This is a genomic window from Buttiauxella brennerae ATCC 51605 (assembly GCF_001654925.1).
GTDB classification, from domain to species: Bacteria; Pseudomonadota; Gammaproteobacteria; order Enterobacterales; family Enterobacteriaceae; genus Buttiauxella; species Buttiauxella brennerae.
Genome location: NZ_LXER01000032.1, coordinates 115,144 through 172,814 on the forward strand (window position 1 = coordinate 115,144; position 57,671 = coordinate 172,814).

The window sequence follows — 57,671 nt, forward strand, 5'->3', positions numbered from 1 at the left end:
TCACCGCTTACTTTCTGCGGCAGGGCTTTCCGTGAGCTGGACGCGTACCATGCAGAAGCGACGACTGTTGGGGAAGATCGAAGATAATTCCCGGCGGTTGATTGGGAAATAAGCCCCAGAAACGAAAAAACCCGCCGAGGCGGGTTTTTAAATTCTTAGCTTTGCTAACGCTAACCTTACAGGCTAGTTACGTTACCAGCAGCTGGGCCTTTAGCACCACTTTCGATGGTGAAAGACACTTTCTGGCCTTCGTCCAGAGACTTGTAGCCATCGTTCTGGATAGCAGAGAAGTGTACGAACACGTCTTTTGAGCCATCGTCAGGAGTGATGAAGCCGAAGCCTTTGTCAGAGTTGAACCATTTTACGAGACCAGTCATTTTGTTAGACATAGATATTACCTTTTAAATTAAATTTGCCTTCCGGCGCAATTGGAATGTTTTACAGATTTTTAAAGCGATAAAGGAAGGTAGATCACGTCGAAGGGTATCTATGATAACTCTTTGAGGACTGCGCTACTAAACTGCTTAAAGGTTCTGTGCTTCAAACCGATGAGTGCATTAACTCATATTTACGGCATCAATGACAAGGTTTATTTTAGCCGTCCACAGGGCCGGAGCTCAGGCCATCCGCGGGATCCCCCGCCTTGCGACGGGGAAAACAGCAATTACTGCATCGACGTTTGAGCAGCAGTATATGCCTGCATAAATGCCTGGTGCTGTGAAGCCAGAGGAGCAATCAATGAGTTGTATTGGTTTGCCTGCTGGGACGTTGGGAACTGAATACCACCCGCAGTGAAACCAACTTGCGTGCCCTGCTGCTGGATGAAATCACCCACTTGCACCAGTTGAGCTGTGAAAGTTTGTGCCGCAGGGATCAGCGGAGCCATCGCCTCTGCCGGAGCAATAACCACTTTCTGATAAACCTTGTCGTAAACGGCTTTCAGTTCATCAGGCTGTTTCAATGTGGAGCGCGAGCTGTCTGCCTGCATTTTTGCATTCTGCACTTGCTGGCCTAACACGTTCAACGAACCATTCGCCTGGCGCAGTGGTTCGCGCTGAGTCATGTAATCTTGTGGAACGCGAATGCTGTTTACGCTATCAGCGACGGGCTTCATGCCGTCGTCCATTGCCTGGTTCACCTGTTGGGAGAAGCCATACAAAATCGCGTAATCAGAAACCAGCGGGCCAAATTGCTTTTTCTGATCCGTTGTCAGCGTTGGCAAACGTTCGCCGCTGCGCATCGCCGTGTTCTGTAAGAAATCAATAAATGCTTTGCGTTGATCGCCTTCTTTATCAAAACAACCACTCAGGCTGACTACCATTAAAATTGCCGCAAGCGGCGCCATCCAGCGTGACCAGGACTTACCTGTCGCCATGTTTTCTACTCCTTTCACCATTCAATGCAAATACGCAAGTGCGCACCCAATAATGCTGCTAAGGATAGTCCAAGCCGCCGCCGCAAGATACCCTTTCGCAACAATCTCTTTAAGGCAAATTTGCGCTGTGATGGTGCACTTTCACCGCACTTTCTGCACCTTGCTGGCGCAACGCGCGTTAGCAGTGCAACACCCTGAAAATACGTTAATCAACTGTAATTAAACGATAAACAATACTGAGTTCAGATCTGGCATTCATTTTGCTGAGATCCCGTTGCAGGGGTGATAAGCGGGCAACCGATGTCGCCATACAATTTGAAAATGGATCACTAGGGTTCCGGTCGAAAGATGCTGGTCCGAGAGTGATCGACCGCCCTCTGGCGGTTACACGGCGGGACAAAAGCCCGGGAGGATAAGCGACCATTGCGCGCCGCCCTCCTGCATCTTTTTCCGCAACCGTCAGAGGAACCACCATGCTTAAAGCTTGCCACCGTGGAATCTTGTTTGCCGCACTCGCGCTGTTTAGTGTCAGCAGCTTTGCCGCCAAACCCTCGTTTAAACTCTGCTGGTCTATCTACGCAGGCTGGATGCCATGGGATTACGCCCAGCAAAGCGGCATCGTCAAAAAGTGGGCCGATAAATACGGCATCGATATTAAGTTTGTGCAGGTTAACGACTATATCGAATCAGTGAACCAATACACCGCCGGAGGATTTGACGGCTGCACCATGACCAATATGGATGCGCTGACCATTCCTGCCGCAGGCGGCGTCGACAGCACCGCGCTGATTATTGGCGACTACTCCAACGGTAATGACGGCATCCTCTCTAAATCCGCCCAATCTATCGCTGAGCTTAAAGGCCAGCCGATTAACCTGGTTGAGCTTTCGGTTTCCCATTATTTACTCGCTCGCGCCCTGGAAAAATCAGGCCTGAGTGAGCGTGATGTGAAAGTGGTCAACACCGCAGATGCGGATCTTGTCGCTGCGTTTACCACGCCAGAGGTGAAGTCTATCGTCACCTGGAACCCGTTGTTGGCCGAAGCGCAAAAACAACCGAACACCAAATTACTGTTCTCTTCCGCACAAATCCCCGGCGAAATTCTCGACCTGTTAGTGGTCAACACCGAAACCTTGAAAGCCCACCCGGAATTAGGCAAAGCCCTGACCGGCGCGTGGTTTGAAACCCTGAAAGTGATGCAGGGGGAGTCGGAAACCGCCAAAACCGCGCGTACGCAAATGGGCCAGGCGGCGGGCACCGATTTAGCCGGGTTCGACGCCCAGCTTGCTGCCACACACCTGTTCAGCGACCCGAAACTGGCGCTCGATTTCACCGACAGCCCGCAGTTGAAAGCCACCATGCAGATGGTTGCCGAATTTTCCTTTAAACACGGTTTGTTAGGTGATGCCGCGCCATCAGCCGATGTGGTAGGCGTTGCAACCCCTGCCGGCAACTGGGGTGACACCAACAACACCAAACTGCGCTTCACTGATGAGTTTCTTCGCCTCGTCGTAAGCAACGCGCTGTAAACCGGAGGTGCCCCATGCGCAAAATCATTAACTACCAACCCCAGCCAATGACCCGAGTGCTGATGGGCGCCCTGCCGTTAATTGCGGTGATCTTCTTCTATCTGGTGGCATCTGACGCCCGTCTTGCGGCAAACAGCTACGACAAACTGTTGCCGGGGTTTGATGCCATGTGGGCGGCTATCGACCGTATGGCATTCACGCCAAGCCCGCGCACCGGGGAATATCTGTTCTGGACCGACAGCGCGGCAAGCCTGCTTCGTTTGCTGGTCGGTGTGGGGCTGAGTGCATTCCTGGCGCTGGTTTTTGGCCTGTTTTGCGGCGCCCTGCCGGTTGTGCGCTCGGTTCTTTCACCGCTGATTACCTTGATAGCGCTGATCCCACCGCTGGCTATTTTGCCCGTCCTTTTCATCACCTTTGGGCTGGGGGAAGTGTCAAAAGTTGTGCTGATTGTCATCGGCATTACACCGTTTATCGTGCGTGATTTGCAGCTTCAGGTGCAGGCCATTCCCCATGAACAAATGGTGAAAGCCCAGACGCTTGGCGGCCATAGCGCGCAAATCCTCTGGCGCGTGGTTCTGCCACAGCTTTTGCCTCGCCTGATTGATGCGGTGCGTTTGTCGCTGTGTTCTGCCTGGTTGTTCCTGATTGCCGCCGAAGCGATTGCCGCTACCGAAGGGCTCGGTTACCGCATCTTCCTGATGCGCCGTTATATGGCGATGGACGTGATTTTGCCGTACGTGGCGTGGATTACGCTGCTCGCTTTCACCCTCGACCTGCTGCTGCGCGTCATCAATCGCCGCTGCTTCCCGTGGTACTACGCAAAATAAGGAGGCGCTATGGCGTTGCTCGAACTGAAAAATATCGAAAAGCACTATGGCGACCAAGTGGTGCTGGAACGGCTGAATGTCAGCGTTGAAGAAGGTGAGTTTGTCTCGATTGTCGGCGCATCCGGCTGCGGTAAAACCACCTTCCTGAAGATGCTGCTGGGTACTGAAAGCGCCACTAAGGGTGAGTTTTTACTGGATGGCCAGCCGATTTCACAAGAGCCAGATGCGCAACGTGGCGTGGTGTTTCAACGCTATTCGGTGTTCCCACACCTGACGGTGATTGGCAATGTGATGTTGGCAGAAGAGTTCAGCACCGCCCGCTGGCTGGGGCGAGTGTGGGGTAAGAAACGCCATGATATTCGTGAACGCGCCCGTGCAATGCTCGACCAGGTCGGGCTGCTGCCTGCGCAAAACAAATACCCTCACCAACTTTCCGGCGGTATGCAGCAGCGCCTGGCGCTGGCTCAGGCGTTAATGAAACAGCCACGCATTTTGTTGCTTGATGAACCTTTTGGCGCACTCGACCCAGGCATTCGCAATGAAATGCACTTGCTGATTAGCGACCTGTGGGAGCGCCACCGCCTGACCATTTTTATGATTACTCATGACCTGAAAGAGGGATTTTCCCTCGGTTCAAGGCTGTGGGTGTTTGACAAAGTGCGTCACGACCCGCAGGCACCAGACCGTTGGGGTGCGAGCATTACTTACGATATTCCGCTTGATAAAAAACCTGCCGGGAAAGCCCCCCTCAACCCGGCCCTCTCCCAGAGGGAGAATCCAGAACTCGATCAGTACCCTCTCCTGAGGGAGAGGGTCAGGGCGTCCTGAACCTAAATCGATCACCCAATAAGGAGCCGACATGACATACCAAACCGAACTACCCGCAGGCAGCCACTGGTCGCTCATCATGCGCAGTGGCACCGCTTTAACGCTCACCGACATTAATGGTGGCGTCAACGCTGCTGCGCTGTTTTACAACCCGGAAAACCTGCTGGAACGCTATAACGCGCCGGACACCCTGAAATGCCAGCACACCTTCCGCTTAACCGCCGGGCACTGTCTCTATTCGGATATGGGGCGCATCTTCTGCGGCATTGAACAAGACAGTTTCGGCTGGCATGAAACCGTCTGTGGCAGCAGCAATGCCGCGCAAATCGCAGAACAATTCGGCGCACTGGATTACCAGCAAGCCCGCAACGAACGCCACCAAAACGGCTACGACAGCTTTCTGATTGAACTGGCGAAATACGGCCTTGGGAAACGCGACATGGCGGCGAATATCAACTTTTTCGCCAAAGTCACCGCAAGCGATGAAGGTGATTTAACACTCGAGCAGCAGGGCCTTGCGGGCGCATCTGTCACCCTGCGTTTTGCGATGGACACGCTAGTGATTCTTCACACCTGCCCGCACCCGTTGAGCGCAGCGACGCAGTATCCGCGCCAGGCGCTGGGTATTCAACTGGACCCCACCCGCCAACCGCTGCCAGAAATTTGCCTGCAACGTGAAGAAAACTGCCGCGGCCTGCATAACAACAAACTTTATACCCTGGCGGAAGGAGCCTGCGAATGCTGACTGAAAGCCCACGCCACACAGAAACTGCCCCGTTCAAAGCCACGGTAAACGCCGGAGATTATTGGGTTTATCGGCTGCAAGAAGGCCAGACTTTGCGCATCACCGATCTGGAAGGCAACCAGGCGGCAGATACGCTGTTTTATAACGCTGACGACACCGCCGAACGCTACAGCGTGACGGATACGCTGCGCGGCCAGCGCAATGTTTTTCTCACTACGGGCAGCGTACTGCGCTCCAGTGAAGACCGCCCGATGCTGAAAATTGTGGCGGATACCTGTGGCCGCCACGACACTCTCGGCGGTGCTTGTGCCACCGAAAGCAACACCGTTCGCTATTCACTTGAAAAACGCCATATGCATGCCTGCCGTGATAGCTGGCTGCTTGCCGTGGCGCAACACCCGGAATATGGCCTGACGCGCCGCGACATTACCCACAACATCAATTTCTTTATGAACGTACCGGTCACCAAAGAAGGCGGGCTGCAATTTGCCGATGGCATCTCAGCGCCGGGGAAATACGTCGAACTGGTGGCGAAAATGAACGTTCTGGTGATGATCTCCAACTGCCCGCAGCTCAACAACCCTTGTAATGGTTACAACCCAACGCCGATTGAAGTCGCCGTCTGGTAACACTTTTAGCGCCGCGGGACGGCCCGCACTCCAGCGCCCGAATTGAAAGCAGGACGACCTGCGAGCCTGAGAAACGGTTATGTTTAAACGAGTCTTAATTGCCAACCGTGGCGCGATTGCGGTGCGTATTATCCGCACCCTGAAACAAATGGGCATCACCGCGATTGCGGTCTACGCCGAAGCCGATAAACACTCCCAACATGTGCGCCAGGCCGATCTTGCCTTCTCATTAGGTGACGGCAACGTGCGCGAAACTTACCTCAACCAGGACAAACTGTTTGCGATCCTGCGCAAAAGTGGCGCTGAAGCCGTGCATCCGGGTTACGGTTTTTTGAGTGAAAATGCCAGCTTTGTTGAACGCTGCGATGCAGAAAATGTGGTATTCCTCGGCCCGACGGTTGAGCAGATGGCGGCCTTTGGCCTGAAACATCGCGCCCGTGAATTGGCAGAGCTAAATAACGTGCCACTGCTTTCCGGCAGTGGGTTGCTGACCTCGCTTGAAATCGCCCTAGCGGAAGCAGAACGCATCGGCTACCCGGTGATGCTGAAAAGCACGGCAGGCGGCGGTGGGATTGGCATGCAATGCTGCGATAATGCATCAGCATTGAAAGAAGCATTTACCCGCGTAAAACGCCTTGCAGGCAACAACTTCTCCGACGATGGCGTCTTTTTAGAGAAATTCATCGCTCGCGCACGCCACATTGAAGTGCAGGTTTTTGGTGACGGAGCGGGTAATGTTATCGCGCTGGGCGAACGCGATTGCTCAGCACAACGCCGCAACCAAAAAGTGATTGAAGAAACCCCTGCCCCACGCCTTTCCGACGCGACCCGTAGCGCCCTGCACCGCACGGCAGTCGAGCTTTGCAAAGCGGTTAATTATCGCAGCGCCGGAACGGTTGAATACGTTTACGACGATGTCAGCGAACAGTTCTGGTTCCTTGAAGTCAACACCCGTTTGCAGGTTGAGCATGGCGTGACCGAGATGGTTTACGGCGTGGATATTGTGAGCTGGATGGTGGCACTGGCTGCAAATGAACTCCCTGCGTTAGAAACCTTGCGCACCACGCCAAACGGCCATGCTATTCAGGTGCGGGTGTATGCCGAAGACCCGGCGAAAAACTTCCAACCGGTGGCAGGTTTACTGAGCGAAGTGGAATTCCCGCAGACAGTTGATGACGCAACATTGCGCATCGATCACTGGCTGGCAACCGGCTGCGAAGTCTCGCCTTTTTACGACCCGATGCTGGCAAAAGTGATTGTTCATGCTGATTCCCGCGAACAGGCACTGGCCTGTCTTACACAGACTTTGCAGCAAACCTCGCTCTATGGTATCGAAACCAACCTGAACTGGCTGCAATATTTACTGACTTTGCCAGAAGTGCAGGAAGGGCGAGTGATTACCGCCACGCTTGGCAAGGTGAACTGGCAACCCGTAACGCTGGATGTGATTACCGGCGGCACCATGACCACTATCCAGGACGCACCAGGCCGCAGCGGTTACTGGCACGTTGGCGTGCCGCCATCCGGCCCGTTCGACAGCCGTGCCTTTATTCTGGGTAACCAGCTGTTAGGCAACGAAGCGCGCGCTGCCGGGCTTGAAATCACGCTACGCGGCCCGACACTGCGTTTTAATCAGCCGAGCGCCTTCGTACTGACAGGGGCTGAAATTGCCGCAAAACTGGATGATGAACCGTTATCGACTGGTGTAGTGATTAACGCTAACGCCGGGCAAACCCTGACGCTTGGCGACATTACCGGCGCGGGCTGCCGCAGTTATTTGTTGCTGGCAGGCGGCCTGAACTGCCCGGAATATCTTGGCAGCCGCAGCACCTTTACGCTGGGTAAATTTGGCGGCCATGCGGGGCGGGCACTGCGAGCCGGCGATGTGTTGCACCTGGCGGCACCTGAGCATCGTCCTGCTGCATCATTAACTGAACAGGACTACCCGCAGCTGAGCAATAGCTGGCAAATCCGCGTAGTTTACGGGCCGCACGGCGCCCCGGAGTTTTTCACCGAACAGGATATTGAGGAATTTTTTGCAGCGCGTTGGCAGGTGCATTACAACTCCAGTCGTACCGGTATTCGTTTGATTGGCCCAAAACCGACCTGGGCACGCAGCGATGGCGGTGAGGCAGGAATGCATCCGTCGAATATTCATGACAATGCGTATGCTTTTGGCACCGTAGATTTCACCGGTGATATGCCTGTGATCCTGGGCCCGGATGGCCCATCGCTCGGGGGTTTTGTCTGCCCGGCAACGGTGATTAGCGATGACCTGTGGAAACTGGGGCAGCTGAAAGCCGGGGATTCGATCGAGTTTGTGGCAGTGAGTCTGGATGATTTGGAAAACCACCCTCACCCTAACCCTCTCCCCGAGGGAGAGGGGATAGTTCAGTGTTCCCCCTCTCTTGGGGGAGAAGGGATAGTCCGGTTTACCCCCTCTCCTGGGGGAGAGGGCCGGGGTGAGGGCGTCCAATGCCCAATAACATCCCCCATCCTCTACCACGACCCCGCCAACAACGGCATGCCGTCCGTCACCATTCGCGCAGCGGGCGACCGCTTCCTGTTGGTGGAATACGGCGAACAAATGCTGGATATCGCCCTGCGTTTCCGCGTCCACGCGTTGATGCAGTGGCTCGAAGCACACCCGCAAGCGGGCCGCCTGGAACTCACACCCGGTATCCGCTCGCTGCAAATTCATTTCGACAACCGCCTCTGCCCACGCCAGCAACTGCTGGAAACCATCGTCGCGGCTGACCATGGACTTGGCGATCTGCAAAACGCCAGAGTGCCGTCACGCACTGTCTGGTTGCCACTTAGCTGGGATGACGCCGCCTGCCGCGAAGCAATCACGCGTTACACTCAGTCGGTGCGCCCTGGTGCGCCGTGGTGCCCAAGCAACATCGAATTTATTCGCCGCATTAATGGGCTGGACTCCGTTGATGAGGTGAAAAAAATTGTCTTTGATGCCAGCTATTTAGTGATGGGCCTGGGCGATGTTTACCTCGGAGCGCCCGTGGCGACACCGCTTGACCCACGCCACCGCCTGGTCACCACTAAATACAACCCGGCTCGCACCTGGACTGCGGAAAACTCCGTGGGGATTGGTGGCGCCTACATGTGTGTTTACGGCATGGAAGGGCCTGGCGGGTATCAGTTTGTCGGGCGCACATTGCAAATGTGGAACCGCGACCGTCAAACCGATGTGTTTAGCAAACCCTGGCTGCTGCGATTCTTCGATCAGATCCGTTTCTATGAAGTCAGTGCGCAAGAGCTACTGGAAATACGTGAGCGTTTTCCGTGGGGCGATTACCCGCTGCGCATTGAGGAAGGAGAATTTAGCCTCGACGATTATCAGCAAATGCTTGAACAAGAAGCAGAAACTATCGACACCTTCCAGCAGCAGCGCCAACTTGCGTTTGATGAGGAGCTGGCCCGTTGGCGTGCCGAGGGGCAATTTACCTTCGATAGCAGTCTGGACGAAACGCAGGAAAACGAGGAGTTCATTCCTGATTCCTGCTGCGGCGTTGAAAGTCAGGTCGCCGGTAGCGTCTGGCAATGGCTGGTTGAACCGGGCGAGCAAGTGACCGCCGGGCAGACCATTGGCATTCTGGAGTCGATGAAGATGGAAATCCCCATTACTTCACCGGTAGACGGCGTTATTCGTACCTTCCAGCGCCAGCAAGGCCACCAGGTTCATGCCGGGCAATTGCTGATGGTGATTGAAACGGCGGCTTAGTTTACACGCTCTTATGGCGGGTAACGCATTGTTTACCCGTCATGCAATGTTACACACTTGTTAACCTCCTCACAAATCCGCACAGACAACGATCATACTTAACTCATTAATATTTAATATATTAATGCGCACACTCAGGCTCCTCTATTTATATCAGTACGATAATCGCACACAAACACCTGCCGATTGATTGCCCAAACGCTTGCTGAGTGTTTTGATTTAACGAACGATTAACGAATTATTGTTCGATAATCGAACACCCCAGCATCCTTCAGGACTTGCCTTATGACAAAGACAACAACGACAGATATTCAGGCATTTATTAACGATAATAAGTTCTCCAGATACCAGTGGATGATCCTCATTCTCTGTTTCATTACGGTCGCGCTGGACGGATTCGATACCGCGATTATTGGTTTTATTGCCTCTGACCTGGTGCAGGAATGGGGCGTGCAGAAATCAGATCTTGGCCCGGTGATGAGTGCCGCACTCGTTGGCCTGGCCGTCGGTGCGTTAACTGCCGGGCCGATGGCTGACCGCATCGGGCGCAAAAAAGTACTGGTGTTGTCGATTCTGGTATTTGGTGGCTTTAGCTTGCTGACGGCCTTTGCCACCAGCCTGACATCGCTTGCTCTGCTGCGCTTCCTGACTGGCCTGGGCCTTGGTGCGGCAATGCCGAACGCGGCAACGCTGATGTCAGAATACGCCCCGGAACGTAAACGCGCCCTGCTGGTGAACCTGATGTTTGTCGGCTTCCCGATTGGTTCGTCGATGGGCGGTTTTGTTTCCGCGTGGATGATTCCGCACTACGGCTGGCAAAGCGTGCTGGTGCTGGGTGGTGTGATGCCACTGATCCTTTCCGTGGTGCTGATGATTTGGCTGCCGGAATCAGCGCGTTACCTGGTAGTAAAGAACAAGCCACAGAAAGATATCGCCACTATTTTGCGACGCATTGCCCCACTGCCGTCAGGCGAAAATCTTCGCTTCGTGCTGAACGAAGTCGGCGGTCATATTAAAGATAAAACCGCGCTGGGCGTGATTTTCTCGCCAAGATATCTGGTCGGAACCTTAATGCTCTGCCTGACCTATTTCATGGGCCTGCTGATTTTCTATCTCCTGACCAGTTGGCTACCGCTGCTGATTCGTGAAACAGGCGCAACGCTCAGTCAGGCGTCGATTATCACCGCGCTGTTCCCGCTAGGTGGCGGTATTGGGGTGCTAATTATTGGTGCTCTGATGGACAAGCTGAACCCAAACAAAGTAGTCGCAGTGGGTTATTTGCTGACGGGTCTGTTCGTCTGCCTGGTAGGGTTCTCTACTTCAAGCCTGGTATTAATGGGCGTGATGGTGTTTATCGCAGGCACCATTATGAACGGCGCGCAATCTTCAATGCCTGCGCTAGCCGCCGGGTTCTACCCAACACAAGGGCGTGCAACCGGTGTGGCATGGATGTTGGGGCTTGGACGTTTTGGCGGAATTCTTGGGGCGTTTAGTGGCGCATTCCTGATGCAAGCTGAACTGTCGTTCAAAACAATTTTCATGCTACTGGCAATTCCTGCACTCCTTTCCGCGACCGCGCTGATGGTGAAATCCTGGGCGGGCCAGCGCACATTGGCTGAGAACCGCGCCAATAACCACGAGCTGGATAAAGTTACGCAAAAAGCATGATGGAAAAATCTATAAGCACGGCGGGCCAGTCCCGCCGTTTTGCGTAAAATGCATAACCATTTACAAATTTATACTCAGTTCCACTCATCGCAGGCTTTTCAATCCGTTATGCCGCTTAGTTTTTTTGCTGAAACGCATAAGCCTGACGCAGCAAGAAAATAGTTAGCCTGAAAACCATCGGCACGCTTTTTTTCCAACTACTCTTAATAGGCTTCTTACCGTTCACGAGGTCGATGTGTGATTTATGAGGAGTTCTCGATGGAATATAAAGATCCAATGTTTGAGCTGCTAAGTAACCTTGAGCAGATTGTTTTTAAAGATAAGCATCAAACGATGGCGCTTAATGATAAGCCCAATGCATTTTCTGAATTTGAACAACTAAGAAAAAGTACCGGGCTTAAGATTGATGATTTCGCCCGCGCAATGGGTGTGAGTGTTTCAATGGTACATGAGTGGGAATCAAAACGACTCAGACCCTCCAATACCGAGCTGAAGTTGATGCGCTTAATGCAGGCGAATCCGACGATCAGTAAGCAGTTGATGGAATGATTTTGTACTTTGTACCCTGATTGCCTTGTCCCAAAATTGTTATCCAAAACCCCGCCTGAGCGGGGTTTGTCGTTTCTGAAGGCTACGTAAATAGTATGAAACGAAGCGGCAATGCTCGAAAACCTGACCTGTGTCACTCCCGTAATCACAAATCTAATCCATAACTTAGAGAGGGTTATTAACACGTAAAGCAAAAGGAGGTTGTATGTCTAAGAAAATCCTGGTTCCTATCGATATCTCCGAATCGGAGCTGACACAGCAGGTTATCCCCCATGTAGAAGGGTATGCAAAGCAGGACGATGCCACGATCCACTTCCTGGCCGTCATCCCTGACTATACCTATTTTGCCGCTTACGGCCTGGGCTATGCTTCGATTGCACCAGATGCCAAAGAGAGGGAAGCTGCCGCCATGGAATCTCTGAGCAAAATAGTGGCTAAATTTAACCTGCCTGAAGATCGGATTGAAAAGCACGTTCTGAGCGGTTCGCCAAAAGATCATATTCTCCAACTGGCCGATGACATTGACGCAGATGTGATTATTCTGGCTTCCCACCGCCCAAGCATGTCTACCTATCTTCTTGGCTCAAACGCTGCTGCAGTGGTTCGCCATGCGAAATGCTCAGTACTCGTGGTTCGTTGAGTCATAAAAAAACCCCGCGCTGCGGGGTTTGAGGTTAATGGCATATTTTTTCCCAGGCCGGATTAGCATCGCGACAACCTGTCTGGGAAATAGCTAGCCCATTGATAAAAAAGCGTAAACATTCAGGCGAAAAAAAACCCGCCGAAGCGGGTTGTTTAAAACAGCAGAGAACTTATTGCAGCAGGGAGATATCCGCAACCTGCAAGAACAGCTCGCGCAGTTTGGAAAGCAGCGTCAGACGGTTGATACGCAGATCTTTGTCTTCTGCATTAACCATCACTTTGTCGAAGAAAGCATCCACCGGCTCGCGCAGATTTGCCAGTTCTTCCAGCGCTTCCTGGTAACGGCCTTCAGCGAAGAACGGTTCCAGTTTGTCGCGCAGCACAACGAGGTTAGTCGCGAGACGAATCTCTTCGGCTTCTTTCAAAACGGATGCGTGAACATGGTCGTTCAGCGTCTCGTCTGACTTCGCCAGAATGTTTGAAACACGCTTATTCGCAGCAGCCAGCGCAGATGAAGATTCCAGCGTACGGAAGTGGGACACCGCTTTCATACGCGCATCGAAATCTGCTGGTTTGGTCGGACGACGCGCCAGCACGGCCTGGATGGTATCCACGCTGTGGCCTTCTTCCTGATACCAGGCGCGGAAACGGCCCAGCATAAAGTCGATGACTTCGTCGGTAACCTTCTGGTTGGTCAGCTTATCACCGTAAAGACGCACGGCCTCTTCGGTAAGTGTTTGCAGATCAAGCGGCAGATTTTTCTCAACGATGATACGCAGAACGCCAAGAGCGGCACGACGCAGAGCAAACGGGTCTTTGTCACCTTTCGGGTGCTGACCAATACCGAAGATGCCCGCAAGGGTATCCATTTTATCGGCGATTGCCACAGCACAGGCCACCAGGTTAGACGGCAGCGCATCACCCGCAAAGCGCGGCTGATACTGCTCGTTCAGCGCAACAGCAACATCTTCTGCTTCGCCATCGTGACGCGCATAGTGCATGCCCATCACGCCCTGGGTGTCGGTAAACTCGAACACCATGTTGGTCATCAGGTCGCATTTAGACAGCAAACCGGCACGAGTGGCGTGGTTTACGTCTGCGCCAATCTGGCCAGCAATCCAGCCTGAAAGGGCTTCGATGCGGTTAGTTTTATCGCGCAGCGTACCGAGCTGTTGTTGGAACAGAACGGTTTCCAGACGCGGTAAGTTGTCTTCGAGACGCTTTTTACGGTCGCTGTTGAAGAAGAACTCGGCATCGGCCAGACGTGGGCGAACAACTTTCTCATTACCAGAGATAATCTGAATCGGGTCTTTCGACTCGATGTTGGCAACAAAGATAAAGTTCGGCAACAATTTGCCGTCATTGGCGTAAACCGGGAAGTACTTCTGGTCACCTTTCATAGTGTGAACCAGCGCTTCCGCAGGAACGGCGAGGAATTTCTCTTCGAATTTCGCGGTCAGCACAACCGGCCATTCCACCAGAGAAGTCACTTCTTCGAGCAGGCTTTCGCTCAGATCGGCGTTACCGCCAATTTTGCGAGCCGCTTCTTCAGCGCCTTCTTTGATAACCGCTTTACGCTGCTCATAGTCGGCAATAACTTTGCCGCGTTCCAGCAGAATTTCAGGGTACTGATCGGCGTTGTCGATAGTAAATTCTGGCTCACCCATAAAGCGGTGGCCACGAATAACACGATCGGACGCAATGCCCAGGATTGTTGCAGGAATAACTTCATCACCCAGCAGCAGGGTCACAGTGTGAACCGGACGCACGAATTGGGTGTTGTTATCGCCCCAACGCATCAATTTTGGAATCGGCAGTTTGGTCAACGCAGTGGCAATCATTGCAGGCAGCAGGGCTTGCGCGCTTTCGCCTTTCACGTGCGCACGGTACAGCAGCCATTCGCCTTTGTCGGTCGCCAGACGTTCAGCCTGTTCAACAGTGATGCCACAACCACGAGCCCAGCCTTCAGCGGCTTTGCTTGGTTTGCCTTCTGCATCAAATGCCGCAGAGATGGCCGGGCCACGTTTTTCAACTTCACGGTCAGGCTGAGACTGCGCCAGATTAGAAATCTTCAGCGCCAGACGGCGTGGAGCGGCAAACCATTTTACTTCGCCGTGAGCGAGGTTCGCTGCATCCAGTTCCGCGGTTACGTTCGCAGCAAAGGATTCGGCCAGGCTGCGCAGGGCTTTTGGTGGCAGCTCTTCAGTGCCAATCTCCACCAGAAAAGTTTTTTCAGACATGGCAGCCTCTTATTTGTTCTTATTGCACATCGGGAAGCCAAGCGCTTCACGAGAAGCGTAATAGGCTTCGGCCACAGCTTTAGTCAGAGTACGAATACGCAGAATGTAGCGCTGGCGCTCGGTAACCGAGATGGCCTTACGGGCATCAAGCAGGTTAAAGCTGTGCGCGGCTTTCAGAATGCGTTCGTAAGCAGGCAGTGGCAGTGGGTTTTCCAGCGCCAGCAGGTGCTGCGCTTCTTTCTCATACTGCTCAAAGCAGGAGAACAGGAAATCCACATCGGCGTGTTCGAAGTTGTAAGTTGATTGCTCAACTTCGTTCTGATGGAACACATCGCCATAAGTGGTTTTACCCAGCGGGCCGTCGTTCCAGACCAGATCATATACGCTGTCTACGCCCTGGATGTACATCGCCAGGCGCTCTAAACCGTAGGTGATTTCACCCGTAACCGGTTTGCATTCCAGGCCGCCAACTTGCTGGAAGTAAGTGAACTGAGTCACTTCCATGCCGTTGAGCCACACTTCCCAGCCCAGACCCCAGGCACCCAAAGTTGGGTTTTCCCAGTTGTCTTCTACGAAGCGAATATCATGAATAGTGGGGTCCATACCCAGCTCTTTAAGCGACCCAAGGTACAGCTCCTGAATGTTGTCAGGAGAAGGCTTGATCACTACCTGGAACTGATAGTAGTGCTGTAAGCGGTTCGGGTTTTCACCGTAACGGCCATCGGTAGGACGGCGAGATGGCTGCACATATGCAGTCGCCATCGGCTCTGGCCCTAAAGCCCGCAGGCAAGTCATTGGGTGAGAGGTGCCGGCGCCGACTTCCATGTCCAAAGGTTGAACAATGGTGCAGCCCTGGCGAGCCCAGTAGTCCTGTAAAGTCAGGATCAGGCCTTGAAAGGTCTTGGTATCAAACTTTTGCATGTTGATTTCGCACGCGTTCGAGAGGGTTAAAAAGGGAAGCGGTCAGTATACACTCAAAACCATTCGAGTTGCATCAAGACGGCAACTGAATGAATCCCCTGGAGCTTAGTACACTAAGCGACTGGGGTGAGTGAAGGCAGCCAACGCAGAGGCAACTTGAAGGGTGACGAGTGTACCTTTTGAGGGAAGATAATCAGCCCGCATTCTCAGGCTGATGACGTTGTGTTGCGACTTTAAGTGGTCGAAAGATGTAAAAACTGGCCGCTTTCGTCGAATGAGCAGGTAAACCCTTCCTTGCGAACGGTGCTGCCAAGGATCTCATAGCTTCCCTGATACTGCTTAAAATCCACCACGCTGATTTGTTGCTCGCGGGTGTTGTAGCGATATGCCGCTTCCTGCTTACAGGTTTCTATCATCGCACCACCTTCAACTGCAGGTTGCTGTGCGCCCTGGGCATATTGCGGTTGTTGCTCCGGTGTACTGCAAGCGCTCAGTAACAGAGCACAAAAAACGAGAACCCAACTGCTATTTTTTATTTTTGGCATCATCATTCGTTACGTGTACGTTAAAATCGTTATTGTTATTCAATAATTAACAGGTATTTCATATTCTGCAAACCCGCTTCGCGGCTGACAAGATAGTGAATGCAAACTCAGATTAATACCCGTTTAAGCCATCGAGGAACGAATGCAGCAAAAAATTAACTGGATTGATAACTTGCGCGGGATTGCGTGCCTGATGGTCGTTATGATCCATACCACCACCTGGTACATCACCAATGCGAATATTGTCACGCCATTTAGTTGGGATTTATCAAACGTGCTCAACTCGGCTTCTCGCGTCAGCGTTCCGCTGTTCTTCATGATTTCAGGCTATCTGTTTTTTGGTGAACGCAGTGCACAGCAGCGTCACTTTTTGCGCATCGTCACCTGCCTGCTGTTTTACAGCGTGGTTGCGCTTATCTATATCAAATTACTGACCCCCATCAACGCGGGGCTTTCGCTGCGCTACATCCTACAAAAGCCGGTGTTTTATCACCTGTGGTTCTTCTTTGCGATCATGGTGATATACCTGCTTTCCCCCTTGATTCAGGTGAAAAAAGTCAACGCGATGGTGATTCTCGGGCTGATGGTTTTGCTGGGTGTTATCGCCAACCCCAATACCGTGCCGCAAACGCTGGGCGGGGTGAAATGGCTGCCGATTAATTTATACATTCGCGGCGATACGTTTTATTACGTGCTGTATGGCTTGTTAGGTCGCGCGATTGGCATGCTGGAAACGGATAAGCGCTGGATTAGCGGACTGGCGGCAGGCCTGTTTGCGTTGTGTATCTTTTCGATATCAACGGGTACGCGCCATCAGTTGGAAGTGAACGGGAGTTTTGCCGATACCTTTTATGTGTACTGTGGGCCGCTGGTGTTTATCGCCGCCATCAGTTTACTGGTACTGGTAAAAAACACGCTCAATGCCCGCCCGCTGCCGGGGCTGACACTCATTTCGCAGCATTCGCTGGGGATTTACGGTTTCCATGCGCTGATAATCCACTTCTTGCGCACCCACGGTTACCAAATCACAAACTCACCGGTGCTGGATATTTTGTGGATTTTTGGCGCGACGCTTGCCGGAAGTTTGCTGCTTTCCATGGCGTTACAGCGTATCGACACACGAAAAATGGTGAGCTGACGGAAAGATCTCTGTATGTTAATCACACAAATTATGTGGATATACAGAGATGAAGCGATGAATTACCAAATGACATCGATTTATTTTTATTCTTTTAAAGCCATGCTGTGGGCTGCTTTTTGCCTGACGATCAGTTTCTTCGGCAGCCCTGCTCCCTTTTTTTTCCTGTTAATTCTCGGCATTGTGTTCCCGGTCGTTATCTCTGTCCGGCTCCACACGCTGACCGAGCAAGGCGCAGTGCTAAACAACAGCCAGGCCGAGGAGTGGCTGGTTTTTGTCAACGGCATTCCTGTGCAGGAAACCCGACGCCCCTTGTCCAACCCGTTCTTTTACAGCACCCAGCGAGCCGCGCAGTTTTTCCGCAGGGCATTTTTAATGCGGGCGGTGATACAAGCGTTGATTATCGGTTGGATGCTGGTGACCTGGCCGCCTTACGAAATGTTTATTATCTCTGCGGGCATGATCCTGGCGTTACTGATAATGCTCTACAGCCTGATACATACGCTTAGCAATTTGCAGATGCTCAACAAAAATCACTGGGAAATAGAGTCACTTAAAGCACCGGGTGAGAGTGAATGGTTTCAGGCATTCTTTACCTGGCGCAAGCGCCGCCAGGGGGCGCTGGAAAGTGTACTGAGTCAGTTTTGAAGAGTATTTCTGGCGCGGGCGCGGTGCAGCTGGCGTGGTGATGAAAAGCCCGCAGCAACCGCCGCCTGCTCCATGCGTTGCCCCTGCAATAAGCGCTGTTCGGCAATAGCCAGGCGCAATTGTTCGAGATAATCCCGCACTGAAATCCCCAAATGCTGCTGAAAAAGCCGCGATAAATGGCGCGAACTGACGTGAACTTTATCGGCAATTTCCTGCACATCCCACGCCGATTCCGGCGCTGCCGAAAGCAAATCCTGCGCACGATGAACCGCCGGATGAATGTGGTTACGGTAACGCAACCACGGCGATAACTGTGGGTCATCACCCGAACGACGAAACCACACCACCATCTCTCGCGCCACGTCGAGTGCCGCTTTCGGGCCGCAATAGCGGTTAATCAGATGCAGCGAGAGATCAATCCCGGAGGTAATTCCGGCGCTGGTCCAGATGCCCCGGTCTTCGACAAAAATACGGTTTTCTTTCACCTGCGCCGTAGGCGCGGCTGCGCGTAATCTTGCCAGCACATCGTGGTGCGTGGTGCATTGCACGCCGCTCATCAGCCCGGCTTTCGCCGCCAGCAGCGAGCCTGAACAGACGCACATTAAATTGAGTTGCTGGCTATGAATTTGCGGTTGCAGACGCGTCAACCAACGGCGCACCGCCTCAGCTTGTGGCGTATCAAAGTAGCGATTTGAATCGCAAACGCCGGGAAGCACTAACAAACTGCCTGGCGGGAAACTTTCCGGCAGCGGTTCGATGCCCGAAAAATTGAGTCCAATGGAGGTAGAAACTTGTGGGTCCGGGCCGATGAAATGCAGGTGAAAAGCATCGCCTGCAAGCTTCAGCGTTTCCGCTGGGCCACTCAGGTCAAGAGACAGAACACCAGGCAACACAACGAACCAGACCCCAATACTCACGATAAAGACTCCAGGCACTCAGCAACAGTTTGAATTTCGGCAAAACGCCCCGCCAGCACCGTTTCAGTGCGGTGGCGCAGGGTTTGCGTATCCAGCGTAACCCCTTTCCAGCTCATCGGGAAGGTGAGCATCGCTTCGCTGACAAATGAAACGCGATAACCCAAATCAGACGCTACTCGCGTGGTGGTTTCGCAACATTGCTCGGTACGAATACCGCAGATAATCAGGTGGTTAACGTCACGGCTACGTAACCAAAGATCAAGGCCAGTATCGGTAAATGCGTTGTGAACGTGTTTCTGGAACGCCACATCCGCCTGATGTTGCAAAAACGGCATCGCTTTAACATAGCCGGAAGCCAGTGAAAACGGGCCTTCATCGTCAACATGGAAGATATCCACCACCGGTATTTTCAAATCCTGGCAACCAGAAATCAGCTGTGTAATAGCCTGCTGGAAAGCTGGGAGATCCTCTTCTTGCCAGTAATCGCGATGGAAAAAAGATTGCTGCGTGTCGATATTAATCAATGCGGAACGGGACATTTTCGGACTCCTCATCAGTGGGTATGAGGCCATTATGACAAGGGTTAGTGCTATTGCTAATACCAAAAACGGACAAGGTGAAGGTGATATGGGACAATCTTCTCCTTACCCATGCACACCGCCAGATTCAGCTGCAAAATGTGTTACTCTCGAGCCTGAAACCCTTCGGAGAAAATCATGATCAGCAAGGCAGCGCGCCCCACGATAAGCGATGTCGCGAAAGCGGCAAAGACCGGTAAAACCAGTGTTTCCCGCTATCTAAACGGCGAGCAAAATGTGCTGTCTGACGATCTTCGTTTGCGCATTGAAACAGCGATTGCGCAACTCGATTACCGCCCAAGCCAAATGGCTCGCGGCCTAAAACGTGGGCGTACCCGCTTAATCGGCCTGATCATTGCCGATATCACCAACCCCTACTCTGTCGATGTGCTCAGTGGCATTGAAGCGGCGTGCCGTGAAAAGGGCTTTACGCCGCTGGTCTGTAACACCAACAACGAAGTGGACCAGGAGCTGCATTACCTGGATTTGCTGCGCAGTTATCAGGTGGAAGGCATTGTGGTGAATGCAGTGGGGATGCGCGAAGAAGGGTTAAATCGCCTGCAACAATCCGCCCTGCCGATGGTGCTGATTGACCGAAAAATTCCTGATTTTGCCTGCGACGTGGTGGGTCTTGATAACATTCAGGCTGCAACAACCGCCACCGAACACCTTGTCGAACAAGGGTTTGAAGCCATTTTGTTCCTCAGCGAGCCTCTCGGCACGGTGAACACCCGCCGCGAGCGACTGAATGCCTTCCACGCCACCCTCAAACGTTACCCGGGCATTGTGGCGGAAAATGCCGAAGTCCCGTTGCACGAAGCCGATTTGATGGATAACACGCTGCGCCAGTTCCATTCTGCACACCGTGGCATGCGCAAAGCGGTGATTTCTGCCAACGGCGCACTGACCCTTCAGGTGGCCCGTTCCCTGCGCCGCATCGGCCTGCACTGGGGCAGCGACATTGGCCTGCTGGGGTTCGATGAACTCGAATGGGCAGAGCTTGCTGGTGTGGGCATCACCACGCTTAAACAGCCGACCTGGCAGATTGGTTATGCCGCTCTCCAGCAGGTCGTGAAGCGCATTGAAGGCGGTGGCGACACCGTTTATGAGCAGGTTTTTTCCGGCGAGCTCATCGTTCGCGGTTCTACCGTCCGCTGATCAATGTTCGTGATAGCGATCATAAATTGAACATGCCTGGCTTTTCTTTGGAACCGGTTCCATCTAGCGTAATAGTTATATTATTTAGATGAGTCTGGCCGGAGAATTTAATGCCGAGAAAAATTATTGTTGTCACCGCAGCTTACGGGCATGACCGCATTGCGGCGCTGGGCGGCCAACAAGCACTGTTGCCCATTATTGCCGGGGCGGGTGCCGATGGCGTCGAAATCCGCCGCGAGCTGTTAAGCAATACGCAGCTCGATGCCCTGCCAGAGCTGGCGCAGCAAATTGCCGGACACCGCCTCGAGGCCTGTTATTCCGCGCCGGAGCCGCTGTTTGCTGAAGACGGCAAACTGAACCCGCTAATCCCCTCTTTGTTACTCGAAGCCCACCAGCTGAATGCCAGCTGGCTGAAACTTTCGCTCGGCCATTTTCGCGGCAGCCAGCAGTTTTCTGTTTTGCAACAGTGGCTGGCGCAAAGTGATGTGCCATTAGTCGTGGAAAATGACCAAACCCTGTGTGGCAAACTCGCCCCGATGCAGCGCTTCCAGGCCGCCTGCAAGGTGCTAAACCTTCCAGTGACGCTCACTTTTGATATGGCGAACTGGCTGTGGGTTGATGAATCTCCAGAGGCCGCCGCACGCGTGCTGGCACCTTCTGTCAGCTATATCCACGTCAAAGCCGCCGTGCCACACCATTACCACTATCGGGCCATTGCGCTTGATGATGCCGAACCGCGCTGGCTCGAATTACTCAATAACCTGCCAGCCGATGCGCCACGCGGAATCGAATTCCCGCTCGAAGGCCGCGACCTGACGGCTGTCACCCGCCATTACGTCAACTTATTACGCGAGGAGTAAGCGATGTCGACGCAACTTGATGTCATTACCATTGGTGAAGCGATGGCGATGTTTGTCGCCAGCCAAAGCGGCGATTTAGCAGCCGCAGAGCAGTTTGTGAAACGTGTCGCTGGAGCTGAGCTGAACGTTGCCACGGGTCTTGCGCGTCTTGGCCTGAAAGTGGGCTGGGTTAGCCGCGTGGGCAATGACTCTTTTGGCCGCTATGTTCTGCAACAACTGGTGAAAGAGAATATCGACAGCCACGGAGTGACAACGGACGAGCGCTTTGCTACAGGCTTTCAGCTTAAATCTAAAGCAGAAAATGGAACCGATCCCATTGTGGAATATTTCCGTAAAGGCTCGGCAGCCAGCCACCTGTCGGTTGCGGATTTCAACGCAGAGTACTTTTGCTCCGCACGCCATTTGCACTTAAGCGGTGTGGCGGCAGCATTGTCGGATAGTTCATTAGAACTGCTCAATCACGCCGCTCGCGTGATGAAGCAGCAAGGGAAAACCATTTCGTTCGATCCGAATCTGCGCCCGGTGCTGTGGAAAAGTGAAGCCGAAATGGTGAAACAATTGAATCAACTCGCCTTCCAGGCAGACTGGGTGCTGCCAGGATTAAGCGAAGGCGCAATCCTGACCGGGCACAAAACCCCGGAAGCGATTGCCGATTTTTATCTCGACCAAGGTGTCAAAACGGTGGTGTTGAAAACGGGTGCGGACGGCGCCTGGTTCAAAACATCCAGCGGTGAAAAAGGGGCCGTAAGTGCGGTAAAAGTCGAGAACGTCGTTGATACCGTCGGAGCAGGCGACGGTTTTGCGGTGGGCGTAATCAGCGCCCTGCTCGAAGGGAAAACCTTAGAACATGCCGTCAGCCGCGGGAATAAAATCGGCTCACTGGCGATTCAAGTCATCGGCGATAGCGAAGGGTTACCGACCCGTAGCGCGCTTGGCGAATAAACGAAGACTGCATCAGCTGTGCCCTACACCCGGCATGATGCGACTCTCCTCAACATAGAGGCAAGGCCATGAAAACCCAGTCCCTTTCATCAAAGGTAATCGCGCCAAAACGTTGGTGGTACATCATGCCAATCGTGTTTATCACCTACAGCCTGGCGTACCTCGACCGTGCTAACTTTAGCTTTGCATCTGCCGCAGGCATTAACGACGATCTCGGGATCACCAAAGGGATTTCGTCTTTGCTTGGCGCGCTGTTTTTCCTCGGTTATTTCTTCTTCCAGATACCTGGTGCGATGTACGCCGAACGCCGCAGCGTGCGCAAACTGATCTTCGTTTGCCTGATTTTGTGGGGCGGTTGTGCGTCACTCACCGGGATGGTCAGCAATATTCCGGCACTGGCGGCGATTCGCTTTATCCTCGGCGTAGTGGAAGCCGCCGTGATGCCTGCCATGCTGATTTACATCAGCAACTGGTTTACTAAGTCTGAACGCTCGCGGGCGAATACTTTCTTGATTCTTGGCAACCCGGTGACGGTGCTGTGGATGTCCGTCGTTTCGGGCTACCTGATTCAGGCATTTGGCTGGCGTGAAATGTTTATTTTTGAAGGCATTCCAGCGGTTATCTGGGCATTCGCCTGGTGGATGCTGGTCAAAGATAAACCTGCGCAAGTTGGCTGGTTGTCTGATGCTGAAAAATCCGCGTTGCAGGCTCAGCTTGAGAAAGAACAGGAAGGCATTAAAGCCGTGCGTAACTACAGCGAAGCATTCCGCTCGCGCAATGTGGTGCTGCTGTGTATGCAATACTTTTGCTGGAGTATTGGTGTGTACGGCTTCGTGCTGTGGCTGCCATCAATCATCCGTGGCGCAGGAACGGCGGGCATGGGAATGGTGGAGGTCGGCTGGTTGTCATCGGTTCCTTATCTGGCGGCCACTATCGCGATGATTGTGGTTTCATGGGCTTCGGACAAAATGCAGAACCGTAAGCTGTTCGTCTGGCCACTGCTGCTGATTGGTGCGCTGGCCTTCCTCGGCTCCTGGCTGGTAGGTGCCGATCATTTCTGGGTTTCCTACACTTTGTTGGTGATTGCCGGTGCCGCCATGTACGCGCCGTATGGCCCATTCTTCGCCATCATTCCTGAAATGCTGCCACGCAACGTTGCCGGTGGCGCGATGGCCTTAATCAACAGTATGGGCGCACTGGGTTCGTTTGTTGGATCCTGGTTTGTTGGCTACCTTAACGGGGCGACCGGCAACCCATCCGCTTCCTACGTTTTTATGGGGGTAGCATTGCTCGCGTCAGTATGGCTAACTCTGATTGTGAAACCGGCGAGAAACCAACAAGTTCCGGTGGAAGCACACCACGCCTAATCTCAAGCCAGGCGGTCGTTATACCGCCTGGACTGTACTTAACTCAACGGAGAACGCTATGAAGCCGTCCGTCATCCTCTACAAAAAGTTACCTGACGACCTCCTTGCCCGCCTTGAAAGCCACTTTGTCGTCACTCAACTAAACGATTTAAGCCCGCAAACTGTCCAGCAAAATGCGCAGGTTTTTGCCGATGCACAGGGGATCCTTGGCTCGAGCGAGACAGTAGACAAAGCTTTTCTGGAACACACGCCAAAGTTGCGTGTCGCCTCAACGGTTTCGGTTGGCTATGACAATTTCGATGTCGATGCGCTGACTTCACGGGGTATCGCGCTAATGCATACGCCAACGGTACTGACTGAAACCGTGGCGGATACCATGATGACACTGGTGCTGGCGACGGCTCGCCGGGCGGTAGAAGTGGCTGAACGTGTTAAAGCTGGCGAATGGCAAGGCAGCATTGGGCCGGACTGGTTTGGCATCGACGTGCACCACAAAACGTTGGGGATTTTAGGCATGGGCCGCATTGGCCTGGCGCTGGCGCAACGTGCTCACTTCGGCTTTAACATGCCGATTCTGTACAACGCTCGCCGTCACCATCAGGAAGCGGAAGACCGCTTTAACGCTCGTTATTGCGACCTCGACACCCTGCTGGCCGAGTCCGATTTCGTCTGTATTTCATTGCCATTGACCGATGAAACTTATCATCTGATTGGCGCGGAGCAACTGGCAAAAATGAAATCCTCAGCGATTCTGATTAACGCAGGGCGCGGCCCGGTGGTTGACGAAAAAGCACTGATTCAGGCCCTGATGGACGGCACAATTCACGCCGCAGGTCTGGACGTATTTGAACAAGAGCCGCTGCCGGTGGACTCGCCGTTACTTAGCCTGCCGAACGTCGTGGCGCTGCCGCATATCGGTTCTGCGACGCACGAAACACGCTACAACATGGCGGCCTGTGCGGTAGATAATTTGATTGCGGCGCTGAGTGGCAACGTGAAAGAAAACTGCGTGAACCCGCAGGTATTGAAGTAATAGTTATTTATGTAAGGATTAGGGCCGGCCGGAAACTGCTGGCTCAGTTTACGCAACGACAAGTTTACGCAAACGAGTAACATCGACCATTTTCTCAGCTTCCGCAAGGCTGTACGACGTTTGCAACTTTAGCCATACATCTGCAGAACTTCCGATAACGACAGCTAACTTAACCGCCATTTCAGGGGTAAGTGCTGCTTTTTCAGTTAACAAGCGGCTTGCAGTTGAAGGCGCTATATCCATCGCTCTGGCAAATTCACGCAAGCTCACTTTGAGTTCATCCAGCGCTTCCTGAATGATGGCGCCTGGATGTGGGGGATTTTTCATTTTCATTAGTGGTAGTCCTCGTAATTTAAAATCCAGGCATCTCCTTCGTAAAACTCAAAGGTGATGCGCCAATTTCCGGAAACAGTCACAGACCAGAGATTTTCTCTATCTCCCTTTAGCGCATGCAGTCGATAACCAGGCATATCGATATCAGTTATCTTTTCAGCCGCATCAATAATGGCCAGACGGTTACGCAGACGAGGCACATGCTCCCAAGGCAAACCCTGAGACTGCTTGTTGAGAAACAGCTTTTTTAGTCCTTTGTGTTTAAAGCTACGGATCATCCTAAATCCCCGTTCCCTATGAAGGAACAATAACACGACTGTTTCGCCTTGCGCAACAGTCGTCGATTAAAAGATTTTCTGAGAATAGCTGCAGCAAAAATACAGGAAAACGGGCAAGAGAGAATTTCTCGAGGAGCTACGCATCCCCCGGATAAAGCATAAAAAAAAGGATGAGATCTGAGCCTCATCCTTTTTAAAATCGAGTGTTAACTTAGAAATCGGTATTAGAAAAACCTGTCATTTCTTCGAGGCCCATCTCACGGCCTAACGCCGTCATTGGATGGACGATAACCAGGCCACGTACCGCTTTTTTCAAAGCGCCCATGTTGGCTTGCTCTTTTTTGGTGATAGGACGCTTGTAAGGCAGTGCCATCAGTTTTTGTGCTTCTTTGCTCAGCTTCTGGTTGCGCACCGCTTGCAGGCGCACGATCTCAATTTCCAGCTTCGCTTTCTCTTTTTCCATCTCAGCGTACTTTTCAGCATCGTTGATCAGATGCAGTTCTGGCATCTCGTGACGGATAAGATCGAGGCGATCGCTCAGGCGTTTGATTTCTGCTTTTTCGATTTCTTTCATTTTTGATTAACCGTGAATAAAGTTCATTGCTGGCAAGGATACACCATTCGGCTTAAGAGGGCGAAAAGGGAGTTCGGTCAGAATTACTTCTGGAAGGCTTTTTTTAAGCTGATCCGTGAGATCAGCTCAGTTAAAGAGAGCACCATCGTGGAACGCACTATTTGCTGATAGCGCTGTTTTTGCATGGCAAACAGCTCAGGATCGCTGCCATCAACAAACTTTGGTGTCGGCGGTAGAGCAGAAACGCAGTGCAGTTCACCGAATGGGCCAAGCATCTCATCGTCGGTAAAATTATAGTCATTACCGTCATGGTTTAACTCTTCACGCAGCGCCATCAGCAGTTCGCAATCTTCGTACTCCGCGCGATTGAGCACGCCAAGCCCGTAGATAAGTTTGAGACGCACGGAAAGATCCCCTAGTGGCCCGTCACCATCCAACAAGGGTTCAACCGCATATTTCACCGCATAGTCGTCTTTACGGAAGACCTGAAGCACCAGGATATTAACCGCTTCGGTGAGAAGTTCGACCGCGGTAATCAGCAGGCTGCGTACGGTTTTGCCGGCATTGAGACGCTCAAGCACACGGTTTTCAAAGGCCTGGGTTTCTTCCATCTTTGCCTGCATCACTAAAATTTTCTATTGGGTGCAGCATCCACTGCACCCGCTCTCTTCTGCTACGCTTTAGCTTCGTACGCTTTCACCGCCTGAGCTACCACGTCGCTATTGGCATCAAGACCAGAAATTTCTGCCAGAGTGGCCTGCGGGCCTTTTTCTGCCAGAAGTTTTTCCAGTTCCTGAGCTTGCGGATCTTCTGCGCTGCGGTAATGCATCGCTGCGGCAATACCTTCAACCAGGTTCAGGTGTGGCAAGCCGTATTCGATGGTGCCAAGCAGTGGCTTAATCAGACGGTCGCCCGCACTTAACTTACGCAGTGGCTGGCGGCCTACGCGCTCCACATCATCTTTCAGATATGGGTTCTCGAAACGACCAAGGATTTTCTGGATGTAGGCTGCGTGTTTGTCTGCATCAAAACCGTAGCGTTTGATAAGCACCGCACCACTTTCGTCCATTGCCCCTTTCACGACAGCACGGACTCTTTCATCCAGAATTGCATCGCGAATGGTCTGATGACCGGCCAGTTGGCCAAGGTATGCGGTTATAGCATGCCCGGTATTCAGCGTGAAGAGTTTGCGCTCAACAAAGGCCATTAGATTATCAGTAAGTTCCATGCCAGGAATGTTCGGCAGGTCACCTTTGAACTGAGTTTTATCAACAATCCATTCGCTGAATGTTTCAACCGTGACTTCAAGCGGGTCATTAGTCGCAGATTCTGATGGTGGAACGATACGGTCAACCGCAGAGTCAACAAAACCAACATGTTGCTCAACCCAGGCCTGATCATCTTCCGACAGCGCCTTCATGACGTGGCCTTTAAGCTGGCTGGTGCCACGCACCATATTTTCACAGGCAATAATATTCAGCGGCTTTTCGTTGCCATTGGCACGGCGCAAAACCAGGCCTTTTGCCACGGCGGGTGCGATACGCTCAAGCACCACTGGACCGACTGCCGTGGTCACCAGGTCTACATCAGCAATCAGGGTAATCACTTCATCACCAATGCTGCTGACGGCATTCACGTTGGAAACGGTATCAATTTGCTTTTGCTCGCCAACAACATGCACCTGGTAGCTATGGCGCGCATTCAGCGCATCCAGCACAGTCTGGTTTACATCGGCAAAGGTCAGCTGAATACCCGCGTCTGCCAGCAGTTTTCCGATAAAGCCACGTCCGATATTACCTGCGCCAAAATGTAATGCTTTCATGTTGTTCACCTTCTTAAATTTGAATCACCCGAGAGGGCTGGGGTGAGGTTGTTTTGGTCTTGTGACGAAAACAACCCTCACCCTAACCCTCTCCCATTCGGGAGAGGGAAGTGGAGACTTACTTCTTACCTGCCAGCAGGTCGAGAACTTCCTGAACACTGGTGGTGTTCGCCAGGCGATCAATCACTGAATCATCATCCAGTGCGTTGGTCAGGCTGGTGATAACCTGGATGTGTTCGTTGTTACGCGCAGCAATACCGATAACCAGGCGGGCAATATCATCACTTTCTTCACCGAAGTGAACACCGTGTGGATACTGGCAGAACACAACGCCGGTTTTCAGTACGCGGTCTTTCGCTTCAACCGTACCGTGTGGAACCGCGATACCTTCACCCAGATAAGTTGGGGTCAGTTTTTCACGTTCAAACATTGCATCAACATACTCTGGCTGGACGTAACCACCGTTCACCAGTTGCTCACCGGCAAAGCGAATCGCTTCTTCTTTATTCGCCGCAGTCAGGCCGAGGAACACGTTACCAGCACCCAGGCGGAACAGCATCTCTTCGTCAGCAACGAAGCTGTCTTCCAGGCTGCTCATGACCTTCACTTCTTTCTCGCTCAGGTTATGAGAGGCCACCAGACGCTCGGTCAGATTGGAGTACAAGCTGCTGTCGAGGAAGTTGGTCAGGGAAATATGCTGTGCCTGTGGAACCTGGCGCATAGCGCGTTCGGTCAGGTCACGGTGCGTAATCACCAGGTCAACATCATCCGGCAGACTGTTGATTGCACAGTTAGTCACAGAGATATTTTTCAGGCCCGCATCGTTCACTTTCTTACGCAGCACACCCGCACCCATCGCACTTGAACCCATGCCTGCGTCACATGCCACGATGATTTTGCGCACGTGGCTCAGGTCGTTAGACAGGCCAGCACCGACTGCCAGTGGCTCTGCGCCACCTTTAGATTCCGCTTTCATCTCAGCCATACGGCGAGCCGCGGCTTCAATGTCGTCTTCTTCTTTCACTTTGCTGGTTTTCAGCAAGATGGCTGAAACCACGAAGGAAACTGCGGTTGCTGCCACGATTGCTGCGATGTTCGCGAAGTATGCACCTTTTGGCGTCATCGCCAGAACCGCCAGGATGGAACCTGGAGATGCCGGTGAAACCAGGCCGCCGTTCAGGATAGTCAGAGTGAACACGCCAGTCATACCGCCGAGGATAACGGCCAGAATCAGACGTGGGTTCATCAGCACATATGGGAAGTAAATTTCGTGGATACCACCCAGGAAGTGGATGATTGCCGCGCCGCCTGCAGACTGCTTAGCATTACCGCGACCGAAGAACATGTACGCCATCAGCACGCCCATACCCGGACCTGGGTTGGCTTCAATCAGGAAGAAGATTGATTTGCCCAGTTCGTGGGACTGCTGAATACCCAGCGGCGAGAAGATACCGTGGTTGATTGCGTTATTCAGGAACAGGATTTTCGCGGGTTCTACGAAGATAGAAGCCAGTGGCAGCATGTCATGGACAACCATGAAGTTAACGCCCGCCGCCAGAACTTTGGACAGGACTTCAACCGCAGGGCCGATACCCATGAACGCCAGAATCGCCAGAATCATACCGATGATGCCAGCGGAGAAGTTGTTCACCAGCATTTCAAAGCCGGATTTGATCTTACCGTCTACCCATGCGTCGAAATGTTTAATCGCCCAGCCACCCAGAGGGCCTGCAATCATCGCACCGAGGAACATCGGCATATCCGCACCGACGATAACACCCATGGTTGTGATGGCACCCACCACACCACCACGATCGCCACCGATTAAGCGACCACCGGTATAACCGATGAGCAATGGCAGCAGGTAGGTAATCATTGGGCCAACCAGTTTCGCCAGTGTTTCACTTGGCAACCAACCGGTAGGAATAAATAAGGCAGTGATAATACCCCAGGCGATAAATGCGCCGATGTTTGGCATTACCATGTTACTCAGGAATCGACCAAAGCTTTGCACCTTGATCTTGATATCGGATGACATACGCACACCCCTTATTGTGTTTACGTGCTGAAAAGCAGCCCGAGGTTTATTGTTAATGTGGTGGCAAGCAACGCTGCCAGATGCTCTAAGTGAGGCAAATCTGGCACTGAATCGTTAAGGTGTCCAGCGGACGGAAATTAGTGTGACGCAAGTCACCTATTGCGGGGTATGACAAGCCATGATCAGGAGATCCAGATCACATAATTAGTGTGTAAAAAAAACACAGTAGCTAATTTTTGCTCACTATTAACGCCTTTATGTGATTGAAGTCACATTTCATCATCGGCACTTTGTTATTTAAATGTGACGTTATTCACAAAATATTTTACGCGGATTTTCGCGAGTGTGATCCAGGGCAACTCAGCCTGCCGGAAGCATTTCGTTTTGTCAGAAAATTACAGCGCAGCGGCAAAACAACATTGTGCTATCCCAGGCGACTTCAGACATCCTGTTCCATACTTAGCTTTTGTCGGTTAAAAATGGACGATGTAATGAAACTGATCGGTAATTACACCAGCCCGTACGTGCGCAAAATATCTGTAATCCTGCTGGAAAAGGGCATCACGTTTGAGTTTGTAAACGACAACCCATGGACTTCAGAAAGCAACACTCCGCTTTACAACCCGTTGGGTAAAGTCCCCGCACTGGTCACTGATGACGGCGAATACTGGTTTGACTCTCCTGTGATTGCGCAATACCTCGAACTTTTGGATATCGCCCCTGCCCTTATTCCCCGTGACCCAAAAGCCGCCCTGCAAATGCGCCAGATTGAAGCGCTGGCAAATGGTGTAATGGACGCAGCCCTGGTTTCAGTGCGCGAGCGTCAGCGCCCAATCGAGCAGCAATCTGAAACAGAACTGCTGCGCCAGCGGGAAAAAATCAGCCGTGGCCTGACGCTACTCGAACAATATGCTGCGGATAAAAAGCTCAATGCAGATGAACTGTGCGTGGCAACCATTGCGGTAGCCTGTGCCGTGGGTTATCTCAATTTTCGCCGCGTGTCGCCAGGCTGGTGCGTCGATCGCCCGCATCTGGTGAAACTTGTCGAGAAACTTTTCGAACGTGAAAGTTTTGCACGGACCGAACCGCCAACAGCATGATCTCCCGCCATGACAGGGGGACAACTCCCCCTGTAAACTATCTCCATACTTCACCACTCTGCGGCTTGCCATGACTACCGATCGCACCTTGTATAGCCAACTTCCAGCAATAGACCGTTTGTTACGTGACGCTTCGTTCAGCACTCTGCTGCACCACTTCGGCCACACTCAAGTGGTCAACACCTTACGAGAAATGCTGGAGAACGCGCGGGAACATATCCGTCAGCAAGAAAAGTTGCCTTCCTGGAATGACGACTGGGCAACACAAGCGCAATTGCAGCTTGAATCCCACCAGCGCAGCGCGCTGCTGCCAGTGTTCAACCTGACGGGTACGGTACTGCATACCAATCTTGGCCGCGCATTGCAGTCAGAAGCGGCGATTGAAGCCGTAACGCAAGTGATGCGCCACCCCGTTACGCTGGAATATGACTTACATGGTGCCGAACGCGGACACCGCGACCGCGCGCTGGCTGGTTTGCTTTGTGAACTGACCGGTGCGGAAGATGCCTGCATCGTTAATAACAATGCAGCCGCCGTGTTATTAATGCTGGCCGCCTGTGCGAGTAGTGAAGAAGTGGTTGTCTCGCGTGGTGAACTGGTGGAAATCGGCGGAGCGTTCCGCATTCCTGATGTGATGCGCCAGGCGGGCTGCCAGCTCGTTGAAGTCGGCACCACCAACCGCACGCATTTGAAAGATTACCGCCAGGCGGCGAATGAAAACACGGCGCTGTTGATGAAAGTCCACACCAGCAATTATCAGGTAGCGGGCTTTACCAAAGCGGTGGATGAAGCGGAACTGGTGGCGCTGGGTAATGAGCTCAATATTCCTGTTGTGACTGATTTAGGCAGCGGCTCACTCGTGGACTTAACTCAATGGGGATTACCGGAAGAACCGATGCCGCAACAGCTGATTGCGGCTGGCGTGAGCCTTGTGAGTTTCTCTGGTGACAAGCTGCTCGGTGGCCCACAAGCGGGTATTATTGTCGGCAAAAAAGAACTCATTGCCCGCATTCAAAGCCACCCGCTCAAACGTGCATTACGCGCGGATAAAATGACGCTGGCCGCGCTCGAAGCGACGTTGCGCCTCTACCAACACCCGGAAACGCTGGTCGAAAGACTGCCGACGTTACGCCTGCTCACCCGCAATGCCAGTGAAATCACCGAGCTTGCGCAGCGCCTGTTACCTGCCCTTGAAAGCAAATTTGGTGAACAATTTAGCGTTTGCGTCGAAGCGTGTTTATCGCAAATTGGCAGCGGCTCGCTACCGGTGGACAGGCTGCCCAGTGCGGCTGTGACTTTCACCCCAAAAGATGGCCGTGGCACTACGCTCAGTGCGCTCACACAAGCTCTGCGCGAGCGACCACAACCGATTATTGGCCGCATCAGTGACGGGCGTTTATGGCTCGATTTACGCTGCCTTGAAGATGAAGCTGGTTTCATGGAGAACCTGAACCCATGATTATTGCTACCGCCGGGCACGTTGACCACGGCAAAACAACCCTGTTGCAAGCCTTAACCGGCGTGAACGCCGACCGTCTGCCGGAAGAAAAAAAGCGCGGCATGACCATCGACCTTGGCTATGCGTACTGGCCACAACCCGATGGCCGAATCCCTGGTTTTATTGACGTGCCTGGGCATGAAAAATTCCTCGCCAATATGCTGGCAGGTGTCGGCGGCATCGACCACGCGCTGTTAGTGGTCGCTTGCGATGACGGCGTCATGGCGCAAACGCGCGAACACCTCGCCATTTTGCAATTAACCGGGAAACCATCGCTGACCGTCGCGTTAACCAAAGCCGACCGGGTGAGCGACGATCGCATCGCGCAAGTGCGCGAAGCCGTGCTGGAAACGCTTAATGGGTTCGGCTGGCAAGATGCGACTTTATTTGTCACCGCGGCCACCAGCGGCACCGGAATTGACGAACTACGTGAACACTTACTGGCGCTGCCAGAACGCGCACATCCACGCCAGCATCGTTTCCGACTCGCTATTGACCGTGCTTTCACGGTAAAAGGCGCAGGTCTGGTGGTCACAGGAACGGCACTAAGTGGTGAAGTGAAGCCAGGTGATTCACTGTGGCTTACCGGTGCCGACAAACCGATGCGCGTGCGTGGTTTACATGCACAAAACAGCACAACCGACACCGCGTTTGCCGGGCAGCGTATTGCGCTCAATATCAGCGGTGATGCTGAAAAACTCGATATTAATCGCGGTGACTGGCTGCTGGCAGAACAGCCTCTCCAGCCGGTCGAGCGTGTGATTGTCCAATTGCACAGCCACGCGCCGCTGCAACAGTGGCAACCGCTGCATATTCACCATGCCGCAAGCCATGTCACCGGGCGCATTTCACTACTGGAAGACGATCTCGCCGAACTGGTTCTGGATACTCCGCTGTGGCTTGCAGACAACGACCGCCTGGTGCTGCGCGATATCAGTGCCCGCGTTACGCTCGCAGGTGCACGCGCCATTCTTCTGCATGCGCCACGTCGCGGCAAACGCCAGCCTGCATTTCTCGCCTGGCTACAGCAGCTCAAACTCGCTGCAAACGACCAGCAGGCGCTCGACACCCACTTGCAGCGCAGCGCCGTTACGCTCAATGACTTCGCCTGGGCGCGGCAACTGACAGCTCAAGGCCAGCAGGAACTGCTTGCCAGAACTGACTATCTTCGTGCGGGCAATAGTTTGCTCAGCGACGAAATGGCAGCACGCTGGAAGCAAAAACTGCTCGATGCTCTGGAGCGTTATCACCAGCAACACGACGACCAACCCGGCCCTGGGCGCGAGCGCTTGCGCCGCATGGCGTTACCCGGTGAAGACGAACCACTGGTTCTGGCATTGATCGAAAAAATGCGCCAGGAAGGGTTACTGGCGAGTCGCCAGGGCTGGTTGCATTTGCCGGACCACAAACCAGGATTCTCAGCGCAGCAGTTGGCCATCTGGCAAAAAGTTGATGCCCTATTTGGTGATGAGCCCTGGTGGGTGCGCGACCTTGCACGGGAAACACAGCAAGATGAACAAGCCATGCGCCAGCTTCTGCGTTTTGCCGCACAGCTTGGGTTGGTGACGGCGATCTTAAAAGATCGTTATTACCGAAACGATCGGATTCAGGTATTCGCAAATTTGATCCGCGAACTGGATCAAACGCAAGGTGCCACCAGCGCGGCAGATTTCCGCGACTGCCTGGGTGTGGGTCGTAAACTGGCGGTACAGATTCTTGAGTACTTTGACCGCATCGGTTTTACCCGCCGTCGCGGTAACGACCACTTACTGCGAGATAAGGCGTTGTTTCAAGCCGATAAGTAGCGGGTGATCAGGCCTGTATCGAAGCGATTCACGCTGAGATTATGGCGATTTACCTGGCCGCGATGTAATGGCTCTGACAGGCAGCCTCTCGTAATGAGAGGCTTTCAGAGAAAATGATTTAAAATTCGTCTAAATATCTAATTCCGTTGAGCTTACTGACGCACTTCACGTTTTTTTCTTTGCGCATAAAGGAGTATTAATAAATCTCAATGACGGAGGTTTACTCAATGGATTTTATGGAAAAATTAAACACATTATCAGCAAAAATAAAGCAGCAAGCTGGTGCGATTCAAACTGAAGAAGCAACGAAAACCGCGTTTGTCATGCCATTTATCCATAACGTATTGGGCTACGACGTCTTTGATCCTACAGAAGTTGTGCCAGAGTTCATCTGTGATGTGGGAACTAAAAAAGGTGAAAAGATTGATTATGCTATTTTTAAAAATGGCGAAGTACAAATTCTTATTGAATGTAAAAAAATTGGCGATGACCTTAATCTAAATCATGCCTCACAGTTATTCAGATATTTCCACGTTACAAATGCGCGTATATCCATTTTGACTAATGGTCAGGTTTATAAATTCTTCACCGATCTTGATTCACCTAATAAGATGGATGAAAAACCCTTTCTTGAATTTGACTTACTCGATATTGATGAATATGTTTTGCCGGAATTACGAAAACTCACTAAATCCGCATTTGATGTTGAATCAATAATTAATGCTGCAGGTGAGTTAAAGTATGTAAGTCAAATTAAGAAGATAATTAATACTCAATTTACCACTCCAGATGAAGATTTCGTAAAATTCTTTGCCTCACGGGTTTATGACGGAATCATCACGCAAAAAGTCCGCGACTCATTCACAGAGTTAACAAAAAAAGCGACCAGTCAATTTCTTAACGACCAGATAAATGAAAGGCTGAAATCAGCCATGAGCGGTGTACAAATCCCAGCAGTCACACAGGATACCGTAACGGGTTTGGAACCTTCCGAACCTGAGGTTTCTGATGAAAGTGAAATCCAGACCACAATTGATGAACTGGAGGGCTATCACATCGTTAAAGCTATCGTGCGAACAGTTGTTGATGCGGGTCGCATTAGTCAGCGAGATACGAAAAGCTATTTTGGTATTTTGCTTGATGATAATAATCGCAAACCTATCTGTCGCCTGCATTTCAATCGCACTCAGAAATATATCGGCATTTTTGATGAGGATAAAAATGAAACACGCCATCCAATTTCAACCCTGGATGACATTTACCAGCACGCCGATATTTTGAAATCAACAGCCAGTTTGTACGATTAAATCCGTTTCAATTGATATCCTTTCCCTGTTCAGGGAAAGGACATCTCGCTTCTCGTTAGAACAACCCTAACGGCTTATCTGAATAACTCACCAGCAGGCATTTCGTTTGCTGATAATGCTCCAGCATCATCTTATGGGTTTCACGCCCGATACCGGATTGCTTATAACCGCCAAACGCTGCATGTGCCGGATAAGCATGGTAACAGTTGGTCCACACACGCCCCGCCTGAATGCCACGGCCCATTTTGTACGCCAGGTTACCATTACGGCTCCAGACACCGGCACCCAACCCGTATTCCGTATCGTTCGCCAGCTCCAGCGCCTCTTCCATGGTTTTGAACGTCGTCACCGCAAGAACCGGCCCGAAGATCTCTTCCTGGAAAACACGCATGTTATTTTTGCCGAACAAAATGGTGGGCTCGAGGTAATAACCGGCTTTCAAATCCCCTTCCAGCGCTTTACGACGCCCGCCGGTGAGCACATCAGCGCCCTCTTTCTTACCGATATCAATGTAATTCAGGATGGTTTCCATCTGCCCTTGCGACACCTGTGCGCCCATTTGGGTGCGAGCGTCCAGCGGGTTGCCGCTGCGGATGGATTCCACGCGGCGAATAGCGCGTTCCATAAAGCGTTCGTAGATTGATTCCTGCACCAGCGCACGGCTCGGGCAGGTACAGACTTCGCCCTGGTTGAAGGCAAACAAGGCAAAACCTTCCAGCGCTTTGTCGAAGAATGCGTCCTCTTCATCCATCACGTCAGCGAAGAAGATATTCGGGGATTTACCGCCAAGCTCCAGCGTCACCGGAATAATGTTTTGCGTCGCGTATTGCATGATCTGTTGGCCCACTTCCGTGGAACCGGTAAACGCGACTTTGGCGATGCGTTTTGACGTCGCCAGATATTCACCAATTTCGCCACCCGCTCCGTTCACGACGTTGATAACGCCAGGCGGCAACAAATCGCCCACCAGTTCCATCAACAGCAAAACAGAAAGCGGTGTTAAACGCGCGGGCTTCAGCACAACGCAGTTTCCTGCCGCCAGTGCCGGAGCCATTTTCCAGCTCGCCATCAGCAGCGGGAAGTTCCATGGAATAATTTGTGCCACCACACCCAGCGGTTCGTGGAAGTGGTACGCCACGGTATCGCCGTCAACTTCACTGATCCCACCTTCTTGTGCGCGAATACAGGAGGCAAAATAGCGGAAATGGTCGATAGCCAGTGGCACGTCGGCACCGCTGGTTTCACGAATCGGTTTGCCGTTATCCCAGGTTTCTGCCGCGGCCAGCAGCTCGATATTCTGTTCCATGCGGTCAGCAATTTTAAACAGGATATTGGCGCGGTCCTGGACGGACATAGCGCCCCAACCAGCTTTCGCTTCATGTGCCGCATCTAACGCCAGGTCGATATCGCCTTTGCTGGAACTTGCTATCTCGCACAGCGGCTGGCCAGTGACAGGGGTAAGATTCTCGTAGTATTTACCGTCGACCGGTGGAACCCATTGGCCACCAATAAAGTTGTCGTAACGGGGTTTAAGTTTGAGCGGGAAACCATACTCGCCCGGGATAATTCGGGTATCGGGAGGATTATTTGTCATGTGAGTCTCCATGTCGGTTTGCACTCTCAAGCGTAGTCCCCGCTGCTGGTTTCTTCGCCAGTGTTTAAGCGCTTTACGACACAGGTCACGGATTAATAATCGAATGATTAGGACTAATCAGTCAGCAGGCTATTGGTTTTGATACATACTTAAAGATTACTTTTCCCGTTTCGCTAAAAGGAATATTCATGCGCCTGTTTATAGGTTTCGATGTAGGCGGCACCCATGTAAAGCACGGGTTGTTCACTGAAGAAGGAGAGGTGCTGATTGCCGAAGAATATGACACTCATTATGACAAACAGCAGTTTCTCGATGCCTGGCAAAGCGTGGTGGCAGGCTATCGGCAGCACAACGAAATCGCCGGTGTCGCCGTCAGTTTCCCCGGATACATCAACCCCCATACCGGCAATGTCCCCAAAGCAGGCGCTCTGGAATTTCTTGATGGCTGCAATTTGCTGGAGATTTTTGGCGAGCTGACCGACCTTCCGGTCACGGTTGAAAACGATGCTAACTGTGCAGCACTCGGCGAGATGTGGCTGGGTGCGGGCAATGAATACGACTCGCTGGTGTGCGTGACGATTGGTACAGGCATCGGCGGCGGCATTATTGTGAACCGCGAACTCATGCGCGGCTCGCACTTCCGGGCCGGTGAATTTGGTGTGCTGCCGGTGGGAAAATATGGTGAAGATATGCATCAACTGGCGTCAGCCAAAGGGCTGATGGATGCATGCCGCCGTGAAATGAATATCCCGGCCGATGAGAAAATCCGTGGTCAGGATATTTTCGCCCGCGCCGAAACGGACTTACATATTCAGGGTGTTATCGACAATTGGGTGAAGTACCTGGCGCGCGGTATTTATAGCGTGGTGTCGCTGTTTGATCCGCAGGCTATTTTGCTCGGCGGTGGTGTCAGTACGCAGCCAATGCTGTACCCGATGCTTGAACGCCATCTGGAAGGGTTTAAATTCTGGGATGTACTGAAAGTACCGATTCGCCCGTGCAAACTGGGGAATAAAGCCGGCATGCTCGGTGCCGTTTGGCTGGCAAAACAGAAATAAGCCGGATAAAAAAAAGCCCGACGAGTAGTCGGGCAATGGACGATTATGAAATATTTTTTATATACCCGTCATACTTCGTGCCACACGGGAAAAATGCGCTTACATGCTTCCAGGTCGCGTCACGAAGTTATCAAGGTAACTTCTTTCTGCACTTTCGGGATTAATTCACTTTCTCAGGGGTGAATGCTTACTGCTCGCCAGCAATCTCAACCACAACACGGCGGTCTGGAGCCAGGCAATCAATCAGTTGTGACTTAGGCATGCCATCAGCGCAGCTGTTACCCGTCACGGAATCATTTTCACCACGGCCTTCGGCACGCACGTTCTGAGCTGGTACACCTTGAGCAACCAGCGCGTCGACGACGGCCTGAGCACGTGCAGCCGAAAGCTGTTGGTTGTAATCTGCGGAACCCAGGCGATCGCTGTAGCCCACGACTGTTGTTGAGCTGTTTTTCGCCGCTTGCATATCCGGGCTGTTATACAGCTGCTGGATTGCCGCGTGGCCTTCTGAAGTCAGTTCTGCGGAGTTAAAGCCGAACAGCACGTCAGATTTCAGGTTAAACTTTTTCACTTCAGGTGCTGCAACAACCGCCGCGGCTGGAACCACCGCCACTGGCGCGTCGTTATGCTGACCAAAACGGTACACCACACCTGCAGATACGGAGCTTACATCGCTGCTCACGCCAATCTGGTTAGAGTTACCGACATTGCTAACCCACTGGTATTCCAGGCGCCCTGCCCAGTTTTTGGTAAAGGCATATTCAGTACCCACTGCGGCCAATGGGCGAACACCGGTTTCAAAATTGGTATGACCCGCGTTGCTGGTTTCTGCACGGTAGCCCATTGCACCCGCACGGCCATAAATATCCCAGTTATCCGTCAAACCGTAGCTCGCTTTCAGAGACAGTTGCAGACCCTGGCTTTTCATTTTCGAACCCGCAACACCGTTGTTGCCATTGATGCCCATGTTGCCGAGGTAGTCATAGCCACCTTCAACTGCTAACCATGGCAAAACCTGATAACCCGCAAACACGCCGCCGCTGGTGCTGTCTTTGTTGAAATCGAAGTCGGTCGCGTCGCTTGCGTTGTCGCTGAAGTTCTTGTCGCCACTCGCATCAAAATAATGTGACCAGCCCATTTTCGCGCCGCCGTACCAGGTATTCGCGTCTGCCGCAGCAAATACATTAGAAACAGCGCAGGCGTTCAGCACGATTAAAGCTACAAGTGTCTTTTTCATATAATTCCTAGCATATTCCGTTATCTGAGCAAACGACTCAGAATTAAATTACCATAAGTTTGTCGACCCAAATGTTAGAGAAGTAGCTCACAGATTTGAAATAATAATATGTTTATTTTTAAACGAATTTATTTTTTCAAACCAGATCATAAGATGCCAATAAACATTGTACAAAAAATGCTTATTTAACTGATTGATTTAGATAGCCGTGATAAGCAATCAAACTTTTTCAGGCAACTCGCCCATGCTAATTAAATAACTCCCTCTTTTAATCTCAAGGTATTCCCCTGTTTTTAAAGACGAAATGACATTTAGCACACTACTGCGCGATAAATGCGTTCTCTCCTGAATATACTCCAGAATAGAGGTGCGCAGCCTTGTCTCCAGAGGTAACTGAATCATTTCCAGAAGATGATTGCGAATAACAGAATAGGTACGTTGCTGTACGACTAAATCGTCACGGTAAAAAAGATAGCTGGTAAAGTAAGATAATGTAATAGATACGTCACGCCACAAGTTCTGTTGGTAAAATATTTGTTGGGCTTTTTGTGCATCGACGCGAAGTATTGTTGACTCGGTTTCAACACGCAGCGAATGGCAGTGTAAGGGTTGAAGCGCCTCCGCCAGGCCAAATAAATGGGGATCATAGGCGCTGGCAATAACCAGCCCATCTGTGGCACGCAGCACGGAGACTTCCCCCTGCATAAAGAGATATAGCTGCGCTTTCTCTTTGTATTCCCAATGTAATTTCTTGCGTGGTGGTGCTTTAATTTCGTCGCTGACGGGCTTTAATGCTGTGAGCAATCGCGCGATTGAGTCATCCGGTCGGGTGGGTGCAGATAACGGCATCTTTTTTCCTTTTAGTCTAAATTTATAATCATTATAGACACCAGGTCTAAAGATTAAAAATAAATAAGGCTGAGGCGGAATCTCAGACTGTAACATTTATATATCCAGAAACATTTTATGCCTCATTGAAATGAAGTCTGTCAGCTATGACATTTAATTTTAGCCAAGTTAATGCTAGCCAAATGATAATTTAATAATTACATTTTACTGTTCTCATATCACCGGGGATTTTCTTATGTTTTTAGATTATTTGGCATTAGGTTTATTGTGCTTTGCCGGGCTGGCTGTTTTTTATGGCATTATTGTCATTCATGATATTCCTTATGAAATTGCCGTTGAGCGAAACCACCCGCATCAAGATGCCATTCACGCCGCCGGATGGGTCAGCCTGCTAACGCTACATGTGTTATGGCCTTTTATTTGGATTTGGGCAATGTTGTACCGCGAAGACCGCGGCTGGGGCTTTCATAGCAAAGCAAATGACAAGGTTGCTGAACTACAAGCCAGGCTCGTACAACTCGAGAAAAAACTCTCATTACAGGATGGAAATAGCCATAGCGAATAATACCCCAAATAATTCGGGTTGCAGAAAGCCAATGCGCATGCAACTTGAAGTATGGCGGATATATCGCAGCAAGATTAATTAGACGATCGGGAATTACCGTGGAATTACTACTGATTCTTATTTACACCGCCATTTGTATTTGTATATTTAAAATCTTTAAAATACCGCTTAATAAATGGTCAGTACCAACAGCAATATTGGGTGGGTTTATTCTGCTAAGCGGTTTAATCCTGACCATGAATTATAACCACCCCTACACCGAACGCGCACAAATGCTCACCGTGACGGTACCGATTATCCCTGAAGTCCAGGGCACCGTGGTCGAAGTCACTAAAAATACCAATAAGATGCTGAAAAAAGGTGATTTCCTTTTCAGGATCGACCCCACGCCTTACCAGTCAAAAGTCGACGTCATTAAAGGTGAAATTGAAAGCGCGCAGCAGAATGTCGAAATGCTTAAAGCGCGACTGGCCTCGCAAACCGCCGATATTGAACAGTACAAAGCCAACCGCGACCTGGCATTAAAAGACGCCAACCGTTACCGCGACGGTAGCCGCGACAAAATGAAAAGCCCGTTTACCGACCAGGAAGTGGTGAGCGCGCAGGAACACTACCTGGCCGCACAAGCGCAATGGCGTTCAGCACAAGCGAAACGTGAGCAAACAGTTGCCCAGTTAGATGCCTTAGTGGGCAATGAAAATGCCACGGTCTATAAGCTCAAATCGAGCCTGAAAGAAGCGCAATATTATCTCGACAGAACCACCGTTCGTGCGCCAGAAGCTGGGTATGTCACGCAGGTTTTACTGAAGCCTGGGATGTTTTTACGCCCGCTGCCGCTGCGCCCGGCGATGGTTTTTGTGCCTCAGCAAAACAGCGATATTTATGCCGCATTCAGGCAGAATTCGGCATTGCGTTTACATGCTGGGGATAAAGCCGAAGTGGTGTTTAACGGAATTCCAGGCAAAGTTTTCCCGGGAACCGTAAAAAAAATATTACCCGTGGTCGCGAACAGTAGCTTCCAGGCACAGGGGTTTTTGCAGGGTTTAAGCCAGAATGCAGCTCTTGACGGAATTTATGCCGACATTGTCCTTGACCCGAATACCGCCGTTAAACTTTTGCCCGAAGGGACAACCGCCCAGGCGGCGGTCTACACAGGCTATGTTGAAAATTTGTCTATTTTGCGCAAGATTCTGCTGCGTATGACGAGCTGGACGCACTACCTTTACGTCGATCACTAAACGATCGCCGGGATCGCTTTTCATCGCGATCCCGGCTTATTCGTCTTACTCGCCGTTAACCCAAATCCGCATTTCCCCTTCCCCACGGTTCGCCCAACTAAACCATGGAATAAAGGTCAGCTTCTTCGGTTCGGCTTTTACCGGTGATTTATCGTAGTGATAAAGTGGCTGCTGTTCTGCACTCTCACTTGCCATACGCAGGCCATCAGCCTGAATCAGTAGTTTGTGCGCGAAAATCCCTTTGCCGTGAATCACGCTAAATGCGCTCTCTTTGGGTAGCCACAGGTTATGCAGTTGCGCACCGTTATCGGCTTCTTCCAGGCAATAGACCAGCGGCCCACGCTGCACCGCGACTTTCCCGGCAACGTGGCGCAACAGCGGGTTTCCGTAAACACGGCGCACCGGCATCGGTAGCGTCAGGGCAATACGGTCACCCTCCCGCCATTCGCGGTGAATGTGCAGGTAACCTTTGCGCACGTCCCCCACGTTGGCCTCACCATTGAGTAAAACGCGCGGGTTATCGCACCAGTCCGGCAGGCGCAGTGCGAGGGTGTGTTTCACCGCTTGCGGTGACGTGACGGTAATTTCGACCTGCTCATGCCAGGGATAATCGCCGCTGATTTTCAGACGCAGCGCTTTATCACCCACTGGCACTTCCATTTCGTTGCCGACATACAGATGTACATACAGTGCATCTGGTTGCGGCGTGTAGATGTAATGGCCAAGAGAGGTCAGCACGCGGGCGATATTGGGCGGGCAACAAGCACAGCCAAACCAGCGCTGGCGGACCGGTTTTACATGGTCATAAATATGGTTAAGTGCCAGCGTTTTCGGGTGGACTTCCAGTGGGTTCACATAGAAAAAGTGTTTGCCGTCCAGCGCCATACCGCCCAGCACGGTGTTGTATAACGCACGTTCCATTACATCGGCAAAGCGGCTATCGGCTTCCATTTGCAACATGCGGCGGGCGTACATCATCAGGCCGATGGACGCACAGCTTTCGGCGTAAACCGTGTCGTTTGGCAGGTCGTAATCGGAGCTGAATGCTTCGCCGCTACTTTGCGAGCCAATGCCGCCGGTGATGTACATCTGGCGCTGTACCATGTTGTCCCACAGGCGCAGGCAAGTCTGGCGTTTCTCTTCATCTTTATGCAGCCGCGCAAGGTGCGCGACTCCGGCCATCAGATAGACAAAACGCACCGCGTGGCCCACCGCTGTTTGTTGTAAGGCCAGCGGTTCATGTGCCTGGCTGTAGGCTTTATCTTTCACCATCCATGCCGGGCCGTGAATATTCCAGTGCGAGGTGCGCCCACGTTTTTCATATTCGATATCGTAGAAATGCGGCTGTGTACCACGTTCTTCCACAAAATAATTCACCAGATTTAAATAGCGCTGGTTGTCGGTCACTTCATATAAACGCATCAGCGCCAGTTCGATTTCCGGGTGCCCAGGGTAACCGTGAAGCAGATTTTCGCCTGGCCCAAAGACGCTGTCGATATGGTCAGCCAGACGGCACACCACATCCAGCAAGCGGCGTTTCCCGGTTGCCTGGAAGAACGCAACGCCCGCTTCAATCATGTGCCCGGCGCAGTAGAGTTCGTGGCATTCGGCGAGATTCGTCCAGCGTAACTCCGGCTCTTTGACGGTGAAATAAGTATTCAGATAACCGTCTTCACACTGCGCCGCTTCAACCAGTTCGATAACCTCGTCAGCCGTTTTTTCAAGTTCTGCATCGGGCTTCTGGCACAGCGACCACGCCACTGCTTCCAGCCATTTCGCCACGTCGCTGTCCTGGAAGACCATGCCGTAAAACTCGCCATCTTTGCGCCCTGCCGCTATCTCAAAGTTTTCGATGGCGTGGCTTGGGTCCGCCTCTGTTATGCGGTCGTTTAGTGCATCCCATTGATAAGGGATCACCACGTCGCGCACCAACCGTTGGTACTGGCCCAAAAACGTATCGGTCACTTTCAGTTTGTGCAGGTCAACTTCCTGTAAAACATCGGGCTGATTCATAACAACTCCTCAGGCGGTCTGGACATGGCGCTGACGTAAGTCAGTGGAAATCTGCGCCATCATGGGATTATTCAAGCGGCAACGGCGAATCGCCAGAGCCAGTAATAAGTGGAATGCAGCTGGTAGCAGGGTTTCCAGAGCGGTAATTCCGGATAATGACGCGGCGGTCTGGTGTTCTGGGCCGGGTTGATAAGCCACAAAAATAAACACCAGGCTGATGATGCCAGCGCTGGCGGCCCAGGCTAATTTGATGAAGAAAAGGTTGAAGGCGAAATTCATGCCCGATGAGCGCACACCGGTTTTCCACTCGCCGTAGTCATCGGCAAACGCCATGATCGAGAAGTGCAGCGGCAGGGTGAAGCCGAGAATAATACCGTTCGCCAGGATGACGATAAGCCACAGCGTTTGATACGTCGCACCCGTAGGCAGGAGCCACATGCCAAACGCAAGCGCTGCCAGCACCAGGTTGGTGTAGTAGTAAAGTTTTACGGTATCGAAACGCTTAGCCAGCGGGTTCACAATGACCGCGCCGAGAATCGAGGCAAATGTCACCATGGTGAAGAACAATGAGGCGAACCCGGCGCTGCCCTGCAACACGTAAGTGATGAAGTACATATAGCCGCCGCCGCGCAGGTTAAAGACGTTAATCAGCAGGAACGACATAACCAGGCTCAGCAGTAACTGGTCATTTTTGCGCAAGCCCGCCAGGTGTTCCCGCAGCGTGAATTTGCCCATCAGCGCCAAGGGCACACGTTCGCGAACCCAGAAGAAGCAGCACAGGAACATCACCACCGCGACGGCGCACAAAATTCCCACCCCCATCTGGTAGCCTTTGGCGGCATTGCCCTGGCCGATGATTTCGACCAGCCACGGCAGGCCAACAGAAACCAAAAAGCCCGCCACGCCGCAGAGTACAAAGCGCCAGGACTGGCAGGAAATCACCTCATCGTGGCGCGTCGTCATGGTGTTGATCAGCGCACAATACGGCACATTGATTGCGGTATAACTCACGGAAAGTAAAAGGTAAGTGCCGAATGCCCAAAGGATTTTCATGTTGGTACTGAGATCGGGCACGGTAAATGTCAGCACGCCGATAACACCAATCGGCACGGCAACCCACAGCTGCCATGGGCGGAAACGGCCGAAACGACTTTGGGTGCGGTCGGCAAGAATACCCATTAACGGGTCGGAAACCGCATCAAAGACACGCAGTGCGATAAACAGTGTGCCGACAATTGCCGGGGTTAAACCAAACACATCGGTGTAGAAAAAGGTCAGGAAGTTCATGATTAGGCAGGTAATGACGGTGCCGCCTGCATCACCTAACCCATAACCTATTTTCTCGCGTATGGAGAGTCGGTCACTTAACGTCGAAGTAGCAATATTATCTATAGGGGTAGAGGTCATGATTTACGCCTCGCATCGGGTAAGAAGTCTGGAGTTATTATTTTTGTATTTGCAAATGACCCGAATAATTTTGCATTCAATCTAAGTATCAACAAGGCGATAACAAAGTATAAAAAGGTGACGATTCCGACCTGAAGATAAAACTGTGAAGAAGATCGCCAAATACCACTACCGATAACTGCACCCTGTATTTCTTATCTACACTTGGTTGATAAAGTGGCTTAAGGAAAATTGTAATTGCTTGATTTAAAAATTACTTTACCTATTTCCGTGCAAAACGGTGGCTTGTTTATTTCCCGTGGCGTGGGTAACCACCCGCAGCGAGAACTGGACTCATGGGAAATGATTTTCGTTGAAAAAGGGACACTTACGATCCGTGAGAATGACACGCTATTCAGCGTAAAAGAGGGAGAAAGCCTGCTACTTTGGCCACACAGAAAACACGTCGGAGTAGGAACCTTCCCGGCGGATTTAAAATTCTACTGGCTGCACTTTGAAATTAATCCGCAGCACGAATCACAAACAGAATTAGAATTGCCCGCGTCGCTCATCTCCCTGCCGCAACACGGAAAAGTGCTTAACCCGCAATATGTTATCTCTTTATTTCGCCAGTTTTTAAGCGAGCAGGAAGCCATCAACCGCAGCGGTGCTCTGGAACTCATCCTGTTACTGATCATGCAGCAGCTGTCTGTTGCCGCTAACAACAACCCGCAGGCAGATAACAGCGGCGTGGCGCTGGCGTATAAGGCTCAGCAGTTAATACGCACGCAATTCCACTTGCCGGTTTCTACCTCGACACTTGCCAACCAGTTGCATTGCAACGCGGATTATCTTGGGCGGGTTTATCGCCAGACATTTCAGTTGACCATTACCGAGGCAATCCAACGCCAGCGCGTGCTGAGTGCGGAAAAAATGCTGATTACCGACTCCTGTTCGTTGAGTGAAGTGGCAGAGCGTTGTGGGTTTCAGGACGTGGGATACTTTCGGAAGGTGTTTCGTAAAGCGATGGGGTTAACGCCCGCCGCATGGAAACGGCGCTATTGTAAGGTGCATATTAATTCGGATTAGCGGCGAGTAACGTTGCATTACCCGCCCTTATATTTTACCGACAGTTGAGCGTCAGGTTTACCAGTTGAACGGGATTTCCGCCCCGACGCCTAGTCCGGCATCGTTATCACTGTGGTTTGCTTCAGTGTACCAGACACCCACTTTCAGCCTCGCCGAGCGATAAACGTCTCCGCTCCAGCCGAGTTGCAACCCTGTCAGAGTGTCTGACCGAGGGAAAGCCTGGTTAATTTCCTGGCTTTCAGGATTGACCCTGGCATAAACCAAACGAGCACTCCAGCGCTGGCTGTCTTCAGTAGCCAGTTCCACCTTGCCCGCAAGCAGTCGCCCATCACCACCAATAGCATCACCCAACGGGTACCCCTGCTGATAATAGCCGTCGGTGTAAATATGATGGGTGTAGCTGGAACCCAGGCGCCCGAAGTTTCTGCGCGTGTCATGAGCTTCCACATACCAGTTAATGGCGTCTTTTCCGACGCTATGATGGCCTTCCACGCCGCCGAGGAAGAGATTTCCGCTAGGCATGAACCCTGCTTCGTCTTCTCCAATCATCTGACCATAAAAATTGATTGGCCATCCAAGAGTGGGTTGTAACTTCAATTTGAAATCAAACCCGGCTAGTTGGTTACCCGGTTCATTACCGGTGCCGGTGTTATCTTGTCCAGTCATGCCATCCATAAATGTACTGAATGACTTGGACCGCCCATCCCCTCCCCACTGCATCATGCGCGAAGCACCGAGTTCAAGTGAAGACAGCGGGGAAAAAGTCACCCGTCCACCAGTGAGTAACGTATGGGGAACAGAGGTGTATTGATTGAGTTCGCCTGCGGTAAGTTGATATTGCCACGGCCCAATCCAGTTCAACCACCAGGTTTCCGGTGCAGTTTGTTCCGCACGCTGTAGCAAAAACCCCGTCACCGGGCGTGCCGCATCAGAGCGAATAAGACTGCCTTCGTAGCCTGGTCCCCACCATTGTGGGATCTGCCCAAACGCCAGCCACTGATTTGCGAATCGCAGTGCAGCATAAGAATCGTTGAGGTTGAAACGGGAACCATTACTTATTTGCATGTCCGCCTCAGCGTTACCTTGCAAATGCACGTCCCATTCTTCACCACCGAGATTCAAAGCCAGCGAAACATCCTGCCCGGAATAAACTGAATCGGCGAATCCCTGCGGTGCCCCCGTCTCATTGCTAAATGAGTGAGCGGTGATTCGGGCGTTAGATTTCAGAACGGCCATACGATGGTCGACTCGTTGCAGTACAGCGCGCTCGGAAGCATTTTGCGTTTGGGCATTTTTCAGTGCCCTTTCAACCTCATCCTGGCTAAGAGGCCAAGTGGAAAGCCCGAGGTTGATAATTCCTTTTTCGGACAAAAAGGCCAGATCGTTGCGCAGCATTTCATCGGGTAAAAGTAATCCCGATGCGTTTGCCGTGATGCTGATACTTAATAGGGTAATACTGGCGGTTGCACGAATAACATTATTTTTGAACGAACCCACGGGATATCCTTTCTGGCATATTCAGAAACTCCATTGATGAACAAAGGGGTTCAACAGGAACACTATTTTTTAAAGAGTTATAATTAACACGCCTTTGTTAACTTACCTTGCCCATTTATAAGCAATACGTAAAAGGTTGGCAGGCATTAAATGGAATACGATGCGTGAATATATCAACAATATATTTCTTACAGAGGTTTGCTTTAACATCCACATATATTTACTTCTTAGTTTTATTTCACTTAAAGCTTTGCTTAATCCTTTTCTGCGATGAACCGTATCTTCATCAAGCCTATAGTCCAGCAGTACGTCTTTAATATTTGCAAATCTAAATCCGTTATGTAACAGATAAAACCATAACGCCATATCTTCAGTTAGTGTGGTATCCACAGGGTAACGAAAACCTTTCTCGAAAACTTTGCGACGGAACATAACGGATGGATGAATGAAAGGGCATCTAATAATGCTGAACTTCAACAAATCATTATGGCAAAGAGGTAGATGCTTTTGGTCTAAGGCAAAATTAGCACCAAATTCATGGCAGGAAGTCCCCAGGACATCAATATCACTACATGTTTTCATATAGTTCATTTGTTTGAGGAGTCTATCTGGATGTGAAATATCATCGCTATCCATGCGAGCAATAAATTTATAGCCGCCCTCCAGGCAACGCTCAATTAAATAATTTAACGCAGTTGCCAGCCCTTTATTTTCATCGAATTCAAAGATTTTACATCGAGTGTTTTTGGAATAATCATCAAGCACTGCCTGTAAGGCATCACTAACCTTACCATCACGATAGATCAGTATATCGCAATAAACATCCTGTGATAATAAACTTTCTATCGCAGCAGTAGCGTACTCCGGTGTATCATTCTTATATAAACTCATAATAACTGATATTTTATTCTTCATATTAGTCCATTTTTAATATTAGAAAGAAACCAATCAAATTTATGGACACCTGATATAAGGCGGTTATTTCATCAAAATTCTTTGATAGGAACTCGCCATGACTTCTGAGGATAAGAAAAGATCAAAGTCATTCTTTATATCGAGTGGATTTAAAGTTAAGCAGTGCTTTATCGCCTCTCTAAGGGATTTCGGATCGTTAATATCACATATACACCCGAAATTAGGGCTTAATCCGATGATCTCCGTATGCGGCGGAATGTCTGACAAAATGCAAGGAGTACCCGTCGCTAAAGCTTCTAATGCAGCCATTGGTAGCCCCTCGAAAGCCGAGAAAGAAACAAAGATATGATGCTGTGAAAGAAGATAAGGAATGTCATTCCTTTGCCCAAGATAAGTTGCGTTCTTATCTTTTTTATTCAGATCATTGCACTCACACTTTCCGACAACGCTTAAAGTAACACTGTCTTTTTCTAACTGATTACAGCACTCTACTAATTCTTTCACTCTCTTTCTTTGATTGACTATACCAACATAAATCAACTTGATGGGGTGGTGCTCCAATGCTGATGGAGTGTAATCAACGGAACGCACACCGTTTTTTATAGGTGTACTTGTAAGATTATAATTTTGCTTTACATAGTCTGCGACGCTTTTTGAAACAGAGATAATATTTAATCGCCTGAAGGCATATAAATGAAAGCTAGTCATCAATCTGGATAACAACTTACCATAAGTTAACTTATAGTCCGGCCCTATATAGTTATGCAAAATACAATAGCATTTTGCCTTTATCTTATTCAGAACTAAAGATAAAGAAATATCAGACCTAATTCCTTGTGAAACGACAACATCAATGTCATTAGTTTTAATGAATGAAACTATCTTAGTTGAAATTTTCAAGAAATTATAAGAATCATTGTTAAATGACTCTACATGACATCCTAATTTCATGAAATCCAAAGCACGAGATTCTTTTACATCCAAAGGAGAGAGTGAAACTATGGAAATGGTGCTGCCACAATTCTGAAACACTTTACTGCTAACAAGTTCAAAAAGTTGATTTATTGGCCCTCCTCTTTGTAAAGAAGAGGCCAAAAAAAGAATATTTTTATTCAAACTGAGATTTCCATAGCTCAATCGATTTAAGCGGCAACGAAATATTAGTGTCATGTTCCTCGTTGAAAATACTGACGTATTCATCAACGCAAAGATCTCTTGGGATAACATGCAGATTAAAGTCTTTTCTTTTTTCTTCCGCCCTATTATCAACTGAGATAATGATACTTCTTCTTAGCTTCTGTAACGCTCGGATACCAGCATGCAAGCGCGTTCCAACATAATCTATAGATGGAACATTTTCTAATACATAATCAAAGTCGGAAAGGTTTGCAGGAATAACCTTAATGCCATTAATTAAACAACCAAATGACTGGAAGTACTCGTAATCTTGAGAGCCTTGCACCCAAAAGTAGACATCATCATATGATTTCTTTAAAGCTTCAATCAGGATCAAATCTTTTGCATAATCTTTCCTGTAATCAGTAAGGGTAAATATCACATCCTTAGATTTTTTAGGAACGATTTGTGCGCAATGATCTTCTGTTAAATCCCACATGGTTGCACATGCAGTATTAACAATATTCGTGATACCTGCACTTTTTAAAAGCTTCTCAGTATATGAATCCCTCACAGAATGCATATGGGTTTTACTGAGGATATGCCTTAATAAAAATGACGTGTAAGATCCAGGTTTATCCTGATAATTAGTCCAACCCACACCTAAAGTAATCACCTCTTTCATAAAAAAGGCATTATAAAGATCAACGTTCCATTGTCTGTGTAATAACATTGAGGAATTGAGGCAGTTAGTTCCACAGAGAATATTGGCTGAGATTTCTTTTTGTCTTTTCATTCCCACCCGAGTAATTCTTTCATGGGTAGGGAAATGGACTTTTTGTGACTGAGGAAATAATTTTGAAATTTGTTTATATGCCGAATCCATGATGATGAAATCACCAATATTCATTGAACAAATACTTGTGTTCAAAATCCCTATTTTTGATGATGCGTTATCAAAAAACAATGTTATACACCTCGGTTAATATGTAAAAAATAGCCATACAATAAAGAACTAACAATCCCATTAGCTAATATAATTAATGGCAATGAAAATGAGTTACCTGTGCCTGCAACCATATAAAATAAAATCACAATCATTACTGAAATAAAATTGCAGAAAAATACAGACCTATGAAGTTTCTTAGCCTTAAGATGGAATGAACTAAACTTAAAAACACCACTGATGGATTGATAAAAACACATCAGTAAAATAATAGACAACTGATATTGATTGATGTCGAAAAATATCATATAGAACAATACGACAAATAAGGTACACGCAAAGGAAACAATCAACCCATTTTTAAAATAGCTTCTCCACCTGGAAGTTAACTGCTTTGAATCTCCGCTATATATTATCTCTCTAATTTCAGGCATGAGTTTATTTTCTACTGCTGAAAAATAAATTGCTATTATTCCCCCCAGGCTTAATGCAAGCCTGGTAAATACCAACTGCTCATTATCGATAATTTTTTCAAGGTAAATAAAACTGCCTTGAGTAATAACCCAAAAACAAAGCATTGAAGCAGCAGACCATTTACCTATTGTCCAGTATTCAAGGAGTATTTTTTTAAGCTCCGGCTCGACATGATTTGAATGATAGTTTTTATTATTAATTAAAATTATCATCAATGATATGAAACTCATGATGAAGATGAGAACTGAAAGATAATGTCCAGCCTCACGCACGCCACAAAAATACATCAAGCAATAACTCAGCATTGAGACTAGCAATAGTAACGCCGAGAGTATTGCTGAGATAAAATCCTTCTTAACAATATAGAGACTACGGCGCAAAAAATCATACAATGGGTAACACATTGATAATCCGAAAATTAACAGACTATATTTCCAGTCCTGCTCTCTTATGAACATCAAGATTGAAAGTAATGTGGCAGAGATAAAACTTATAAATATTGTCAAATATAAAGACAGTTTGTAATGATAACCTTGCGTTACTCTCTCTACGCTAAAAACCCAAAATGGAGAGATGACTAGCGATACGATAACAACCAAACTGAATGATGAATAAGAATTTATAATGATATATTTAGCAGCTTGGGTATTATCAAGAAATCTGGAAGCAAAAAAAATCATTCCGACATTTAATGCTGCAAAAGAAAACTGGTCTATATATTTACATAACTTATTTAATTTTACTAACATCATTCATACACTTTTTTATTTTGATATTCACCTCAAAATGACACACTGCAGTTATTATAGAATAATGCATTGCATCTTATTTAAAGCTATTTAATTAGTGCAGTTAATAACATATCACGAGAAGAAGAAAATATATAAGTTGGTAATATAGCCACTATAAAAAATGCAGCTCTAACAATTTTCTTTTCCTTGTAATTTTGTTCTATTGCAATAACTGTCGGAATTAACATTAATACCAAACAAAACATTCCTATTCGCTTGGATTGTCCACCACCCATCAAACTAATTGAAACTACAATTAACGATATAAAATAAACCTGTAAATGCATGATTTTTTTGCTTAGATCATCAAGTTTGAACTGGTATGAAACACAGTAAAAGCCTAATAAGACTAATGACATTGCCAAGTAAACTCCCGCTCCTAGCTCTCCTGTTTCCGAATTTGATTTAGTGGATAATACAAACTGTATTGCAAACAGAAAAACAATGCTGATTAATATAAAAACCAGACTGTTTTTTTTCTTTTTATTAAACAATAAATAAATTGTAAAGAACAAAAAAAACACATTGTGGGTCAATCCTGCCAACAACCCAACACTCATTTTCTTTTTGAATGAATCATCAAGCATGCACATTGCCAGGAATGATGATGACAGCACCATAGATAAATACTGCCTGTATATATTTTCCATCCCCATTAAAGATGGGAAAAACAATAAAAACAAATATGGATAATAAGGTGGAAGATTTAGTTTTCTTGTTGTCCAGAGAACAATTACAAATGAAAGAGCATCATATAATACAAATACCGACTCATCAGAATGGATAAACTTGTAAACAAACCTTGAGGACAACCAAAAAATAGGTTCCTTTAAATAATATATATCTAAAGACTCTAGTTTAAAGTTTACTGCATATGCATTGATGTCCAAATCAAAGCCTGATGTTCTCATTATTATTGAAAAAGCAAGGAATAGTAAGAAAGTAAACAAATAATATAACTTCGTTCTGTTTTCAACAAAACAACTAACTATTCCTGTAACAAACAAAATGCTATAAAAAATCAACTCTAAAGTCATTATATATTCTCATCAAAAACATTCACGATGAATAAGAATTATAGGCTCCATACTCATAGTAATTACTGGTTCGTTTTTCAACACCATTAAATATTATTCCGCTCACAGTAAGGTTATTCTGTGCAAAACGCTTTGCTGAAATATCCATTTCTTTCAAGGTGTTCTGCTGAAAACGTGCGACTAACATTATCGTGCCCGCATATTTAGCGGCGATACAAGCATCACTAACGGCAAGAACTGGAGGGGTGTCAACAATAACAATGTCATATTGACTAGCGGCCCAAACCATCAAATGTTTAAAATTCGCATTCATCAGTAGTTCAGAAGGATTGGGTGGTATCTGCCCTCTTGAAATAAAATGTAGGTTATCAACTTCTGTTTTTTTAATAACTTCATCAAAGGATTTCCTACCAATTAATATATCGGAAAGCCCATTTTTTTCATTACATCCAATAACATGATGCACCTGGCCTTTACGCATATCAGCATCGATCAAAAGTACTTTTTTGTCAGACTGGGCGATAACAGCAGCAAGGTTACAGCTAACAAAGGTTTTTCCTGCTTCTGGTGTTGCCCCAGAAATAAGCAAAATATTATTCTCAGCCTGCATCATTGCAAAATGAAGGCTGGTACGGAGACTACGAATAGCTTCGACTGAAAGATCTGTTGGATTATCTTTGGCCAGTAAATTGATTGAGCGAACCGTTTTCCGTTTATTTTTATCCATTTTCAGATTTCGGTCTTTTAACCACTTGGAAGTTGGGATCGCCGCGTATACATTTAACCCTAACCCCTCAATTTGCTCGCTGCTCTCAATACCGTTGTGCAAGAATCTACGTGTTAAACAAAATGCTATTGAAATAAATAACCCTACTGCAAAACCTAAAGAGATGACTAAAACTATCTTTGGTGAGATAGGTTTTGTATCAGTAACTGCCATATCGACAATACGTACGTTACCTACAGTACTTGCTTTATTGATGTTCAATTCTTGCTGTTTATTTAATAGCAGCATATACACTTCCTGCCCAGACTGCACATCACGTGTAAGACTCAATATTTCCTGTTGAGTTTTAGGCATGTTACCAATACGAACATTCAGTTTATCTCGTTCTTTTAATAAGAGATCTTTCTTTTCTAACAAGGTCCGATAAGCGGGATGATCTCGTGTATAAAGCTTAGATATTTCAGCTTCTTTAAAGGTTAATTGGTTTATTTGTGCATCTAAAGCAACTGTATTATCAAGAACAGATTTTGCTTCCAATGATAAATCAACTGATTCATTTTTCTGCCGAAACATGTTTAATCGAGTTTCAGCTTCATCCAGTTGTGAGCGCACCAGAGGCAACTGTTCTTTCAAAAAATCAAGGCTCTTAGCTGCTTCTTCAGATTTACGGCCAACGTTCTGTTGCAGATAATTGTCTGCAATACTGTTCAATACCTCTGTCGCTTTCTTAACACTATCTGCTTTAAAAGTAAGTTGTAGCATACCACTGTCTTTACTTAAGTCAGAAACAGAAAAATTATCCAGAAGATTATTAATTGCCGTAAGCTTTGCTAGTTTGGTTATAACAAATGTTGTATCTAAGGGTGCGTCAATATCACTAATGAGTATGCGTATACCATTTTTTTCTAACAACGTCCCAATCTTGCCCGTCAGAGTTAAACCATCAACTGAGATACTATATGTATCTGTAGAAAGCACGGTGAGGCTAAATGGAATGTCTAATAATTCATCTGGCACAGTTAATCGCGAAATCGCAATACTCCCATCATGATTTCCTAAAAAACGTGACAATCCTTTTCCAATGAATGGGAAATGTTTTTGTTGAACAATCATGTCTAGTCCCAGTTGTTCAACTGTTTGTCCAAGTACCAAACGAGACTGTAACAACCCTATTTCAGTCTGTGACTCAGGTTTATTGTCCGGCAAGATGTCAGAAAGTTTACTCAATACATTGCTGCCGGTGCTTTGTTCAACTTGCACTAGTGCATTTGCGCTGTAAATTGGCGTTGCCAATAAAGCATAAGCAATACTCAAAATAGTAAAGATGCTAGTGACGATCACTATCTTCCATTTATTATCAAGCAGCACACCCAATAATTCACGCAAGTCAATTTCTTCACTTTTATTGTTGTTTTTATTAACACTGGAGGTTAGTTCAGACATTTAACGACATCTCTTTGCGGTATCTATTTCTTTAATGCCAGAACCCAACGCGCGGTGCTTTGAGCCAGCTGTGTATAAACCAGTTGGTACATTTCTCGGCTTTTTTTGTAGGGGTCGCCAATTTCAAGCTGGTTCTGCCAATGGCCAATTAACATGGTTTTGCCACTGGCTTCCGGGTAGTTTTTTTTAATCTTCTCGAGATGGGATTTTTCCATCACCAGAATCAGGTCATATTGCATGGCGAGTTCTGAAGAAAATGCCTGAGCACAATGTCCATCAAGCGATAACCCATTTTCCGCAGCAACTTGTGCCGCTATTGCGTTGGCACCTTCACCAACCAGAGCACCTAATCCTGCGGAATTAATCTTTTTACCCGGCAGCGCTTTTCGTAATAACCGCTCCCCGGTTGGGGAGCGGCAGATATTGCCAATGCAAACTACTAATATTGAATCAAACATAATTACCAGTTCTTAATCATGCGGATGGTTTCGGTCATGTCATTAACGCCGGTAATAGTAGGAACTAACTGGCCAAGCACACGATTCCAGCGGGTAACAGGGGCCGTAGTGACATAGACAATGTCATACGGTTGCAGTTTGAATTCGGTTCCCATGACCAGCGCAGTGGCATCAGAAATATTCAATTGGTAGACATTCGCCAGTTTGCCGCCACTGTTTTTAGCATGGGTTGAGCGGATAACAAAAATACCCGTCGCATCAGCGGTCATCTGGTCGATACCCTCCGCATTGCCCAGTGCTTCTGTCAACGTCATGCCACTGCGATCCATTCTTAGTGTGGTTTGTTTCTTCACCTCGCCCATCACGAACACTTTCAGGTCATCGTTACGGGGCACGAAAAGAATATCGCCGCTATACATCAGGCGATTCTGTTGCAAGTCGCCATTTTTCATCAGCGCCTGGAGGGAAATACGTTCGTCTTTGCCGTTGTGGGTCAGGACCGCATTATTCCAGTCAGCATTGTCGGCTAGGCCACCGGCCTGGTTGATCGCATCCATAATCGTTAGCGGCACGTTGGTAATGGCAAGCTGCCCTGAATGCGCAACTTCGCCGGTCACGTAGGCTTTCTGAGAACGGAATGCCGCAACACTAATATCGATTTGTGGCGATTCAATATAAGCCGCCAGTTTGCGGGTCAACTCCTCGCGTAATTCAGCCAGCGTGCGGCCAACCACCTTTACCTTGCCCGCATACGGGTAGAAAATTGTACCATCTGACTGTACCCAGTTACCGGTATCTGAGGCGCTACGGTACTGGCCCGCAGGCGTTGTCAGCTCAGGGTGGTCCCACACGGTGACCATCAACACATCACCCACTCCAATACGATACTGGTAATCCTGTACCTCTTTTTCGAGTTGTGAATTAGTTCGCGCGACCACTGGCGCAATACTCAGGGATTCAATCAGTTTTGGGGTGACGGTGTAGACGTTAACCTTGTCGCTGATATTCACCGAGTCGTCTTCATTGACGATGTTCTTGCCGGATGTTGTGAGATTACTGCCAGGAACAATCGTGCAGCCACTAAGCAAGACAGCTGAAATCAATAACGGCACAGCTGCTAATTTTACAATTATCATGTTGGTCACTTGGTTCATCGAAAGGGGTTAAACCCAGCAGCGCCGGGCTTTTATATAAAAGAAAACGGGAAGGTATTAGCGGTTGCTGACAGGTGCTTCGGCACTCACGGCTCGAGAGGATGTGAGTTGAGATCTCATGTCCGGGTGGCGCTGTTGTAGCTTATTGTTGATGGCAAAGTAGCTGGCAAATACACCTATAAACAGAGCCAATGAAAGCCACTCGGTAATACCGATTATGGAAAGTACCATCCCGACGCACGCCAGCGTGGCGGTGAGCACCGAGGCAAACAGCACCGTCTGACGGGCTGTTAAGCCGCTGCGAATTAAGATGTGGTGCAAATGGTCACGATCCGGATGGAACGGGCTTTGCCCCCGGCGCAAGCGCCGCACCATAATTGTCACCATGTCCATCAGTGGCAACGCAATCAGCCACAATGCTGTCACCGGAGCCATCACAGCATCGTTGCCC

Annotated in this window: 53 protein-coding genes and 1 riboswitch (2 of these 54 only partly in view); of the genes, 25 read left to right on the plus strand and 28 right to left on the minus strand. The window is 49.6% G+C overall.

Annotated features, from left to right (window positions below; translation table 11 throughout):
- Positions 1-112, plus strand: the end of a protein-coding gene (gene yiiM / locus M975_RS17765) for a 6-hydroxyaminopurine reductase (protein WP_064561222.1). It extends 563 nt beyond the left edge of the window; the window shows 112 of its 675 coding nt (coding positions 564-675); its start codon lies beyond the left edge, outside the window; it ends in the stop codon at positions 110-112.
- 64 nt (positions 113-176) lie between these two features.
- Here yiiM and cspE read toward each other — a convergent pair whose 3' ends face one another.
- Entirely contained in the window at positions 177-389 is a 213-nt protein-coding gene (cspE, locus tag M975_RS17770; RefSeq protein WP_034499351.1) for a transcription antiterminator/RNA stability regulator CspE, read from the minus strand.
- A gap of 275 nt (positions 390-664) precedes the next feature.
- A complete protein-coding gene (locus M975_RS17775; protein WP_064561223.1) occupies positions 665-1,375 on the minus strand; it encodes a DUF3053 domain-containing protein in 711 nt (236 codons plus the stop codon).
- 318 nt (positions 1,376-1,693) lie between these two features.
- Positions 1,694-1,788: riboswitch (guanidine-I (ykkC/yxkD leader) on the plus strand.
- A gap of 60 nt (positions 1,789-1,848) precedes the next feature.
- Here M975_RS17775 and M975_RS17780 point away from each other — a divergent pair.
- The 9 genes from M975_RS17780 to uspF all read left to right on the plus strand — a co-directional run bounded on the left by M975_RS17780 (position 1,849) and on the right by uspF (position 12,529).
- A complete protein-coding gene (locus M975_RS17780; protein ID WP_064561224.1) occupies positions 1,849-2,904 on the plus strand; it encodes a putative urea ABC transporter substrate-binding protein in 1,056 nt (351 codons plus the stop codon).
- A gap of 14 nt (positions 2,905-2,918) precedes the next feature.
- The gene (locus tag M975_RS17785) at positions 2,919-3,731 is read left to right on the plus strand and encodes an ABC transporter permease (RefSeq protein ID WP_064561225.1); all 813 of its coding nucleotides are present in this window, start codon (positions 2,919-2,921) and stop codon (positions 3,729-3,731) included.
- A gap of 9 nt (positions 3,732-3,740) precedes the next feature.
- Positions 3,741-4,559, plus strand: coding sequence for an ABC transporter ATP-binding protein (locus M975_RS17790; protein WP_064561226.1), 819 nt, complete (start codon positions 3,741-3,743; stop codon positions 4,557-4,559).
- Between the two features lie 31 nt (positions 4,560-4,590).
- Positions 4,591-5,304, plus strand: a complete 714-nt coding sequence (locus M975_RS17795) for an urea amidolyase associated protein UAAP1 (RefSeq protein WP_064561227.1) — start codon at positions 4,591-4,593, stop codon at positions 5,302-5,304.
- Positions 5,298-5,933 (plus strand): urea amidolyase associated protein UAAP2, encoded by a 636-nt coding sequence (locus tag M975_RS17800; protein WP_064561228.1) that lies wholly within the window; start codon positions 5,298-5,300, stop codon positions 5,931-5,933. The genes M975_RS17795 and M975_RS17800 overlap by 7 nt, the downstream gene beginning before the upstream one ends.
- A gap of 79 nt (positions 5,934-6,012) precedes the next feature.
- Positions 6,013-9,672 (plus strand): urea carboxylase, encoded by a 3,660-nt coding sequence (gene uca / locus M975_RS17805; protein WP_064561229.1) that lies wholly within the window; start codon positions 6,013-6,015, stop codon positions 9,670-9,672.
- Between the two features lie 285 nt (positions 9,673-9,957).
- Positions 9,958-11,340: an MFS transporter gene (locus M975_RS17810; RefSeq protein WP_064561230.1), complete on the plus strand. Its 1,383-nt coding sequence runs from the start codon at positions 9,958-9,960 to the stop codon at positions 11,338-11,340.
- A gap of 258 nt (positions 11,341-11,598) precedes the next feature.
- Positions 11,599-11,889, plus strand: a complete 291-nt coding sequence (locus tag M975_RS17815) for an HTH-type transcriptional regulator (protein WP_064561231.1) — start codon at positions 11,599-11,601, stop codon at positions 11,887-11,889.
- A gap of 205 nt (positions 11,890-12,094) precedes the next feature.
- Positions 12,095-12,529 (plus strand): universal stress protein UspF, encoded by a 435-nt coding sequence (gene uspF, locus M975_RS17820; RefSeq protein WP_064561232.1) that lies wholly within the window; start codon positions 12,095-12,097, stop codon positions 12,527-12,529.
- Positions 12,530-12,701: 172 nt separating this feature from the next.
- Here uspF and glyS read toward each other — a convergent pair whose 3' ends face one another.
- From glyS to M975_RS17835, 3 genes are all read right to left on the minus strand, one after another.
- Positions 12,702-14,771, minus strand: a complete 2,070-nt coding sequence (glyS, locus tag M975_RS17825) for a glycine--tRNA ligase subunit beta (RefSeq protein ID WP_064561233.1) — start codon at positions 14,769-14,771, stop codon at positions 12,702-12,704.
- A 9-nt stretch (positions 14,772-14,780) separates the two neighbouring features.
- Positions 14,781-15,692, minus strand: coding sequence for a glycine--tRNA ligase subunit alpha (gene glyQ / locus M975_RS17830; RefSeq protein ID WP_064561234.1), 912 nt, complete (start codon positions 15,690-15,692; stop codon positions 14,781-14,783).
- 233 nt (positions 15,693-15,925) lie between these two features.
- A complete protein-coding gene (locus tag M975_RS17835) occupies positions 15,926-16,237 on the minus strand; it encodes a YsaB family lipoprotein (protein WP_064561235.1) in 312 nt (103 codons plus the stop codon).
- A 142-nt stretch (positions 16,238-16,379) separates the two neighbouring features.
- Between M975_RS17835 and M975_RS17840 the strand changes: the two genes are divergently transcribed.
- Entirely contained in the window at positions 16,380-17,375 is a 996-nt protein-coding gene (locus M975_RS17840) for an acyltransferase (protein ID WP_064561236.1), read from the plus strand.
- Between the two features lie 69 nt (positions 17,376-17,444).
- Positions 17,445-18,023, plus strand: coding sequence for a hypothetical protein (locus tag M975_RS17845; protein ID WP_157093407.1), 579 nt, complete (start codon positions 17,445-17,447; stop codon positions 18,021-18,023).
- Here the strand turns inward: M975_RS17845 and M975_RS17850 are convergent.
- Positions 18,014-18,940, minus strand: coding sequence for a GlxA family transcriptional regulator (locus tag M975_RS17850; RefSeq protein WP_064561238.1), 927 nt, complete (start codon positions 18,938-18,940; stop codon positions 18,014-18,016). The genes M975_RS17845 and M975_RS17850 overlap by 10 nt on opposite strands.
- The gene (locus tag M975_RS17855; RefSeq protein ID WP_064561239.1) at positions 18,937-19,479 is read right to left on the minus strand and encodes an isochorismatase family protein; all 543 of its coding nucleotides are present in this window, start codon (positions 19,477-19,479) and stop codon (positions 18,937-18,939) included. Before M975_RS17855 ends, M975_RS17850 begins: the two co-directional genes overlap by 4 nt.
- Positions 19,480-19,656: 177 nt before the next feature.
- On the opposite strand from M975_RS17855, the gene M975_RS17860 reads away from it, so the two are divergent.
- The 5 genes from M975_RS17860 (at position 19,657) to ghrB (ending at position 24,878) form a co-directional block, all read left to right on the plus strand.
- The gene (locus tag M975_RS17860; RefSeq protein WP_064561240.1) at positions 19,657-20,676 is read left to right on the plus strand and encodes a LacI family DNA-binding transcriptional regulator; all 1,020 of its coding nucleotides are present in this window, start codon (positions 19,657-19,659) and stop codon (positions 20,674-20,676) included.
- Between the two features lie 110 nt (positions 20,677-20,786).
- Complete coding sequence (locus M975_RS17865) at positions 20,787-21,536, plus strand: sugar phosphate isomerase/epimerase family protein (protein WP_064561241.1); 750 nt, start codon at positions 20,787-20,789, stop codon at positions 21,534-21,536.
- Positions 21,537-21,539: 3 nt separating this feature from the next.
- On the plus strand, positions 21,540-22,478 hold the full coding sequence (locus tag M975_RS17870; protein ID WP_064561242.1) for a sugar kinase: 939 nt from the start codon (positions 21,540-21,542) through the stop codon (positions 22,476-22,478).
- A 68-nt stretch (positions 22,479-22,546) separates the two neighbouring features.
- Positions 22,547-23,845, plus strand: a complete 1,299-nt coding sequence (locus tag M975_RS17875; RefSeq protein WP_064514504.1) for an MFS transporter — start codon at positions 22,547-22,549, stop codon at positions 23,843-23,845.
- A 58-nt stretch (positions 23,846-23,903) separates the two neighbouring features.
- The gene (gene ghrB, locus M975_RS17880; RefSeq protein ID WP_064561243.1) at positions 23,904-24,878 is read left to right on the plus strand and encodes a glyoxylate/hydroxypyruvate reductase GhrB; all 975 of its coding nucleotides are present in this window, start codon (positions 23,904-23,906) and stop codon (positions 24,876-24,878) included.
- A 48-nt stretch (positions 24,879-24,926) separates the two neighbouring features.
- Here ghrB and M975_RS17885 read toward each other — a convergent pair whose 3' ends face one another.
- The 6 genes from M975_RS17885 to M975_RS17910 form a co-directional block, all read right to left on the minus strand.
- Positions 24,927-25,211 carry a HigA family addiction module antitoxin gene (locus M975_RS17885; protein ID WP_064561244.1) on the minus strand — a complete coding sequence of 95 codons (285 nt, stop codon included), beginning with the start codon at positions 25,209-25,211 and terminating at the stop codon, positions 24,927-24,929.
- Positions 25,211-25,489, minus strand: coding sequence for a type II toxin-antitoxin system RelE/ParE family toxin (locus tag M975_RS17890; RefSeq protein WP_064561245.1), 279 nt, complete (start codon positions 25,487-25,489; stop codon positions 25,211-25,213). The genes M975_RS17885 and M975_RS17890 overlap by 1 nt, the downstream gene beginning before the upstream one ends.
- Before the next feature lie 211 nt (positions 25,490-25,700).
- Entirely contained in the window at positions 25,701-26,063 is a 363-nt protein-coding gene (locus M975_RS17895) for a YibL family ribosome-associated protein (RefSeq protein WP_064514511.1), read from the minus strand.
- 83 nt (positions 26,064-26,146) lie between these two features.
- On the minus strand, positions 26,147-26,686 hold the full coding sequence (gene mtlR, locus M975_RS17900; protein WP_064561246.1) for a mannitol operon repressor MtlR: 540 nt from the start codon (positions 26,684-26,686) through the stop codon (positions 26,147-26,149).
- A gap of 50 nt (positions 26,687-26,736) precedes the next feature.
- Positions 26,737-27,885 carry a mannitol-1-phosphate 5-dehydrogenase gene (gene mtlD, locus M975_RS17905; RefSeq protein WP_064561247.1) on the minus strand — a complete coding sequence of 383 codons (1,149 nt, stop codon included), beginning with the start codon at positions 27,883-27,885 and terminating at the stop codon, positions 26,737-26,739.
- A 118-nt stretch (positions 27,886-28,003) separates the two neighbouring features.
- Positions 28,004-29,923 (minus strand): PTS mannitol transporter subunit IICBA, encoded by a 1,920-nt coding sequence (locus M975_RS17910; RefSeq protein WP_064561248.1) that lies wholly within the window; start codon positions 29,921-29,923, stop codon positions 28,004-28,006.
- A gap of 491 nt (positions 29,924-30,414) precedes the next feature.
- On the opposite strand from M975_RS17910, the gene M975_RS17915 reads away from it, so the two are divergent.
- The 4 genes from M975_RS17915 (at position 30,415) to M975_RS17930 (ending at position 35,633) form a co-directional block, all read left to right on the plus strand.
- On the plus strand, positions 30,415-31,023 hold the full coding sequence (locus M975_RS17915) for a glutathione S-transferase (protein ID WP_064561249.1): 609 nt from the start codon (positions 30,415-30,417) through the stop codon (positions 31,021-31,023).
- Between the two features lie 70 nt (positions 31,024-31,093).
- The gene (gene selA, locus M975_RS17920; RefSeq protein WP_064561250.1) at positions 31,094-32,482 is read left to right on the plus strand and encodes an L-seryl-tRNA(Sec) selenium transferase; all 1,389 of its coding nucleotides are present in this window, start codon (positions 31,094-31,096) and stop codon (positions 32,480-32,482) included.
- Positions 32,479-34,326, plus strand: a complete 1,848-nt coding sequence (gene selB / locus M975_RS17925) for a selenocysteine-specific translation elongation factor (RefSeq protein WP_064561251.1) — start codon at positions 32,479-32,481, stop codon at positions 34,324-34,326. The genes selA and selB overlap by 4 nt, the downstream gene beginning before the upstream one ends.
- A 227-nt stretch (positions 34,327-34,553) precedes the next feature.
- Positions 34,554-35,633, plus strand: coding sequence for a type I restriction endonuclease (locus M975_RS17930; RefSeq protein ID WP_064561252.1), 1,080 nt, complete (start codon positions 34,554-34,556; stop codon positions 35,631-35,633).
- Positions 35,634-35,688: 55 nt separating this feature from the next.
- On the opposite strand, the gene exaC is transcribed toward M975_RS17930, so the two are convergent.
- Positions 35,689-37,227 (minus strand): acetaldehyde dehydrogenase ExaC, encoded by a 1,539-nt coding sequence (exaC, locus tag M975_RS17935; RefSeq protein ID WP_064561253.1) that lies wholly within the window; start codon positions 37,225-37,227, stop codon positions 35,689-35,691.
- 188 nt (positions 37,228-37,415) lie between these two features.
- On the opposite strand from exaC, the gene M975_RS17940 reads away from it, so the two are divergent.
- On the plus strand, positions 37,416-38,285 hold the full coding sequence (locus M975_RS17940) for an ROK family protein (protein WP_064561254.1): 870 nt from the start codon (positions 37,416-37,418) through the stop codon (positions 38,283-38,285).
- Positions 38,286-38,472: 187 nt separating this feature from the next.
- Here the strand turns inward: M975_RS17940 and ompA are convergent, their stop codons facing one another.
- Together ompA and M975_RS17950 are read right to left on the minus strand one after the other, a co-directional pair.
- Complete coding sequence (gene ompA, locus M975_RS17945) at positions 38,473-39,522, minus strand: porin OmpA (protein ID WP_064561255.1); 1,050 nt, start codon at positions 39,520-39,522, stop codon at positions 38,473-38,475.
- A gap of 219 nt (positions 39,523-39,741) precedes the next feature.
- Positions 39,742-40,371: a helix-turn-helix domain-containing protein gene (locus tag M975_RS17950; RefSeq protein ID WP_064561256.1), complete on the minus strand. Its 630-nt coding sequence runs from the start codon at positions 40,369-40,371 to the stop codon at positions 39,742-39,744.
- Positions 40,372-40,606: 235 nt separating this feature from the next.
- On the opposite strand from M975_RS17950, the gene M975_RS17955 reads away from it, so the two are divergent.
- Complete coding sequence (locus tag M975_RS17955; RefSeq protein ID WP_064561257.1) at positions 40,607-40,936, plus strand: DUF3302 domain-containing protein; 330 nt, start codon at positions 40,607-40,609, stop codon at positions 40,934-40,936.
- Between the two features lie 236 nt (positions 40,937-41,172).
- Positions 41,173-42,174, plus strand: coding sequence for an HlyD family secretion protein (locus M975_RS17960; protein WP_245164472.1), 1,002 nt, complete (start codon positions 41,173-41,175; stop codon positions 42,172-42,174).
- Positions 42,175-42,219: 45 nt separating this feature from the next.
- Here M975_RS17960 and M975_RS17965 read toward each other — a convergent pair whose 3' ends face one another.
- Together M975_RS17965 and M975_RS17970 are read right to left on the minus strand one after the other, a co-directional pair.
- Positions 42,220-44,187, minus strand: coding sequence for a glycoside hydrolase family 127 protein (locus M975_RS17965; RefSeq protein ID WP_064561259.1), 1,968 nt, complete (start codon positions 44,185-44,187; stop codon positions 42,220-42,222).
- A 9-nt stretch (positions 44,188-44,196) separates the two neighbouring features.
- Positions 44,197-45,594 carry an MFS transporter gene (locus tag M975_RS17970; RefSeq protein ID WP_064561260.1) on the minus strand — a complete coding sequence of 466 codons (1,398 nt, stop codon included), beginning with the start codon at positions 45,592-45,594 and terminating at the stop codon, positions 44,197-44,199.
- Positions 45,595-45,831: 237 nt separating this feature from the next.
- On the opposite strand from M975_RS17970, the gene M975_RS17975 reads away from it, so the two are divergent.
- Positions 45,832-46,662 carry a helix-turn-helix domain-containing protein gene (locus M975_RS17975; RefSeq protein WP_064561261.1) on the plus strand — a complete coding sequence of 277 codons (831 nt, stop codon included), beginning with the start codon at positions 45,832-45,834 and terminating at the stop codon, positions 46,660-46,662.
- Positions 46,663-46,719: 57 nt separating this feature from the next.
- Here M975_RS17975 and M975_RS17980 read toward each other — a convergent pair whose 3' ends face one another.
- From M975_RS17980 to wecA, 10 genes are all read right to left on the minus strand, one after another.
- Entirely contained in the window at positions 46,720-48,159 is a 1,440-nt protein-coding gene (locus M975_RS17980; protein WP_064561262.1) for a capsule assembly Wzi family protein, read from the minus strand.
- A gap of 102 nt (positions 48,160-48,261) precedes the next feature.
- Positions 48,262-49,074: a glycosyltransferase gene (locus M975_RS17985; protein WP_064561263.1), complete on the minus strand. Its 813-nt coding sequence runs from the start codon at positions 49,072-49,074 to the stop codon at positions 48,262-48,264.
- 63 nt (positions 49,075-49,137) lie between these two features.
- Positions 49,138-50,190 (minus strand): glycosyltransferase family 4 protein, encoded by a 1,053-nt coding sequence (locus M975_RS17990; RefSeq protein ID WP_064561264.1) that lies wholly within the window; start codon positions 50,188-50,190, stop codon positions 49,138-49,140.
- Positions 50,183-51,100 (minus strand): polysaccharide pyruvyl transferase family protein, encoded by a 918-nt coding sequence (locus M975_RS17995; RefSeq protein ID WP_064561265.1) that lies wholly within the window; start codon positions 51,098-51,100, stop codon positions 50,183-50,185. Before M975_RS17995 ends, M975_RS17990 begins: the two co-directional genes overlap by 8 nt.
- Positions 51,101-51,159: 59 nt before the next feature.
- Positions 51,160-52,362 carry a hypothetical protein gene (locus tag M975_RS18000; RefSeq protein WP_064561266.1) on the minus strand — a complete coding sequence of 401 codons (1,203 nt, stop codon included), beginning with the start codon at positions 52,360-52,362 and terminating at the stop codon, positions 51,160-51,162.
- 83 nt (positions 52,363-52,445) lie between these two features.
- Positions 52,446-53,438, minus strand: a complete 993-nt coding sequence (locus M975_RS18005; protein ID WP_064561267.1) for an EpsG family protein — start codon at positions 53,436-53,438, stop codon at positions 52,446-52,448.
- Positions 53,439-53,460: 22 nt separating this feature from the next.
- Positions 53,461-55,608 (minus strand): polysaccharide biosynthesis tyrosine autokinase, encoded by a 2,148-nt coding sequence (locus M975_RS18010; RefSeq protein ID WP_064561268.1) that lies wholly within the window; start codon positions 55,606-55,608, stop codon positions 53,461-53,463.
- A 23-nt stretch (positions 55,609-55,631) separates the two neighbouring features.
- Entirely contained in the window at positions 55,632-56,066 is a 435-nt protein-coding gene (locus tag M975_RS18015) for an arsenate reductase/protein-tyrosine-phosphatase family protein (protein ID WP_064561269.1), read from the minus strand.
- 2 nt (positions 56,067-56,068) lie between these two features.
- A complete protein-coding gene (locus M975_RS18020) occupies positions 56,069-57,202 on the minus strand; it encodes a polysaccharide export protein (RefSeq protein WP_064561389.1) in 1,134 nt (377 codons plus the stop codon).
- A 75-nt stretch (positions 57,203-57,277) separates the two neighbouring features.
- Positions 57,278-57,671, minus strand: the end of a protein-coding gene (gene wecA, locus M975_RS18025; RefSeq protein ID WP_245164474.1) for a UDP-N-acetylglucosamine--undecaprenyl-phosphate N-acetylglucosaminephosphotransferase. The gene runs 773 nt beyond the window's last position; only the last 394 of its 1,167 coding nucleotides appear in the window; its start codon lies beyond the right edge, outside the window; it ends in the stop codon at positions 57,278-57,280.

Coding starts and splice junctions, on each gene's coding strand:
- M975_RS17915 (WP_064561249.1), top strand. CDS start 30,415: ATGAAACTGATCGGTAATTACACCAGCCCGTACGTGCGCAAAATATCT.
- M975_RS17870 (WP_064561242.1), top strand. CDS start 21,540: ATGTCGACGCAACTTGATGTCATTACCATTGGTGAAGCGATGGCGATG.
- M975_RS17890 (WP_064561245.1), bottom strand. CDS start 25,489: ATGATCCGTAGCTTTAAACACAAAGGACTAAAAAAGCTGTTTCTCAAC.
- M975_RS17800 (WP_064561228.1), top strand. CDS start 5,298: ATGCTGACTGAAAGCCCACGCCACACAGAAACTGCCCCGTTCAAAGCC.
- M975_RS17970 (WP_064561260.1), bottom strand. CDS start 45,594: ATGACCTCTACCCCTATAGATAATATTGCTACTTCGACGTTAAGTGAC.
- M975_RS18020 (WP_064561389.1), bottom strand. CDS start 57,202: ATGATAATTGTAAAATTAGCAGCTGTGCCGTTATTGATTTCAGCTGTC.
- M975_RS17840 (WP_064561236.1), top strand. CDS start 16,380: ATGCAGCAAAAAATTAACTGGATTGATAACTTGCGCGGGATTGCGTGC.
- M975_RS17875 (WP_064514504.1), top strand. CDS start 22,547: ATGAAAACCCAGTCCCTTTCATCAAAGGTAATCGCGCCAAAACGTTGG.
- M975_RS17780 (WP_064561224.1), top strand. CDS start 1,849: ATGCTTAAAGCTTGCCACCGTGGAATCTTGTTTGCCGCACTCGCGCTG.
- ghrB (WP_064561243.1), top strand. CDS start 23,904: ATGAAGCCGTCCGTCATCCTCTACAAAAAGTTACCTGACGACCTCCTT.
- M975_RS17950 (WP_064561256.1), bottom strand. CDS start 40,371: ATGCCGTTATCTGCACCCACCCGACCGGATGACTCAATCGCGCGATTG.
- mtlD (WP_064561247.1), bottom strand. CDS start 27,885: ATGAAAGCATTACATTTTGGCGCAGGTAATATCGGACGTGGCTTTATC.
- M975_RS17815 (WP_064561231.1), top strand. CDS start 11,599: ATGGAATATAAAGATCCAATGTTTGAGCTGCTAAGTAACCTTGAGCAG.
- M975_RS18000 (WP_064561266.1), bottom strand. CDS start 52,362: ATGATGTTAGTAAAATTAAATAAGTTATGTAAATATATAGACCAGTTT.
- M975_RS17910 (WP_064561248.1), bottom strand. CDS start 29,923: ATGTCATCCGATATCAAGATCAAGGTGCAAAGCTTTGGTCGATTCCTG.
- M975_RS17895 (WP_064514511.1), bottom strand. CDS start 26,063: ATGAAAGAAATCGAAAAAGCAGAAATCAAACGCCTGAGCGATCGCCTC.
- selA (WP_064561250.1), top strand. CDS start 31,094: ATGACTACCGATCGCACCTTGTATAGCCAACTTCCAGCAATAGACCGT.
- M975_RS18010 (WP_064561268.1), bottom strand. CDS start 55,608: ATGTCTGAACTAACCTCCAGTGTTAATAAAAACAACAATAAAAGTGAA.
- selB (WP_064561251.1), top strand. CDS start 32,479: ATGATTATTGCTACCGCCGGGCACGTTGACCACGGCAAAACAACCCTG.
- M975_RS17885 (WP_064561244.1), bottom strand. CDS start 25,211: ATGAAAATGAAAAATCCCCCACATCCAGGCGCCATCATTCAGGAAGCG.
- M975_RS17965 (WP_064561259.1), bottom strand. CDS start 44,187: ATGAATCAGCCCGATGTTTTACAGGAAGTTGACCTGCACAAACTGAAA.
- ompA (WP_064561255.1), bottom strand. CDS start 39,522: ATGAAAAAGACACTTGTAGCTTTAATCGTGCTGAACGCCTGCGCTGTT.
- mtlR (WP_064561246.1), bottom strand. CDS start 26,686: ATGCAGGCAAAGATGGAAGAAACCCAGGCCTTTGAAAACCGTGTGCTT.
- cspE (WP_034499351.1), bottom strand. CDS start 389: ATGTCTAACAAAATGACTGGTCTCGTAAAATGGTTCAACTCTGACAAA.
- glyQ (WP_064561234.1), bottom strand. CDS start 15,692: ATGCAAAAGTTTGATACCAAGACCTTTCAAGGCCTGATCCTGACTTTA.
- exaC (WP_064561253.1), bottom strand. CDS start 37,227: ATGACAAATAATCCTCCCGATACCCGAATTATCCCGGGCGAGTATGGT.
- M975_RS17995 (WP_064561265.1), bottom strand. CDS start 51,100: ATGAATATTGGTGATTTCATCATCATGGATTCGGCATATAAACAAATT.
- M975_RS17855 (WP_064561239.1), bottom strand. CDS start 19,479: ATGTCCCGTTCCGCATTGATTAATATCGACACGCAGCAATCTTTTTTC.
- M975_RS18005 (WP_064561267.1), bottom strand. CDS start 53,438: ATGACTTTAGAGTTGATTTTTTATAGCATTTTGTTTGTTACAGGAATA.
- uspF (WP_064561232.1), top strand. CDS start 12,095: ATGTCTAAGAAAATCCTGGTTCCTATCGATATCTCCGAATCGGAGCTG.
- M975_RS17785 (WP_064561225.1), top strand. CDS start 2,919: ATGCGCAAAATCATTAACTACCAACCCCAGCCAATGACCCGAGTGCTG.
- M975_RS17930 (WP_064561252.1), top strand. CDS start 34,554: ATGGATTTTATGGAAAAATTAAACACATTATCAGCAAAAATAAAGCAG.
- M975_RS17835 (WP_064561235.1), bottom strand. CDS start 16,237: ATGCCAAAAATAAAAAATAGCAGTTGGGTTCTCGTTTTTTGTGCTCTG.
- M975_RS17955 (WP_064561257.1), top strand. CDS start 40,607: ATGTTTTTAGATTATTTGGCATTAGGTTTATTGTGCTTTGCCGGGCTG.
- glyS (WP_064561233.1), bottom strand. CDS start 14,771: ATGTCTGAAAAAACTTTTCTGGTGGAGATTGGCACTGAAGAGCTGCCA.
- M975_RS17845 (WP_157093407.1), top strand. CDS start 17,445: ATGACATCGATTTATTTTTATTCTTTTAAAGCCATGCTGTGGGCTGCT.
- M975_RS17775 (WP_064561223.1), bottom strand. CDS start 1,375: ATGGCGACAGGTAAGTCCTGGTCACGCTGGATGGCGCCGCTTGCGGCA.
- M975_RS17790 (WP_064561226.1), top strand. CDS start 3,741: ATGGCGTTGCTCGAACTGAAAAATATCGAAAAGCACTATGGCGACCAA.
- M975_RS17860 (WP_064561240.1), top strand. CDS start 19,657: ATGATCAGCAAGGCAGCGCGCCCCACGATAAGCGATGTCGCGAAAGCG.
- M975_RS17810 (WP_064561230.1), top strand. CDS start 9,958: ATGACAAAGACAACAACGACAGATATTCAGGCATTTATTAACGATAAT.
- M975_RS17940 (WP_064561254.1), top strand. CDS start 37,416: ATGCGCCTGTTTATAGGTTTCGATGTAGGCGGCACCCATGTAAAGCAC.
- M975_RS17795 (WP_064561227.1), top strand. CDS start 4,591: ATGACATACCAAACCGAACTACCCGCAGGCAGCCACTGGTCGCTCATC.
- M975_RS18015 (WP_064561269.1), bottom strand. CDS start 56,066: ATGTTTGATTCAATATTAGTAGTTTGCATTGGCAATATCTGCCGCTCC.
- M975_RS17960 (WP_245164472.1), top strand. CDS start 41,173: ATGAATTATAACCACCCCTACACCGAACGCGCACAAATGCTCACCGTG.
- M975_RS17865 (WP_064561241.1), top strand. CDS start 20,787: ATGCCGAGAAAAATTATTGTTGTCACCGCAGCTTACGGGCATGACCGC.
- uca (WP_064561229.1), top strand. CDS start 6,013: ATGTTTAAACGAGTCTTAATTGCCAACCGTGGCGCGATTGCGGTGCGT.
- M975_RS17985 (WP_064561263.1), bottom strand. CDS start 49,074: ATGAAGAATAAAATATCAGTTATTATGAGTTTATATAAGAATGATACA.